The sequence below is a fragment of the Asanoa sp. NPDC049573 genome, assembly GCF_040676615.1.
Classification (GTDB): Bacteria; Actinomycetota; Actinomycetes; order Mycobacteriales; family Micromonosporaceae; genus Asanoa.
The window spans coordinates 1-56,920 of record NZ_JBFAPI010000003.1 but is presented as its reverse complement, the minus strand read 5'-3'; the positions used below and the strand labels follow the sequence as shown (position 1 = coordinate 56,920).

General features: G+C 72.4%; 51 protein-coding genes (1 of these 51 cut by a window edge). 28 read left to right on the top strand and 23 right to left on the bottom strand.

Going from position 1 to position 56,920, the window contains the following annotated elements; genetic code table 11:
* On the top strand, positions 1 to 1,175 hold the 3' portion of the coding sequence (locus AB0J74_RS07095) for an aspartate aminotransferase family protein (RefSeq protein ID WP_363445595.1). Its footprint begins 154 nt before the window's first position; only the last 1,175 of its 1,329 coding nucleotides appear in the window; the start codon falls outside the window, past its left edge; the stop codon is at positions 1,173 to 1,175.
* Between the two features lie 52 nt (positions 1,176 to 1,227).
* Here the strand turns inward: AB0J74_RS07095 and AB0J74_RS07090 are convergent, their stop codons facing one another.
* Together AB0J74_RS07090 and AB0J74_RS07085 are read right to left on the bottom strand one after the other, a co-directional pair.
* Complete coding sequence (locus AB0J74_RS07090; protein ID WP_363445594.1) at positions 1,228 to 2,691, bottom strand: PQQ-dependent sugar dehydrogenase; 1,464 nt, start codon at positions 2,689 to 2,691, stop codon at positions 1,228 to 1,230.
* Between the two features lie 133 nt (positions 2,692 to 2,824).
* Positions 2,825 to 3,664: an alpha/beta hydrolase gene (locus AB0J74_RS07085; protein ID WP_363445592.1), complete on the bottom strand. Its 840-nt coding sequence runs from the start codon at positions 3,662 to 3,664 to the stop codon at positions 2,825 to 2,827.
* A gap of 48 nt (positions 3,665 to 3,712) precedes the next feature.
* Between AB0J74_RS07085 and AB0J74_RS07080 the strand changes: the two genes are divergently transcribed.
* From AB0J74_RS07080 to AB0J74_RS07065, 4 genes are all read left to right on the top strand, one after another.
* On the top strand, positions 3,713 to 6,415 hold the full coding sequence (locus tag AB0J74_RS07080) for an AAA family ATPase (RefSeq protein WP_363445590.1): 2,703 nt from the start codon (positions 3,713 to 3,715) through the stop codon (positions 6,413 to 6,415).
* Positions 6,416 to 6,482: 67 nt separating this feature from the next.
* Positions 6,483 to 6,896 (top strand): RbsD/FucU family protein, encoded by a 414-nt coding sequence (locus AB0J74_RS07075; RefSeq protein WP_363445589.1) that lies wholly within the window; start codon positions 6,483 to 6,485, stop codon positions 6,894 to 6,896.
* Between the two features lie 537 nt (positions 6,897 to 7,433).
* The gene (locus AB0J74_RS07070) at positions 7,434 to 8,891 is read left to right on the top strand and encodes an MFS transporter (protein WP_363445587.1); all 1,458 of its coding nucleotides are present in this window, start codon (positions 7,434 to 7,436) and stop codon (positions 8,889 to 8,891) included.
* 3 nt (positions 8,892 to 8,894) lie between these two features.
* Complete coding sequence (locus AB0J74_RS07065; RefSeq protein ID WP_363445585.1) at positions 8,895 to 10,853, top strand: amino acid transporter; 1,959 nt, start codon at positions 8,895 to 8,897, stop codon at positions 10,851 to 10,853.
* On the opposite strand, the gene AB0J74_RS07060 is transcribed toward AB0J74_RS07065, so the two are convergent.
* Positions 10,850 to 12,649, bottom strand: coding sequence for a hypothetical protein (locus AB0J74_RS07060; protein WP_363445583.1), 1,800 nt, complete (start codon positions 12,647 to 12,649; stop codon positions 10,850 to 10,852). The genes AB0J74_RS07065 and AB0J74_RS07060 overlap by 4 nt on opposite strands.
* A gap of 55 nt (positions 12,650 to 12,704) precedes the next feature.
* Complete coding sequence (locus AB0J74_RS07055; RefSeq protein WP_363445581.1) at positions 12,705 to 14,255, bottom strand: hypothetical protein; 1,551 nt, start codon at positions 14,253 to 14,255, stop codon at positions 12,705 to 12,707.
* A 158-nt stretch (positions 14,256 to 14,413) separates the two neighbouring features.
* On the opposite strand from AB0J74_RS07055, the gene AB0J74_RS07050 reads away from it, so the two are divergent.
* From AB0J74_RS07050 to AB0J74_RS07020, 7 genes are all read left to right on the top strand, one after another.
* Entirely contained in the window at positions 14,414 to 14,971 is a 558-nt protein-coding gene (locus tag AB0J74_RS07050; RefSeq protein ID WP_363446581.1) for an RNA 2'-phosphotransferase, read from the top strand.
* A 27-nt stretch (positions 14,972 to 14,998) separates the two neighbouring features.
* The gene (locus AB0J74_RS07045) at positions 14,999 to 16,729 is read left to right on the top strand and encodes an NAD-binding protein (RefSeq protein WP_363445579.1); all 1,731 of its coding nucleotides are present in this window, start codon (positions 14,999 to 15,001) and stop codon (positions 16,727 to 16,729) included.
* A gap of 9 nt (positions 16,730 to 16,738) precedes the next feature.
* On the top strand, positions 16,739 to 17,236 hold the full coding sequence (locus AB0J74_RS07040) for a MarR family transcriptional regulator (RefSeq protein WP_363445577.1): 498 nt from the start codon (positions 16,739 to 16,741) through the stop codon (positions 17,234 to 17,236).
* 36 nt (positions 17,237 to 17,272) lie between these two features.
* Entirely contained in the window at positions 17,273 to 17,548 is a 276-nt protein-coding gene (locus tag AB0J74_RS07035) for a hypothetical protein (protein WP_363445575.1), read from the top strand.
* 16 nt (positions 17,549 to 17,564) lie between these two features.
* Positions 17,565 to 19,094, top strand: coding sequence for a phospholipid carrier-dependent glycosyltransferase (locus tag AB0J74_RS07030; protein WP_363445573.1), 1,530 nt, complete (start codon positions 17,565 to 17,567; stop codon positions 19,092 to 19,094).
* A 109-nt stretch (positions 19,095 to 19,203) separates the two neighbouring features.
* Complete coding sequence (locus AB0J74_RS07025) at positions 19,204 to 19,734, top strand: sigma-70 family RNA polymerase sigma factor (RefSeq protein ID WP_363445571.1); 531 nt, start codon at positions 19,204 to 19,206, stop codon at positions 19,732 to 19,734.
* Positions 19,727 to 20,827, top strand: a complete 1,101-nt coding sequence (locus tag AB0J74_RS07020) for a hypothetical protein (RefSeq protein WP_363445569.1) — start codon at positions 19,727 to 19,729, stop codon at positions 20,825 to 20,827. Before AB0J74_RS07025 ends, AB0J74_RS07020 begins: the two co-directional genes overlap by 8 nt.
* Here the strand turns inward: AB0J74_RS07020 and AB0J74_RS07015 are convergent.
* Positions 20,824 to 21,633: an IclR family transcriptional regulator C-terminal domain-containing protein gene (locus AB0J74_RS07015; protein ID WP_363445567.1), complete on the bottom strand. Its 810-nt coding sequence runs from the start codon at positions 21,631 to 21,633 to the stop codon at positions 20,824 to 20,826. The genes AB0J74_RS07020 and AB0J74_RS07015 overlap by 4 nt on opposite strands.
* Before the next feature lie 3 nt (positions 21,634 to 21,636).
* Positions 21,637 to 23,061 carry an amidohydrolase family protein gene (locus tag AB0J74_RS07010; protein WP_363445565.1) on the bottom strand — a complete coding sequence of 475 codons (1,425 nt, stop codon included), beginning with the start codon at positions 23,059 to 23,061 and terminating at the stop codon, positions 21,637 to 21,639.
* A 194-nt stretch (positions 23,062 to 23,255) separates the two neighbouring features.
* On the opposite strand from AB0J74_RS07010, the gene AB0J74_RS07005 reads away from it, so the two are divergent.
* From AB0J74_RS07005 to AB0J74_RS06980, 6 genes are all read left to right on the top strand, one after another.
* Positions 23,256 to 24,401: a CaiB/BaiF CoA-transferase family protein gene (locus tag AB0J74_RS07005; protein WP_363445563.1), complete on the top strand. Its 1,146-nt coding sequence runs from the start codon at positions 23,256 to 23,258 to the stop codon at positions 24,399 to 24,401.
* Positions 24,386 to 25,168, top strand: a complete 783-nt coding sequence (locus AB0J74_RS07000; protein WP_363445561.1) for a citryl-CoA lyase — start codon at positions 24,386 to 24,388, stop codon at positions 25,166 to 25,168. Before AB0J74_RS07005 ends, AB0J74_RS07000 begins: the two co-directional genes overlap by 16 nt.
* A gap of 12 nt (positions 25,169 to 25,180) precedes the next feature.
* Complete coding sequence (locus AB0J74_RS06995) at positions 25,181 to 26,047, top strand: extradiol ring-cleavage dioxygenase (RefSeq protein ID WP_363445559.1); 867 nt, start codon at positions 25,181 to 25,183, stop codon at positions 26,045 to 26,047.
* On the top strand, positions 26,044 to 26,406 hold the full coding sequence (locus AB0J74_RS06990; RefSeq protein ID WP_363445557.1) for a hypothetical protein: 363 nt from the start codon (positions 26,044 to 26,046) through the stop codon (positions 26,404 to 26,406). The genes AB0J74_RS06995 and AB0J74_RS06990 overlap by 4 nt, the downstream gene beginning before the upstream one ends.
* Positions 26,403 to 27,371 (top strand): zinc-binding dehydrogenase, encoded by a 969-nt coding sequence (locus AB0J74_RS06985; protein WP_363445555.1) that lies wholly within the window; start codon positions 26,403 to 26,405, stop codon positions 27,369 to 27,371. Before AB0J74_RS06990 ends, AB0J74_RS06985 begins: the two co-directional genes overlap by 4 nt.
* Positions 27,372 to 27,465: 94 nt before the next feature.
* Positions 27,466 to 27,654 (top strand): hypothetical protein, encoded by a 189-nt coding sequence (locus tag AB0J74_RS06980; protein WP_363445554.1) that lies wholly within the window; start codon positions 27,466 to 27,468, stop codon positions 27,652 to 27,654.
* Here AB0J74_RS06980 and AB0J74_RS06975 read toward each other — a convergent pair.
* From AB0J74_RS06975 to AB0J74_RS06965, 3 genes are all read right to left on the bottom strand, one after another.
* Complete coding sequence (locus AB0J74_RS06975) at positions 27,651 to 28,244, bottom strand: TetR family transcriptional regulator (RefSeq protein WP_363445552.1); 594 nt, start codon at positions 28,242 to 28,244, stop codon at positions 27,651 to 27,653. The genes AB0J74_RS06980 and AB0J74_RS06975 overlap by 4 nt on opposite strands.
* Positions 28,234 to 29,793, bottom strand: coding sequence for an MFS transporter (locus AB0J74_RS06970; protein ID WP_363445550.1), 1,560 nt, complete (start codon positions 29,791 to 29,793; stop codon positions 28,234 to 28,236). The genes AB0J74_RS06975 and AB0J74_RS06970 overlap by 11 nt, the downstream gene beginning before the upstream one ends.
* Before the next feature lie 63 nt (positions 29,794 to 29,856).
* Positions 29,857 to 30,279 (bottom strand): YccF domain-containing protein, encoded by a 423-nt coding sequence (locus tag AB0J74_RS06965; protein ID WP_363445548.1) that lies wholly within the window; start codon positions 30,277 to 30,279, stop codon positions 29,857 to 29,859.
* A gap of 83 nt (positions 30,280 to 30,362) precedes the next feature.
* On the opposite strand from AB0J74_RS06965, the gene AB0J74_RS06960 reads away from it, so the two are divergent.
* Both AB0J74_RS06960 and AB0J74_RS06955 read left to right on the top strand, forming a co-directional pair.
* Positions 30,363 to 32,453 (top strand): TRAP transporter fused permease subunit, encoded by a 2,091-nt coding sequence (locus tag AB0J74_RS06960; RefSeq protein ID WP_363445546.1) that lies wholly within the window; start codon positions 30,363 to 30,365, stop codon positions 32,451 to 32,453.
* The gene (locus AB0J74_RS06955) at positions 32,450 to 33,460 is read left to right on the top strand and encodes a TAXI family TRAP transporter solute-binding subunit (RefSeq protein WP_363445544.1); all 1,011 of its coding nucleotides are present in this window, start codon (positions 32,450 to 32,452) and stop codon (positions 33,458 to 33,460) included. The genes AB0J74_RS06960 and AB0J74_RS06955 overlap by 4 nt, the downstream gene beginning before the upstream one ends.
* Here AB0J74_RS06955 and AB0J74_RS06950 read toward each other — a convergent pair.
* The 10 genes from AB0J74_RS06950 to AB0J74_RS06905 form a co-directional block, all read right to left on the bottom strand.
* Entirely contained in the window at positions 33,437 to 34,858 is a 1,422-nt protein-coding gene (locus tag AB0J74_RS06950; protein ID WP_363445542.1) for an FAD-binding protein, read from the bottom strand. The two genes, AB0J74_RS06955 and AB0J74_RS06950, sit on opposite strands and share 24 nt — an antisense overlap.
* Positions 34,859 to 34,877: 19 nt before the next feature.
* Positions 34,878 to 35,993 carry a geranylgeranyl reductase family protein gene (locus AB0J74_RS06945; protein WP_363445540.1) on the bottom strand — a complete coding sequence of 372 codons (1,116 nt, stop codon included), beginning with the start codon at positions 35,991 to 35,993 and terminating at the stop codon, positions 34,878 to 34,880.
* Positions 35,994 to 36,004: 11 nt separating this feature from the next.
* Positions 36,005 to 36,955, bottom strand: a complete 951-nt coding sequence (locus AB0J74_RS06940) for a YafY family protein (protein ID WP_363445538.1) — start codon at positions 36,953 to 36,955, stop codon at positions 36,005 to 36,007.
* A 66-nt stretch (positions 36,956 to 37,021) separates the two neighbouring features.
* A complete protein-coding gene (gene erm, locus AB0J74_RS06935; protein WP_363445536.1) occupies positions 37,022 to 37,804 on the bottom strand; it encodes a 23S ribosomal RNA methyltransferase Erm in 783 nt (260 codons plus the stop codon).
* A gap of 176 nt (positions 37,805 to 37,980) precedes the next feature.
* Positions 37,981 to 38,652 carry a FadR/GntR family transcriptional regulator gene (locus AB0J74_RS06930; protein ID WP_363445535.1) on the bottom strand — a complete coding sequence of 224 codons (672 nt, stop codon included), beginning with the start codon at positions 38,650 to 38,652 and terminating at the stop codon, positions 37,981 to 37,983.
* A 23-nt stretch (positions 38,653 to 38,675) separates the two neighbouring features.
* Positions 38,676 to 39,518, bottom strand: coding sequence for an amidohydrolase family protein (locus AB0J74_RS06925; RefSeq protein ID WP_363445533.1), 843 nt, complete (start codon positions 39,516 to 39,518; stop codon positions 38,676 to 38,678).
* The gene (locus tag AB0J74_RS06920) at positions 39,515 to 40,468 is read right to left on the bottom strand and encodes an aldo/keto reductase (protein ID WP_363445531.1); all 954 of its coding nucleotides are present in this window, start codon (positions 40,466 to 40,468) and stop codon (positions 39,515 to 39,517) included. The genes AB0J74_RS06925 and AB0J74_RS06920 overlap by 4 nt, the downstream gene beginning before the upstream one ends.
* Positions 40,465 to 41,217: an SDR family oxidoreductase gene (locus tag AB0J74_RS06915; RefSeq protein ID WP_363445529.1), complete on the bottom strand. Its 753-nt coding sequence runs from the start codon at positions 41,215 to 41,217 to the stop codon at positions 40,465 to 40,467. Before AB0J74_RS06915 ends, AB0J74_RS06920 begins: the two co-directional genes overlap by 4 nt.
* Positions 41,217 to 42,521: an L-fuconate dehydratase gene (locus AB0J74_RS06910; protein WP_363445527.1), complete on the bottom strand. Its 1,305-nt coding sequence runs from the start codon at positions 42,519 to 42,521 to the stop codon at positions 41,217 to 41,219. Before AB0J74_RS06910 ends, AB0J74_RS06915 begins: the two co-directional genes overlap by 1 nt.
* Positions 42,522 to 42,603: 82 nt before the next feature.
* Positions 42,604 to 43,518: a hypothetical protein gene (locus AB0J74_RS06905; RefSeq protein WP_363445525.1), complete on the bottom strand. Its 915-nt coding sequence runs from the start codon at positions 43,516 to 43,518 to the stop codon at positions 42,604 to 42,606.
* 154 nt (positions 43,519 to 43,672) lie between these two features.
* Between AB0J74_RS06905 and AB0J74_RS06900 the strand changes: the two genes are divergently transcribed.
* Positions 43,673 to 45,082 (top strand): cytochrome ubiquinol oxidase subunit I, encoded by a 1,410-nt coding sequence (locus AB0J74_RS06900; protein WP_363445523.1) that lies wholly within the window; start codon positions 43,673 to 43,675, stop codon positions 45,080 to 45,082.
* 13 nt (positions 45,083 to 45,095) lie between these two features.
* Positions 45,096 to 46,085 (top strand): cytochrome d ubiquinol oxidase subunit II, encoded by a 990-nt coding sequence (gene cydB / locus AB0J74_RS06895; RefSeq protein WP_363445521.1) that lies wholly within the window; start codon positions 45,096 to 45,098, stop codon positions 46,083 to 46,085.
* Here cydB and AB0J74_RS06890 read toward each other — a convergent pair.
* Together AB0J74_RS06890 and AB0J74_RS06885 are read right to left on the bottom strand one after the other, a co-directional pair.
* Entirely contained in the window at positions 46,075 to 46,836 is a 762-nt protein-coding gene (locus tag AB0J74_RS06890) for an SDR family oxidoreductase (protein ID WP_363445519.1), read from the bottom strand. The genes cydB and AB0J74_RS06890 overlap by 11 nt on opposite strands.
* A 13-nt stretch (positions 46,837 to 46,849) precedes the next feature.
* Entirely contained in the window at positions 46,850 to 47,128 is a 279-nt protein-coding gene (locus tag AB0J74_RS06885) for an acylphosphatase (RefSeq protein ID WP_363445517.1), read from the bottom strand.
* 38 nt (positions 47,129 to 47,166) lie between these two features.
* Here AB0J74_RS06885 and AB0J74_RS06880 point away from each other — a divergent pair, with 38 nt between their 5' ends.
* The 3 genes from AB0J74_RS06880 (at position 47,167) to AB0J74_RS06870 (ending at position 51,204) form a co-directional block, all read left to right on the top strand.
* On the top strand, positions 47,167 to 47,754 hold the full coding sequence (locus tag AB0J74_RS06880) for a class I SAM-dependent methyltransferase (protein WP_363445515.1): 588 nt from the start codon (positions 47,167 to 47,169) through the stop codon (positions 47,752 to 47,754).
* The gene (locus AB0J74_RS06875) at positions 47,751 to 49,058 is read left to right on the top strand and encodes an MFS transporter (protein ID WP_363445514.1); all 1,308 of its coding nucleotides are present in this window, start codon (positions 47,751 to 47,753) and stop codon (positions 49,056 to 49,058) included. The genes AB0J74_RS06880 and AB0J74_RS06875 overlap by 4 nt, the downstream gene beginning before the upstream one ends.
* Positions 49,059 to 49,137: 79 nt before the next feature.
* Positions 49,138 to 51,204 (top strand): alpha-galactosidase, encoded by a 2,067-nt coding sequence (locus tag AB0J74_RS06870; RefSeq protein ID WP_363445512.1) that lies wholly within the window; start codon positions 49,138 to 49,140, stop codon positions 51,202 to 51,204.
* On the opposite strand, the gene AB0J74_RS06865 is transcribed toward AB0J74_RS06870, so the two are convergent.
* Together AB0J74_RS06865 and AB0J74_RS06860 are read right to left on the bottom strand one after the other, a co-directional pair.
* Complete coding sequence (locus tag AB0J74_RS06865; RefSeq protein ID WP_363445510.1) at positions 51,194 to 51,838, bottom strand: response regulator transcription factor; 645 nt, start codon at positions 51,836 to 51,838, stop codon at positions 51,194 to 51,196. The genes AB0J74_RS06870 and AB0J74_RS06865 overlap by 11 nt on opposite strands.
* A complete protein-coding gene (locus tag AB0J74_RS06860) occupies positions 51,826 to 53,064 on the bottom strand; it encodes a sensor domain-containing protein (RefSeq protein ID WP_363445508.1) in 1,239 nt (412 codons plus the stop codon). Before AB0J74_RS06860 ends, AB0J74_RS06865 begins: the two co-directional genes overlap by 13 nt.
* Before the next feature lie 109 nt (positions 53,065 to 53,173).
* Here AB0J74_RS06860 and AB0J74_RS06855 point away from each other — a divergent pair, with 109 nt between their 5' ends.
* Genes AB0J74_RS06855 through AB0J74_RS06845 form a run of 3 tightly spaced genes read left to right on the top strand, consistent with a single transcriptional unit; the run spans position 53,174 to position 56,673 of the window.
* Positions 53,174 to 53,944, top strand: a complete 771-nt coding sequence (locus tag AB0J74_RS06855) for an ABC transporter ATP-binding protein (protein ID WP_363445506.1) — start codon at positions 53,174 to 53,176, stop codon at positions 53,942 to 53,944.
* Positions 53,944 to 56,319, top strand: coding sequence for an FtsX-like permease family protein (locus AB0J74_RS06850; RefSeq protein WP_363445504.1), 2,376 nt, complete (start codon positions 53,944 to 53,946; stop codon positions 56,317 to 56,319). The genes AB0J74_RS06855 and AB0J74_RS06850 overlap by 1 nt, the downstream gene beginning before the upstream one ends.
* Positions 56,320 to 56,376: 57 nt before the next feature.
* A complete protein-coding gene (locus AB0J74_RS06845; RefSeq protein WP_363445502.1) occupies positions 56,377 to 56,673 on the top strand; it encodes a hypothetical protein in 297 nt (98 codons plus the stop codon).
* Positions 56,674 to 56,920: the final 247 nt, after the last annotated feature.

Sequence of the window (56,920 nt, the reverse complement as noted above, 5' to 3'; positions counted from 1 at the left end):
GCGCCTACCTGACCGACGCCGACGGCCGCCGGTATCTCGACTACCACGCCGCGTTCGGTGCGATCCTGCTCGGGCACAACGCGCCCGTCGTCAACGACGCGATCCGCGCGGCGCTCGACGGCGTCGACCTGACCGGCATCGGCGTCACCGAGGGCGAGGTCCGTCTCGCACAGCGGATCGTCGAGGTGATCCCGTCGGCCGAGTCGATGATCGCCACGATGAGCGGCTCGGAAGCCACCGCGCAGGCGATCCGGCTGGCCCGCGCGGTCACCGACCGGGACCTGATCGTCAAGTTCCAGGGCGGGTTCCACGGCTGGCACGACGCCGTGGCCCGCAACGTGATCTCCGCGCCGGATCGCGCGTACGGCCGGGATCCGCTCTCGAAGGGCATCCTGGACCAGGCCGTCGACGCGACCCTGATCGCGGAGTTCAACGACCTGGACTCGGTCGAGGCGCTCTTCGACGCCCACCGCGACCGGATCGCGGCCGTCATCCTGGAACCGATCCCGCACAACGTCGGCGCCCTCGTGCCGACCACCGAGTTCGTCGAGGGCCTGCGCAAGCTCACCGAGCAACGGGGCGCGCTGCTCATCTTCGACGAGGTCATCACCGGCTTCCGGCATGCGCTCGGGGGCTATCAGCAGGTGATCGGGGTGAGCCCGGACCTGACCACGTTCGGCAAGGGTATGGCCAACGGCTTCCCGGTCGGCGGGGTCGCCGGCCGCCGCGACCTGATGGAGCACTTCAACGGCCGCACCGGCGACGTGCTGCTGGCCGGCACGTTCAACGGCAACGCCCTCGGCTGCGCCGCGGCCCTGGCGACCATCGACCACCTGGCCGCGCACCCGGAGTTCTACACCCGGACGCACGCGCTGGGCGAGCGGATGCGCGCCGGCCTGCGCGGCATCCTGGCCGAACTCGACATCGAGGCGACCGTGGTCGGCTTCGGCGGCGTCTTCGCCGTCTACTTCCTGGCCGGGCCGGCCCTGGGCTACCGCGACCTGATGCGCAACGACGACGCGACCTACGTCGCCTTCCACCGTGGCATGACCGACCGCGGCTTCCTGATGCTGCCGATGTCGCTCAAGCGCAACCACATCAGCGGCTCGCACACCGAGGAAGAGGTCGACCGCACCCTGGAAGCCGCCCGGGACGTGCTGGCCACCCTGCGCTAGAAACGCCGACCGCCCGGGTCCGGGTGGACCCGGGCGGTGGCGACAGCAACCGTCAGCTTGCCGTGCAGGCGGTGCCGTTCAGGGTGAAGTCGGTCGGGCGGGCGGTGCCGCTGCCGCTGGCCAGGAAGCCGAAGTTGGCGCTGGCGCCGGTCGACAGGGCGCCGTTCCAGGACTCGTTGCGGGCGCTGACCGCCCGGCCGGACTGGCCGACCCTCGCGCCCCAGGCGCTGGTGATCCGCTGGTTGCCGCTGAACGTCCAGGTCAGCGTCCAGGAACCGACCGCGGGGCCCTGGTTGGTCAGCCGCACGTTGCCGAGCAACAAGCCGGGCAGGCCGTTGGCGCTGTAGCTGACGGTGCAGGCTGCCGCGGGCGATGTCACGGTGGGCGGCACCGTCGGCGGCGCGGAAGTCGTCGCGGTCGGCGTCGGCGAGGTCACGGCGAACCGGAACACGCGGTCGTCGCTCGCCGCCGGTGTGCCGCGGCCGTCACGGTTGCTGGTCGTCACCCAGAGCGACCCGTCCGGTGCCTTCTCCACCGTGCGCAGCCGGCCGAAGCGGCCGTTGAGCGCCGCCGTCGGCGTGCCCGCACCGCCGTTACCGTCGAGCGGGACGACCCACAGCCGGGTGCCGCGCAGCGCGCCGACGAACAGCGTGTTGTCGATGATGGCGGCGCCGCTCGGTGACGCCTCGGCGGTGGTCCAGGTGACGATCGGGTTGCGATACAACGGGTTCGTGGAGTTGCCCTCGACGACCGGCCAGCCGTAGTTGCCGCCCGGCACGATCCGGTTGACCTCGTCGGTCCTGTCCTGGCCGAACTCCGTCGCGTAGAGCCGCCCGGCCGAGTCCCAGGCCAGGCCCTGCACGTTGCGGTGGCCGAGGCTGTAGACCAGCGATCCGGCGGTCGGGTTGTCGGCCGGGACGCCGCCGTCGGGGCGTACCCGCAGAATCTTGCCGTTGAGGCTCGCCGGGTTCTGGGCCCGGCTGGGCACGCCCGCGTCGCCCACCCCGGCGTAGAGCATCCCGTCGGGGCCGAACGCGATCCGGCCGCCGTTGTGGTTGCCGGCCTTGGCGATCCCGCTGACGATGGTGGTCTGCGCCGCCATGTCGGCCAGTGTGAAGCGCACGATCCGGTTGTCCACGCTGGACGTGTAGTAGGCGTAGACCTGGTTGTCGGTCGCGTAGCTCGGCGACACCGCGAGGCCGAGCAGCCCGCCCTCGCCGGAGGCGACGACGCCCGGCACCGTGCCGACGATCTGGGTCGGCAGGCCGGGGCGGACCCGCAGGATCTGCGCCCGGTCCCGCTCCGCGACCAGCGCGGTGCCGTCCGGCAGGTAGGTCAGCCCCCAGGGCACCCGCAAATTGCTCGCGACCGTGGTCGGGTTGAGAAAGTCGACGGTGGGTGCCGCCGCGGCCGTAGCGTTCCGGGTCTGCGGCAGGTCCACCGCCACCGCGATGCCGGCGACGCTCAGCGCGACACCGGCCACGGCGGCGGCCGCGACGATGGCGGGTTTGTGCATTGACATCTCCCGAGGCGAAGGGGGTTGGTGATCGCCACGGTGCCAGTCGGCACCCGCCGGTTACGGACAGACAGGACATTTAACGCAAAATGGTGAATTGATCAGAACGGCCGATGTGGGTATGGCCGATGCGCTAGCGGACGCCCAGGTAGGAGCCGTCGACCCAGTCGGAGACGATCGCGGCGAAGTTGCCAGGCTGCTCCTCCCACGGCGCATGCCCGCAGTCGAGCACGTCGAGGCGGCTCGCCGGCAGCTTCTCGTTGAGCACCTCGGCGTCGCGGGCCAGCCCGTACGGGTCGTCACGGCCGGCGATGATCTGCACCGGCGTCCGGATCGAGCCCAGCAGCGGATCGAGGGTCGCCAGATCCGCGGGGTAGGAACGCAGGTAGGCCAGCGAGCCGGCGAACCGGTCGCCGGAGTAGGACGCGGCATAGTCGTCACGGACCGCGCCCGGCAGGTCGTCGCCGACGAAACTGGCCACCACCGCCCGCCCGTCGGGCTGCCCGATGTCGTCTTCGACCAGCGTCCGCAACTCCCCCTCGATGGCCATCGGGTGGGTCGCCGCGCCGGCACCGACCACGACGCTGCGGAACAGGTCGGGTTGCGCGGCCGCGGCGAACAACAGCGCCGCCGTGCCGACGTCGGGGCCGACGGCGTGCGGCTGTTCGAGACCGAAGTGGTCGACGAGATGCGTGATGAACTCGCCCATCACGTGCGGCGACATGAGTTCCGCGCGGGCCTCGGAACGGCCGAAGCCGGGCAGGTCGACCGCGATCACCGGGTGGTCGGCGACCAGCGCGGGCCAGGTCGGTGCGTAGGCGTAGAGGCTCTCCGGCCACGGGCTCAACAACAGCAACGTCTCGGCCTCGCGGTCGCCCCGGCTGACCGGACTGGCGACGAACCGGATGCCCAGGTCGTCGATCACGTCGAACCGCTCCTCGTCCATGGGACCCAGCAGAACGCGTACGCGCATCCCGCGAATCACCTGAATGGGTGACCCTCGCTCGCTAGCTTGAGTGAGGTGGCACGGGTCGTTCTTCGCGGGCGCTCGGCGGCGATGTCGGCGGCGATGCCGGCACTGCGCCGGGCGGCCCGACATGGTCAGAGCGGCGTCGTGGTGGTCAGCGGCGACGCCGGAATGGGAAAGACCGCGGTACTCGACGCGATCTGCGCGCAAGCGGTCGGAATGGGCTTTCGCACCGGTGCGGCGAAGGCCGACGAGATCGGCCGGATCTCGCCCGGCGCGCCGGTGCTGCTGGCCCTGCGCAGCGGCGCGCACCCGCTGCTCGACGCGGCCGCGCTGGCCGAACTCGACGAGCTCACCGACCATCCGCTGCCGCTGATCGACCGGATCGCCGCGCGGCTGGAGCAGGTGGCGGCCGCGGCACCGGTGCTGATCGTGATCGACGACGTGCAGTGGGCCGACCAGTTGAGCCGGCTCGCGCTGCGGGTGCTGCCGGACCGGCTGGCCGGCGATCCGGTGGTGTGGCTCCTCGCCACCCGCGACCCGGCCGAGGAACTGACCGCCGCGTGGGGGCCCCGGGTCGAGACCATCCACCTCGGCCCGCTGGCACCGGGCGACGTCGCGGCGATCGCGCGCGACCGGTTGGGCCGGCCGCCCGGCCCGACCACCCAGCGGATGCTCGACGGCGTCGGCGGCAACCCGTTCCTGGTCACCCAGATCCTCGACGGTCTGGCCCGCGGCGACCGCGACGACGTGCCGCCGCCCGGGTTCGTCCGGGCCGTCGACGCGCAACTCGACGCGCTGCCCGACCGCACCGTGGTGTTGCTGGCCTCGGTGCTCGGCCGGCCGTTCCCGATCGACGAGGCACAGCGGATCGTCCCGTCGGTCGGCAGTGCCGACGTCGACCGAGCGGTCGCGGCCGGGCTGCTCACCCGCGACGGCCACCTCGTCCGGTTCCAGCACGACCTGGTCCGCGAGACCGTCTATGCCGGACTGTCCACGTCGGTCCGACGAGACCTGCACCGGCGCTGCGCCCGCCATCTGCTGGCCTCCGGGCACGAGGCGCTGGCCGCCGCGCCGCACGCCCGCGCCGCCGCGACGCCCGGTGACGAGGAGAGCGCGGCCGTCCTCTGCGAGGCCGCGCATCAGGCGGTGGCGGCGCTGCCGGCGACCGCGGGCGAGTTGGTCACCGAGGCGTTCGGGCTGGTGCGGCCGGCCCAGCCGTCATGGCAGGCGACCGGCGAGCGGTGCGTCGAGATCCTGGGCCGGGTGCGGCGCTGCGCCGACGCGGTGCGGACGGCCGACGCCGTGCTGGCCCGGGCCGGCGACAGCGAGACCTTCGCCCGCGTCCAGGTGCTCGCGACCAACGCGCTCTGGCAGATCGGCCGCCCGGCCGAGTCGGTGGCCCGGGTCGACGACGCGCTGGCCGCGCCGGGCCTCCCGGAAGCCCTGCGGGTCCGGCTGGCCGCCGCACGCGCGTTGGCCCTGACCCGGATGGTGCCCGCCTGGCAGGCCCGTCCGGCCGCCGAGGACGCGCTGCGCGACGCCCGCCTGGTCGGCGACCACGACGCGACCGCTCTGGCCCTGCAGGCTATGGGCGAGCTGGGGCGGAACACCGGGCATCACGCCGAATCGCTGGCCTACTTCCGGGAGCTGCGCTCGGTCAGCGACGCGTCCTACCAGGGCGAGGAGATCATCGAACTGCAACTGCTCGACCGGTACGCGGACGCGGGCGCGCTGCTGGAGGCCGCGCACCGGGACGACCGGGGTGGGGTCGAGGCGACCCTGCCGCCGGTGATCGCCGCGCAGATGTGGCAGGACTACACGCTCGGCCGGCTCGACGACGCCGAGTCCGGTGCGCGGACGCTGCTCACCATCGGCCAGGAACTCGGTGACCACGTGCACGAGTTGGACGCGCGGATGGTGTTGGCCGGCCTCGCGCTGCTGCGCGGGGAGGTCACGGAGGCGAGCGCCCACCTGGCGCCGGCCCTGGAAGGCGGGCTGGCCGAAGACTCGGTGCGGCTCCCCGGCCTGCGCCTGATGGAGGGCTGGCTGGCCGCCAGCGACGGGCGACCGGAAGACGCGCGGAAGATCCTGCGGCCGCTGCTGTTCGCCGCGCGCGAGTCACGGTCCGACTGGCCATGGCGGCCGGGCTGGATGCGGATCTTCGCGCGGATCGGCCGCGCCACCGGAGACCAGCGGTTCACCCACGAGGCGGTGGCGATCGCCGCCGAGGGCGCCGCGCGCAACCCCGGGGTGCCGAGCTTCGCGGGTGCCGCGCTGGCCCTGCGCGGCCTGGTCGACAAGGATCTCGACAAGCTGGCCGCGGCGAACGTGGTGCTCGACCGCAGCCCGCGGCCGATGTTGCGGGCCAACGCCGCCGAGGACCACGGGCGGCTGCTGCTCACCTTCGGTGCACGCGATCAGGGTATCGCGGAGCTCGACCGGGCCTGGGCCATCTACCACGGACTGGGTGCGCGGGCCGCGCAGGTCGAGGTGCAGCGGGTGATGCGCCGGGCCGGCGCCCGCCGGGCCAAGTGGGACACCGACGGTGCCCGGCCACGGCAGGGCTGGGCCGCGCTCACCGACGCGGAGGTCAAGGTGGCCGAGCTGATCAGCGCCGGGCACACCAACAAGGAGGCGGCCCGGCTGCTCAACCTCTCGCCCAACACGGTCAGCACGCACCTGCGGTCGATCTTCGCGAAGCTCGACGTGCAGTCGCGGGTGCAGCTCACCAACGCGGTGCACGCGATGCGTTAGGAGGGGAGAACCCCCGGTAAGGCTGTCCTTACTAGACGGAGCGACGGCCGGACATCATGATCCGGCCATGCTCAAGACAACGCTTCTGCATCCCGGCATCGTCTCCGCACTCGGTCGCGCCGGGCACGGATCGACGGTGTTGATCTCCGACGGGAACTACCCCCATTCCACGGGTACGAGGGCCGGCGCGGATCTGGTCTTCCTCAACCTGCGGCCGGGCCTGGTGGCGGTCGACGACATCCTGGGTGCCGTGCTCACCGCCGTACCGGTGGAATCGGCCTATGTGATGAGTCCGGGCGACGGGCCGGAACCGGATATCTTCCCTGTTTTCCGGCAGCACCTCGCGCCCGTCGAACTGACCCCGCTCGACCGGTTCGCCTTCTACGACAAGGCCCGGGAACCCGACCTGGCACTCGCGATCGCCAGCGGCGACACCCGCCTCTACGCCAACATCCTGCTGACCATCGGCGTGGTCAGCTGAGGACCGCCTGCTCGCGCGAGCGGGTCCCGGCCGGTCGCGACCAGCAGGGTCGGCGGCGGCCCGGCCACCGAGGCGGCGCGGCGTAGTCCGGCGCGCCCGGTGCGGGCGCTTAGCACCGGGGGCACCGCCGGCCACCGTGGGCCGAACAGGCGTCCCAGCTCTCGACGAGGAACTCCAGGAACTCCGCCACCCCCGGTCGCGGGGGCTCGAGGGCGCCGGGGCCCCGGACCCCGGGCATCGCGGAGCGTGCCGCCGATCGGCCGGATCGGCTGGGCCGCCAGCCGGCGCGGCGGCAGCGCCCGGAGGCGGGCGAGTTGGGCGGACCGCCGCCTGCTTCCGGCGGTGCCGTCGCACAGCGCGCGCCGAATTCCTCGTCCGGCCCCAGACCGTGACGAACGGCCAGCGTCGGGACACCGCGGCCGAGACGCTGGTCGGGCCCACGACGCGACCGGCATGGCGAGGAAAGATCGTCGGCCGAACCGCTGGGACGGGTACGTTGGGTTGCGGGTCCGTTACCGGGGGGACGGCACTGATCGGATGAGCACGAGCAGCGTCGGCGAGAACAAGAAATCGGGCACTGTCCAGGGTTCGGGCCTGGCGGAGATCGTCGATGCCCTGCGGGTGGGGCCGTTTCGGCGGCTGTTCCTGGTGCTCGGGCTCTCCGCCCTCGGCGACTGGCTCGGCCTGCTCGCCGGCGCCGCGTTCGCGTCGTCGCAGGTCTCCGGCGCCACCGCGAAGGGCGCCGCGTTCGGCTCGGTGATCGCCGTGCAACTCCTGCCGGCCTTCGTCCTCGGCCCGCTCTCCGGTGTGATCGCCGACCGGTTCGACCGTCGCTACACCATGGTCGTCTCCGACGTCGTCCGGTTCGCGCTGTTCGCGTCGATCCCGATCGTCGGCTTCGTCGTCGACAGCTCGGTCAAGGTGGTCACCTGGGCCGCGATCGCGCTGTTCCTGGCACAGTGCGCGGCGCAGATCTGGACACCGGCGAAGGAAGCGGCGGTGCCCAACCTGCTGCCCCGCTCCCGGCTGGAGGCGGCCAACCAACTCACGCTGGCGACCACGTACGGCATCACGCCGATCTTCGCGGCATTGATCTTCAGTGGCATGGCCCGGCTGCCCCGGCCGGGCAGCGTCGGCCCGGCCGACTACGCGTTGCTGTTCGACGCGCTCACGTTCCTCGCCTCGGCCATCGTGGTGCAGTTCTTCGCGAAGGAGATGTCGGGCCGCACGGCCCGGCCGCCCAAGGCGGAGACCCACGGGGAAGGGCACCACGTCCCCGGCCGGGGCGTCGTGCGTGACCTGGTCGACGGCGGCAAGTTCATCGCCAGGACCCGGCTGGTCCGGGGCATCGTGGTGGGGGTGCTGGGCGCGTTCGCCGGCGCCGGGGTGGTGATCGGCACCGCCAACTTCTACGCCCGGTCGCTCGGCGGCGGCGAGGCCACATTCGGCATCCTGTTCGCCGCGATCTTCGCCGGGTTCGGCATCGGCATCGCGGGCGGGCCGGCGCTGGTCGGCACGCTCTCCCGGCGCCGCTGGTTCGCCCTGTCGATCATGCTGGCCGGGGTCGCGGTGATCGGGCTCTCCGCCGCGCCCCGGCTGTCGCTGGCGATCCTCGGCGCGGCGGTGACCGGCGCCGCCTCCGGCATGGCCTTCCTCTCCGGCCTCACCCTGGTCGGCGGCGACATCTCCGACGACGTACGCGGCCGCGTGGTCGCCTTCATCCAGTCGGCCGTACGCATCACCCTGCTCCTCGCGATCGCGCTCTCCAGCGTGCTCGTCGGCCTCGGCGCTTCCCGGCAGTTCCACGTCGGCGGGCTCGAGGTGCACCTGTCCACCACCCGACTGCTGCTGTTCGTGGTCGGCGTCGCCGGCATCGGGGTCGGCATCCTGTCGTTCCGGCAGATCGACGACCGGCCGGGCGTGCCGGTGTGGCGAGACATCGTGCGCGGTGTCCGCCGCCGGCCGCTCTCCGACACCGCCAAGAAGCGCCCCTGACCCGTGACCATCTCACCCGAGGCCCCCGCACCGCAGAACCGCTTCACCGAGTGGTTCCTTCGCGGCGCGTCGCACCCGACGCTGCGGCCGCAGGGCCCGTTCACCCGGCCGGCCGCGACCACCGAGCGCCGGCACAGCTGGTGGCGGGTGATGTGCCTGACCGGCCTGGACTACTTCTCCACGCTGGGCTATCAACCGGGCATCGCCGCGCTGGCCGCCGGCGTGCTGGCGCCGCTCGCGACCATCGTGCTGGTGCTGGTCACCCTGCTCGGCGCGCTGCCGGTCTACCGGCGGGTGGCCCGGGAGAGCCCGCACGGCTCGGGCTCGATCGCGATGCTGAGCAAGCTGCTCTCGTTCTGGGAGGGCAAGCTGGTCGTGCTGATCCTGCTCGGGTTCGCGGCCACCGACTTCATCATCACGATGACCCTCTCGGCCGCCGACGCGACCGCGCACATCCAGGAGAACCCGTTCTGGCCGGAGTCGCTGGGCAACCACCAGGTGCTGATAACCCTGGTGCTGCTGGCCCTGCTCTGTGCGGTGTTCCTGAAGGGCTTCGCCGAGGCCATCGGCATCGCGGTCGTGCTGGTCGCGGTCTACCTCGCGCTCAACGCGGTGGTGATGGTCGACGGCCTCATCCGGGTGGTCACCCACCCGACGCTGACCAGCGACTGGTGGTCGGCGTTGACCACCATGCACGGCAGCCCGGTCGCCCTGATCGGGATGGCGGTGATCATCTTCCCGAAGCTCGCTCTTGGCCTGTCCGGTTTCGAGACCGGCGTCGCGGTGATGCCGCACATCAAGGGCGCGCCCGGCGACACCGAGGAGCGCCCCACCGGCCGGATCCGCGGCGCGCACAAGCTGCTCACCACCGCCGCGATCACCATGAGCTGCTTCCTGATCACCAGCAGCATCGTGACCACCGTGCTGATCCCGGCCGACGCGTTCGACCCGGGCGGTGCGGCCAACGGGCGTGCGCTGGCCTTCCTCGCGCACGAGAACCTCGGCTCGACCTTCGGCACGGTCTACGACCTCTCCACGATCACGATCCTCTGGTTCGCCGGCGCCTCGGCCATGGCCGGCCTGCTGAACCTGGTCCCCCGCTACCTGCCCCGGTTCGGCATGGCGCCCTATTGGGCCAGCGCGGTGCGGCCGCTGGTCGTGGTATTCACCGCGATCGCCTTCTTCATCACCTGGCTGTTCGACGCCGACGTGACCGCGCAAGGAGGCGCGTACGCCACTGGTGTGCTGGTTCTGATCACCTCGGCGGCCATCGCCGTGACACTCTCGAGCCGGCGGCACCGGCAGCACAAACAGACCATCGCGTTCGGCGTGATCGCGTTGGTCTTCATCTACACCACCATCGACAACGTCATCGAGCGCCCGGACGGCGTCAAGATCGCAGGGAGCTTCATCGGCGCCATGATCATCTTTTCGATCCTGTCCCGGCTCCGCCGCGCGTTCGAACTGCGGTTCACCAGCGTCCAGTTCGACGAGATAGGCCAGCAGCTGCTGGAAGACTGCAAGGGCACGGTGGTCCGGATCGTCGCCAACCACCCGGACGCCCTCGATGCCCAGGAATACCGCGAGAAGCTGCAGCGGATCGTCGACGAAGACGTGCTACCCGACGTCCACGACGTGATGTTCGCCGAGGTGACCATCACCGACCCGTCGGACTTCGAGTCAGACCTACAGGTCCGCGGCGAGATCCGGCACGGCCGCTACCGGGTGTTCACGATGGCCAGCCCCAACGTGGCCACGGCACTGGCCGCCCTGCTGCTGGAGATCCAGGCGACGACCGGCCAGCGCCCGCACATCTACTTCGAGTGGACCGAGGGCAATCCGGCGTCGAACTTCCTGCGTTATCTGGCCTTCGGCCAGGGCGAGGTGGCGCCGGTGACCCGGGAGATCCTGCGCGAGCAGGAGCCGGACCGGATGAAGCGGCCGCACGTGCACGTGGGTTAGACCCCGAGCTTCTGCTTCGTGTACGTGAAGCAGCGCTTGGTGACGGTCGGCCAGGGTACGCCGAGATACTGGTCCGAGACGACCGAGGCCGGGCGACCCTCGCGCAGCAGTTGGTCGACGAACGTCATCAGCTTCTTGTGGCCGTACTGCGCGGCGATGCAACTGGTCGCGTAGTAGCCCAGGCCGTAGGCGGCGTCGATCTGCCAGTCCGGCGCGTCGTCGTCGGGTACCAACTTCTCCAGGTTGCCGGTGAACTTGCGCTCCCGGATGAGCCGCCGCGACGACTGCTTGCGGTCATAGGCGGCGACGCCGCGCTTGTCCCACTCGATGAACTCGGCGATGCCCTCGGTCAGCCACCAGTCGTCGCCGGTGTGGGCGCGGTAGTCGCGGCCGCTCAGGGTCGCCACGTGACCCATCTCGTGCTTCAGCACCGATTCGGCGTACGAGCTGGACAGGTCTTCCATCCGCAGCACGATGTCGGAGCGCGTGCGGGTCGCGGGGATGGCGAAGCCGACCGCCCAGTCCTCGGAGCCGCCGAACCACTTCTTCCACTCGGCCGGGCCGGCCAGGTAGACGACGTAGCGGTCCGGCTTGTCGCCGAGCACGTATTTGTCGGCGGTCTTCGCGGCCCGCTCGGCGAGCGGGAGGAACGCCCGGGCCTTGGCGGCGTAGTTCTTCGGCGCGGCCACGACAGCCCGCTTGCCGACGGCCGCGGTCAGCGCGCTGACCTCCCACGGGTGCGGACCGTTGGCGTCGGCCTCGATCGCGGAGATCTTCGTCATCCGGTAGCCGGTGGGCGAGTCGCGCCAGACCGTGTCGAAGACGGCGGTCGACGGCTTGCAGGTGGCGACGGCGAAGCAGTGCGCCATCCCGACCCGTACGTTCCATTGGCTGAAGCCGCCGACCTTCTTCTCGTTGACCGGGCCGCTGTCGACGGAGAGGTCGAAGCCGGCGACCTTCATGGCGCGCAGCGACCGGAAGCGGCGGTCGAGTTCGGCCCGGACCTTCTTGTCGGCGGCCGGCTTGACGAAGGCGCCGAGGTTGCCGTCGCGCATGCCCTTGGTCATCGTGGCCAGGCTGGTCCTGATCTGGTCCAGGGCCCAGGCGAAACGGACGTTCTCCGAATCGCCGGGCTTCGGCGACGGCGGCGGGCCGGTGGGTGCGGCGGCGGGGGTCGCGGTGGCCATGGGGGCGGCGACGGCCGAGGGTGCCGGGTCGCCGGTCGCGATCACGACGACCGTGGACACCTCGAGGAGAAGCACGAGGAACGCCACGACCAGCCCGACGATGAGCCCCCGCCGCCGCTTCGGCGGCGGCGTCAGGCCGGCCACGGGCAAGGGCTGGCCTGGCTGGACCGGGGCGCCGACCGTCGGCGGCAATGCGGGGGTCACAGGCTCGGCCGGCGACGGCGCCGCCGGGGTCACCAACTCGGCCGGCGACGACGATGCTGGGGTCACCAACTCGGCCGGCGACGACGCTGCCGGGGTCACCAGCTCAGCCGGCGACGACGCTGCCGGGGTCACCAGCTCAGCCGGCGACGACGCTGCCGGGGTCACCAGCTCAGCCGGCGACGACGCCGCGGGAGTCACCGGCTCGACCGGCGACGGCGCCGCGGGAGTCAACGGCTCGGCCAGGGTGCTGGCTGTGGGCTGCGCGGCACTGGCAAGCGGCTCGGCCAGGGGCGGTTCCGCGGCCGGTACCAGCTCGACGGCCGGTGCCTCCGGGGCTGGCTCAGCCGCGGGCGGCTCCGGTGCCGCGTTGTTGGTCTTGCTCAGATCGACATCCCCGTATGACACGATCGGAGACGCTACGGTCTGCGCGCCGGTAAATGATCATCCGTTCGGACCAGTGCTAGCCGCCTACTTTTTGCTTCGTGTAGGTGAGGCAGCGCTTGGTGACCGTCGACCACTCGGCGCCCAGGATCTGCGGTGCCGCCACCTCCGACGGCCGGCCGGCCCGCAGCACCTCGTCGGCGAAGTCCATCAGCTTCGCGTGCCCGAACTGGTCGGAAATGCAACTGGTCGCGTAGAAGCCGAGCCCGTAGGCGGCGTCGATCTGCCAGTCGTCCGCGTCGTCGGCCGGCACCAACTTCTCCAGATCGCCGGTGAACGTCTTCTGCCGCAGCGCCCGCCGCGCGGAGTCCTGCCGGTCGTAGCCGGAGATGCCGCGCCCGTCCCACTCGATGTATTCGGCGATCCCCTCGGTCAGCCACCAGTTCTCGCCGTAGTAGTCGTGGTACTCCCGCCCGGCCAGGGTCGCCACGTGGCCCATCTCGTGCTTCATCACCGACTCGGCGTACCCGGTGGGAATCTCCTCCATCCGCAGCACGATGTCGGAGCGGTTCGGGGTCGCCGGGATCGCGAAACCGATAGCCCAGGGCTGCGTGCCGCCGAACCACTTCTTCCACTCCGACGGCCCGGCCAGGTAGATGAGGTAGCGGTTCGGCTTCTCGCCGAGCACGTACTTGTCGGCGATCTTCGCGGCCCGCTCCGCCGCCGGCAGGAAGGCCCGGGCCTGCGCCGCGTACTGCTTCGGCGCCGCGACGACCGCGCGGGAGCCGACCGCCGCGGTCAACAGGCTGACCTCCCACGGGTGCGGGCCGTTGTTCTCGTCCTTGACGGTCGACAGCTTGACCATGCGATAGCCGGCCGGCGAGTCGCGCCAGGTCGTGTCGATCACGAGGGTGTCCGGCTTGCACCCGGCGACCACGAAGCAGTGCCGGATCTGCAGGCCGACACCCCACTCGCTGAACCCGCCGACCTTCTTCTCGTTGAACGGTCCACTGTCGATGGTCAACTCGAATTCGGCGACCCGCATCGCCCGCAGGGACCGGAACCGACGATCAAGCTCCGTGCGTACGTTCTTGTCGGCGCCGGCCGCGACGAACGTGGCGAGGTCGCCGGTGCGCATCGCCGTGGTCATGCCGGCCAGGGTGTCCTTGATCTGCGCCGCCGCCCAGGCATACCGGACGCTCTCCGGATCGCCGGGCTTCGGCGACGGCGGCGGCCCGGTGGGCGAGGCGCCGGCGCTCGCGCTCGCCGCGGGGGTGGCCGCCGTCGCGGTCGGCGCCGGCGAACCGGAGGTGAGCACGATGACGGCCGGCACGGCGAGCAGCAGCACGACCAGCGCGACCAGCAGCCCGACGAACAGCCCCCGCCGGCGCCGCGGCGCGGGCGGCCCCCCGAGCGGTGGAGCCGACTCCCCGGGATCCGCACCGCCTGCGGCTGGAGCGGCGGGCACCGGAGCGGCCGGCACCGGAGCGGCCGGCATCGGAGCGGCGGCCACCGGAGCGGCGGGCACCGGAGCGGCGGCGGGCGTCGTCGGCTCGGACGGCGGTCGCTGCGCGGGCGGCGTCGCGGCCGCGTCGGTGGTGTTGATCGGATCGACGTCCCCGTATGCCACGTCCCGACACGCTACGTCCCGCGCGCTCGTAATTGATCACCTGTTCGGCCAGCTCTGGGCGGCGGCATTGCGGCGACCCTCACAAGCTGTCACGCCGCGACCCGGCGCCCGGAAAACGGGCGCGCATTCGGATCGGTGGAAGCGACAATGGCCGGGTGATCGACGACCTGATCCGGGTCAGCAAGCGCTTGTCCCTGGTGCTGCGGCACCGACCGGAAACCATCGGGGTGACCCTCGACCCGCAGGGCTGGGTCGACGTCGACGTTCTGCTGGCCGCCCTGGCCGCGCACGGCGTCCCGCTCGACCGGGCCACCCTGGACCGGGTCGTGGCTGGCAACGACAAGCAGCGGTTCGCGGTCCGCACCGGCCCGGACGGCCGCGACCAGATCCGGGCCAGCCAGGGCCACTCGGTCGCGGTCGACCTCGGGCTCGACGACCGGCCGCCACCACCGCGGCTCTTCCACGGCACGGCCGCCACCGCGGTGCCGGCGATCCTGCGGGAGGGGCTGGTCAAGCGCCGGCGGCACGCCGTACACCTGTCGCTGGACGTGCACACCGCGCGGCGGGTCGGCGCGCGGCGGAGCGGGTCGGTCGCGGTGCTCGCGGTCGACGCGGCGGCCATGGCCGCCGCCGGCCACCGGTTCCAGTGCAGCGCCAACGGCGTCTGGCTGACCGACCACGTTCCACCGACGTTCATCCGCCGGCTGAACGCCTAGAGCACCTGCGGTGGCTACCATCCGGGCGTGTTCCTGGTGTGGGGCGACAACACCCTGGCCCGCCGGCTCGCCAACGAACTGGTCAACACCTACGGCGTCCCGGTCACCGTGATCGTGCGGTCGGCCGACGCCGACCAGGCGCCGGAGATCGCCGACCTCGAGCCGGAGACCGGCGACCCCGACCTGCGGCCGGTGCTGGTCGCCGCCGCCCGCCTCACGCCCGACGTGCTGGTGCGCGCCGGTGTCGCCGACGCCACCGCGGTCGCCCTGGTCGAGCGCGACGACGTGGCCACCGTGGATGCCGCGATGATGGTGCGCGAGCTCAACCCGACCGCCCGGATCGTGGTGCGGGTGTTCAACCCGATCCTGGCCAAGGGCGTCACCGCGATGCTCGGCGACTGCGACGTGCTGTCCGGGTCGGAGATCGCGGCGCCCGCGTTCGTGGCCGCCGCGCTCGGCGACGACACGCCGACGTATGTGCGGCTGACCGACGAGTTCCTGGTCACCGCTCATCGCGACGAACACCCGGACCCCGACGACGTGGTCTGCGGCCTGGCCGTGGTCGACGGCCGCAGCGAACCGGAGACGCTACCGGTCGACGACGCCGCGGCCGACCTGCTGCTGGTCCGCCGCTACGGCGAGCCGCCGCGGCCGAAGCCACGGCGCGGGCGCCAGCCGCTGCGGGTGACCGCGCTGGTGCTCGGGCGGCGCCGGCTGCGCTACGCCCTGCTCGGTGTCGCCGCTCTGCTCGGCCTCAGCACCGTGCTGCTGGCCTACCTGCGCGGGCTCAACCTCTGGGAGGCCGCCTACCTGGCCTCGGTCACCGCGCTCGGCGGCATCGGCGACGACGTCTCCGGCGGTGCGGTCGAGCAGGTCGTGCTGGCGCTGCTCGCCCGGGCCGGCGTCGTGCTGGTCCCGTTCGTCACCGTCGTGATCGTCGAGGCGGTGGTCACCGCCCGGCTGGCCGTCAACTCCGGCGCGCTGACCCGGCCGCTCGCCGGGCACGTCGTGCTCGTCGGCCTCGGCAACGTCGGCACCCGGGTGCTGCGCGAGTTGCACCGGTTCGGCGTCGACGTGGTCTGTGTCGACCGGTCGGCCGACGCCCGCGGTGTCGCGGTCGCCCGCGAACTCGGGGTGCCGGTCATCATCGCCAGCGGCAACAGCGAGCAGACGCTCCGGGCCGCGTCGGTCGGCACCGCCCGCGCGCTGCTGGTGCTCTCCACCGACGACGTCTCCAACCTCGAGACCGCGCTGCTCGGCCGGGCCCTGCACGGCGGGCGGCTGCGGGTGGTGCTGCGCCTCTACGACGAGGGATTCGCCCGGCGGGTCAAGCGCAGCTTCGACATCGACCTGTCCCGCAGCGTCTCCTACCTGGCCGCGCCGGCCTTCGCGGCGGCGCTGTCCGGCCGCGAGGTGATCGACGCGATCCCGGTCGGCCGGCGGGTGCTGCTGGTCGCCGAGTTGCCGGTCGGCGCCGGTTCCGAGCTGGAGGGGCAGCTCTGCCCGGAGGTCAACCGGCCCCACGAGGTGCGGCTGATCGCCGTACGCACCGGCCGGATCGGTCAGACGCTGTGGACCGTGCCGGAGCGGCGCGAGCTGGTGCGCACCGACCGATTGATCGTCGTCGCGACCCGGGCCGGGCTGGCCGGGCTGCTCGCCCGCACCCGGCCCAACCCCGACGCGCCGCCGCTGCACGAGCCGCAGCCGCTGCGCCTGCTCACCGGGCCGCGCCCCGCACCGGACGGTGACGCTCCGTAGGCTGACCCGATGAGCACCGCCGACGACCTCGGCGCGCGCACCGCCCGGCGGCAGCACGCGCACGCGATCATGACAGCGCTGCGCGAGCTGCGGGTGCAGCTCTCGCTGCTCAACCATCAGGTCGGCGGTCACGTCGAACTCAAGGACATCGACCTCGACTGCTTCGAGCTGGTCAGCCGCGAGGGCCCGGTGAGCCCGACCGCGCTGGCCCGCCGGGCGGGCTTGCACCCTGCGACCATGACCGGGGTCCTCGATCGGCTCCAGCGTGGTGGCTGGGTGACCCGGGAGCGCGACGCGACCGACCGGCGCGCGGTGGCCGTGCACGCGGTCCGCGGGCGCACCGCCGAGCTGATGCGGCTCTACGCCGGCCTCGGCCGGGCGGTCGAAGACATCTGCGCCGGTCACGACGAACGCGACCTGGCGCTGGTCGCCGACTTCCTGCGGCGCACCACCCGGGCTGGTCGGTTGGCGACCGACGGGCTGGCCGACGACCGGGCCGGAGCATGATTGCGAGTCGAACAGGTGTTCGATAGCCTGTCGATCGTGGAGCTGGTCGGACGATGGTGGAACGGTGACCGCAATTCGGCGACGCGGCGCGACATCTGGCTGCATCGCGATCCCGACGCGGGGTGGCTGGTGCGGGCCCGCGCCGGCGACAAGGACCGCGACGTGACCTGGCCGGCGTTCGACGAGGAGTGGGCGGCCCGGGCCTGGGTCGACCGGTTGATGGCCTCGTCGACCGGCGGCCGCTCGATCTGGAAAGACCTGACCAAGGTGGTCCGCAAGCCCCCGACGGGCGGGTGGTCAGCACGCGTTTAGGCCGTATGATCGCGCGGTGCTAGCGGCCCCGGAAGTCACCCAGCGCCGCCTGGCGCCGTTCGACCCCCGCGGCAACCTGGCCTCCTGGTATGCGACCGGGTTCGTCGTCCTGGTCGCCGCGGTCCTGCGCTTCTCCGGCCTGTCGCGGCCCGAGGGCAAGCTGTTCGACGAGACCTACTACGCCAAAGACGGGTGGGGGCTGCTCACCAAGGGCGTCGAATGGAACTACCGCGACAACGTGCCGGCCTACGTGGTGCACCCACCGCTCGGCAAGTGGCTGATCGCGCTGGGCGAGTGGGCGTTCGGCTACTACGACGTCGACGGCGACCAGCGACTCACCGGTCACCTGTTCAACGCGGCGCCGGAGTTCGGCTGGCGGTTCTCGGTCGCGGTGGCCGGCACGCTCTCGGTGCTGCTGATGGTGCGGATCGCCCGGCGGCTGTTCGGCTCGACGGTGCTCGGTTGCGCGGCCGGGCTGCTGCTCGCCCTCGACGGCTTCCACCTGGTGCTGTCGCGGATCGCGCTGCTCGACATGTTCCTGCTGCTGTTCGTGCTCGCCACGTTCGGCGCCCTGGTGGTCGACCGCGACGCCCGCCGCCGGGCCATGCTGCATGCGATCACCGCCGGCACCGGAGCACGGGCCGGCGTCCCCTGGTGGCGCCTGTTCGCGGCAGCGCTGTTCGGCTGTGCGGTGGCCACCAAGTGGAGCGCGCTGTTCTTCCTGCCCGTGTTGCTGCTGCTGGTGTTGTGGTGGGACGCCGGCGGCCGGCGCTCGGCCGGCGTCGACCGGCCGTGGCGGGCCGCGCTGCGCCAGGAGAGCGGCTGGCTGGTCGTCTGCGGCGTGCTGATCGTCGCGGTCTACCTGGCTTCCTGGTCCGGCTGGCTGCTCACCGACGACGGCTACTTCCGGCACTACCGGGCCGCCAACGGCCAGTCGGAACTGCCGGTCATCGGCGCGTTGCAGAACCTCTGGCACTATCACCACGAGGCGTTCACCTTCCATTCGACCCTGCAGACCAAGCACCCCAGCCAGTCGTGGCCGTGGCAGTGGCTGCTGCTGGGCAAGCCGGTGACGATCCATCTGGCCTACCCGGGCGCGCCCTGGGGCCAGGCGCCGGTCTCCGAGATCATCCTGCTCGGCACCCCGGTGCTCTGGTGGTCGTTCCTGCCGGCCCTGGTCGCGACCACCTGGCTGGGCATCGCCCGCCGCGACTGGCGGGCCGGCGCGATTCTGCTGATCTCGGCGGCCGGGCTGCTGCCCTGGTTCTACTACGCCGTCGACGCGCACCGGGTGATGTTCTCGTTCTACACCGCGCCGGCCATGCCTTTCTTCGTGCTGGCGGTGGTCTACGTGCTCGGAGCGATCATCGGGCCATTCGGCCCGGAGCACGCCGACCGCCGCCTGATCGGTTCGGTGGCCGCGGCCGCGTACCTCGTGCTGGTGGTCCTCTGTTTCGCCTACTTCTACAACCTCTTCGTGGGCGACTTCCTGCCCTACGCCGACTGGGCCAAACGCATGTGGCTCAGCAACCGCTGGAATCCGTAACTGTCGGGTCCCCGTCCGCAACCGCCCGACACGATGATGCGTGTTGATCCCGATCGGCCAACCACAAGGGACGGCCGCCATGGGGGAGGATGCGAGGACGGTGGTTTCCTTGCGTGACGGGGGCGATCTCGATCTGGTGCCCGGCTTCGGCCCGCCAGGCCAGACCAGCTTCGAAGAGTTCTATTCGGCGCACTTTCAGGCCCTGACCATCCAGCTGTACGCGTACACCCGCGATCTGGCCGGCGCGCAAGACATCGCGCAGGAGGCGTTCTGTCGGGCGCTGGCCCGGTGGAAGCGGCTGGCCGACTACGACGACCCGTCGGCCTGGGTGCGCCGGGTCGCCTGGAACCTGGTCACCAGCCGATGGCGGCGGACCCGGACGGCGGCGCTGTTCCTGCGCCAACAGCGACCGGCCCACGTCGCGGAGCCGAGCCCGGACCGGGTGGCTCTGGCGCACGCGCTGGCCACCCTGAAGCCGGACCACCGCCGCGCGGTGATCCTGCACTACCTGGCCGACCTGCCGATCGGTGAGATCGCCCGGCAGGAAGGCGTTTCGGAGAACACGGTGAAGTCGTGGCTGCATCGCGCTCGCGCCGCACTCGCCGCCCAGCTCAGCGACGAGGAGGCGGACCGTGCCTGACTTCGACGATGACCCGCGCCTGGCACACGCTTTCGCCGCGTTGCGCCGCGAGGTCGCGCCCTACGTGACCCCACCCGGCAGCGCCGCGGCACGCCTCTCGGTCCGGCACCGGCGCCGGGTCGCTGCGGCGGCCATCGCCACCTCCGCCGCGCTGCTGGTCGGGGGCCCCGCGGTCGGCTTCGCGGCGGCCGACAACGACACCCCGACGCCGCCGCCGGTCGTGGTGACGCAAACCCCGACCCCGGCCCACACGGCGCCGGCCACACCGACCCCGACCACGCCGACTTCGACCAAGGCGCCTGGTGTGCCGCGGGTGGCCGGCAAGGTGTTCTACATGACCCTGGACGGCAAGCTCTATCTCGACGGCCGCGGCTACCCGGGCGACTATCTGAGCCTCAACGTGTCGCCCAACGGCAAGAAGGTGACCTGGGTCGAGGACGGCAACCTGATGATGTCGGACGTGGACGGCAGCCACCGCCGCACCGTGCACCGGGGTGTCGAGAACATGTGCGACGAGCCGGTCTGGTCCGGCGATTCGACCCGGCTCCTGATCACCCAGGTCTTGCCCCGCGGCGCCAACCTTGCCGTGCTCTACCTGGCCGGCGGCGCGGGCGACGATCTCGGCGAGCCCGAGGGCTGCCACTACCGCTGGTCGGCCGACGGCAGCAGGCTCGCCTACCAGCACGGCGACACGCGGGGGGTCACGATCCAGGACCTCGACGGCGGCGACAAGGTGACGTTGACGCCCGCCAACATCGGCGGACGGCGCCCCGCCGGCCTGCTCGGGATCTCGGCCGACGGAGGCCGGGTGTGCATCCAAACGGCTCCCGCGAACGGCACGACCGGCGACGCCGCACGGGGTCTGACGTGCGACACCCTCGTCGACGTCCGCTCGAAGAAGGTCGTCGATCTCCCGGCCGAAGGCACGTTGCGCAGTGTCGTGTTCCTCGCCGACGGCGGCATGCTGGCCCGGTTGCGGACCGACCGAGGCTCGGAGTTGGTGCGGCTGGACAAGCACGACCGGGTGATCGCCCGCAGCCTCGAGTCGGCCGCCAACGCCGACCGGATGCTGCTCGCCTACACCCCGAACTAGGCCCTGCCGGGCGCGGTCACGGTCAACGGGATCGCGCCCATCAGGGACCAGTCGTGGCCGATGTCGGCGGCGCAGCGCAGCAGCAGCGGTAGGTATTCCTCGGTCAGTCGTTCGACCGAGGTCTCGGCGGCGTGCACGGTCACGTTGATCGCCGCGACCACGGTGCCGTCGCCGTCGCGGACGCTGGTGGCCACCGAGCGGATGCCGGGCGCCAGGTCCTGGTCGGCCAGCGCCCAGCCCTTCGCCCGCACCTCGCGGAGCTGCCGGTCGAGCTCGTCGCGGGTCGGCTGCCAGCGTGCGGTGATGCCGGACCGGCTCGGCTCGGCGAGGACGTCGGCGAGCGAATCCGGCGGCAGGGCGGCCAGCAGCACCTTGCCCATCGACGTGGGCGGCGCCGGGAACCGGGTGCCGATGGTGACCGCGAGGGTCACGATCTTCGGCACCGCCACCCGGGCCACGTAGACGATGTCGCTGCCGTCGAGCTGGGCCATCGAGGTCGACTCGTTGGTCTGCGCGACCAGCCGCTCCATGTGGGGCCGGGCGACGTCCCACATGCTCAGCGAGTTGACGTAGGCCATGCCCAGCTCGAGCACCCGCGGCGTCAGCGCGTAGCCGCGCTCGGCGGCCCGCACGTAGCCGAGCTCTTCCAAGGTCAGCAGGATCCGCCGCACCGTGGGCCGGGCCAGCCCGGTCGCGCCGGCGAGATCGCTCAGCGTGCGCACGGGCTGCCCGGCCGGGAACGAACGGAGAACGTCGAGCCCCCGGGCCAGCGCTTCGATGAAGTCAGGTCCGGACTCGCGTGGCATTTCTCAATGCTTCCATTGCGCCGAGCCGGCGTCGTAGTCGGTGTAGGTGTAGGGGTTGTCCGTCACCTTGGTCTCCGGCACGTCCGGGTTCATACCCTTCGCCCAGGCCTCCTCGCCCATGTCGCCGACCAGATAGTCGACGGTGCGGCCGATCGCGGCCCGGGCGGCGGCGAGGTCGACGTCGACCAGCCGGCCGCCGCGCTTGACGATCCGGCCGTTGACCACGACCGTGTCGACGTCGCCGCGCTGCGCCTGGAACGCCACGTGCCCATAGGGGTGCAGCACCGGGAACATCACCGGCGAGTGGTCGTTTTTGATCAGCACGATGTCGGCCTTCTTGCCGGGCTCCAGGCTGCCGACCACCGAGTCGAGGCCCAGCGCGCGAGCGCCACCCATGGTCGCCCAGTCGACGACCTGCTCGGCCCGCAGGTGGCAGTGGGTGACCGTCTCGGCGTTGCGGTGCGCCTCCATGTGCTCGCGCGACCGGTCGGCGCCGAGCGTCGAGCGCATCGCGGAGAACAGGTCGCCGCTCCACCAGACGCTGGTGTCCATCGACAGCGAGACCGGGATGTCGTGGTGCCGCAACTGCCAGGTGGGCGGGTAGCCCTGGCCGGCGCTCTGCTCGCTCTCCGTGGAAACCGAGACGGAGCCGCCGGTCGCGGCGATCCGGTTGTAGGAGTCGCGGGTCAGCGTCGCGGCGTGCACGTAGATCGACTGCGGCGTCATGAAGCCGTTCTCGTGCATCAGCCGGATGCCGTCGTCGTTGGTGGCGCCCCAGACGCCGGCGTGCGTGGTCACCGGCGCGCCCAACTCGCGGGCCACCTCGAACGCCGCCTTCTCCGGGAACGCCGGGTCGCCGGTCACGTCGAAGGCCATCTGGAAGCCCAGCATGTCGCCCTTGCCGTGCAGCCGGCGGTTGACGAAGTCGCGGAACTCCGGCGCCGCCGACCACTGCCAGGGTCCCTGCTGGATGTTGCCGTAGGCCAGCACGAACCGGCCGGGCACCGCCTCCAGCGCGTCGACCGCGGCGTCGGCGTGGTCGATCGTCTGCAGGCCGTGTGACCAGTCGACCGTGGTGGTGACGCCGGCGTCGAGCGCCTCGATCGCGCCGAGCAGGTTGCCCGCGTAGACGTCTTCGGGCCGGAACCGCTTGCCGGACTCCAGGTAGTACCAGACGAAGTACTGGGTCAGGGTCCAGTCGGCGCCGTAGCCCCGCATCGCGGTCTGCCACATGTGCCGGTGGGTGTCGATCATGCCGGGCATGACGATGCCGCCGGTGGCGTCGATCTCGACGGCGCCCTCGGGCGCGGTCAGCGCGGTGCCGATCTCGGCAATCTTGTCGTCCACCACGAGCACGTCCGCATCCCGGAGCACGGTGTGGTGGTTATCCATCGTCAGCACAAGGCCGTTGCGAAACAGCACGCTCATCGCCGTCACTCCTATCGGACAGTAGTCCGCCTAGCGGCCAGCCAGTCTCGAACGTCGCGATTGTGAGCCCGCTCACCAGCCGCCGTCAAGACGTTAGCATTGCGTGATGGTTGCGCGATGAGCCAAGCAATGACCAAGATAAAGGTGTACGGACGTCCGTCCGCGCAGCGGACATTCAGCGAAGGAGCTAGCGAGTGACGGAGAATACCGGGCCGCTGAAGGGCATCCTGGTGGCCGACTTCTCCCGGATCCTCGCCGGCCCCTACGCGACCATGTTGCTCGCCGACCTGGGCGCCGACGTGATCAAAGTCGAGGGCCCGGCCGGCGACGACACCCGCACCTGGATGCCGCCGGTCCGCGACGGCGTGGCCACCTACTACCTGGGCATCAACCGCAACAAGCGGTCCATCGCCCTCGACCTGCGCGACGACGCCGACCTGGCCGCCGCCCGGGAGCTGGCCCGGCGCGCCGACGTCATGATCGAAAACTTCAAGCCCGGCGGCCTGGCCCGGTTCGGGCTCGACTACGACACGGTCGCCGCCGGCAACGAGGGCATCGTCTACGCCTCGATCAGCGGCTTCGGCTCGGGCGCGGGCGCGGCCATCCCGGGCTACGACCTGATGGTCCAGGCGATCTCCGGGCTGATGAGCCTCACCGGCGATCCCGACGGGCCGCCCTACCGGGCCGGCATCTCGGTCTTCGACGTGATGGCCGGCCTGCACGCCAACATCGGCATCCTGGCCGCCCTGCACCACCGTGCCGCCTCCGGGCGCGGCCAGCACGTCGAGGTCAACCTGCTGTCGTCGGCGTTGTCGGGGCTGGTCAACCACAGCAGCGCGGTGGTCGCCGGCGACACCGTGCCGTTCCGGATGGGCAACGCCCACCCCAGCCTGTTCCCCTACGAGCCGCTGCCGACGGCCGACGGCGAGCTGATCGTGATCGCCGGCAACGACGGGCAGTTCCGCAAGCTGTGCCAGGTGCTCGGCGTGCCGGAGTTGGTCGACGACCCACGGTTCGGGCGCAACCAGGACCGCACGGCCAACCGCGAGGCGCTGCGCCCGCTGCTGGTCGAGGTGCTGCGCACCCGCACCAAGGACGAGTGGTTCCGCGACCTGCTGGCCGCCGGCATCCCGTGCGCGCCGATCAACACCCTCGACGGCGGCGTCGCGTACGCCGATGAACTCGGTCTTGATCCGGTGGTCGAGGTGGGCGGGGGCGAGGACGCGGTGCCCAGCGTGCGCAACCCGATCACCTTTTCGGCGACGCCTCCGCGCTACGAGTTGCCGCCGCCGGGGCTCGACCAACACGGGGAGGAGATCCGCGCATGGCTGAAGAGCTGACCTTTCCGACCGGGCTCGGCACGTCCGACGCCGACACCATCTCGCTGCTAGGGCAGGACCTAGCCGGCGACCTGATGGGCAAGGTCGGCTTCGGCGAGTTGGCATTCTGGCTGGTCACCAAGCGCCGCCCGACGCCGGGCGAGACGCGGGTGTTCGAGACCGTGCTGGTCTCCCTGGCCGACCACGGCTTCACCCCGACCGCGATCGCCGCCCGGCTGACCTACCTGAGCGCGCCCGAGTCGATCCAGGGCGCGCTGGCGGCCGGTTTGCTCGGCGGGGGTTCCCGCTTTCTCGGCGTGACCGAAGACTGCGGCCGGTTCCTGGCCGAGACGTTGCGCGACGCCCCTGCGGATGTGGACTTCGACGCCCTGGCCCGCACCGCCGTCACCGAGGCCCGCGCGGCGAAGCGGTTCGTGCCCGGTCTCGGGCATCCGGTGCACAAGGTGCGGGATCCGCGTACCCCCGTGTTGATCGGCATCGCCCGGGAAGAGGGCCTGGAAGGCCCGCACCTCAAGCTGTTCCAGGCGATCGGACGCGTGCACCCGGAGATCCTGGGTCGTACGCTGCCGCTGAACGGTGCCGGCGTCGCCGGAGCCGCACTCGCCGACCTCGGGCTGCCGGTCGACCTGCTCCGCGGCTTCGCGCTGCTGGCCCGGGCGGCCGGCCTGCTCGGCCACCTCGCCGAGGAGAAGCGGGCGCCACTCGGCATGGACATCTACACGACGGTTGACCGCCACGCCCGGTATGTCCCGCCGGGCCAGGACTGAAGAGGAGCGAGCATGGCCAAAGTCGTCGCGGTCGTCGCCTCCACGCATCACCCGTTCTACTACCGCGCGAGCACCGCGACCGGTGCCGACCGGCCGCCGTTCGCCGACGAGTGGACGAGCAAGATCCTGGCCTTCCGGGAGACGCTGACCCGGGCCAACCCCGACGTGCTGGTGATGGTCGGCTCCGACCACTTCCACCAGCTCTGGCTCGACAACATGCCGCAGTTCCTGGTCGGCAAGGCACCCTTCTACGACGCCAACTGGTACAACGAGGAACGCGAGTTCGGCCTGCCCAGGATGCTGCTGCGCGGCCAGGAAGACCTCTCGTCCTACATCCTGCGCGAGGGCCTCGACGCCGGCTTCGACCTGGCGTTCAGCAACGAGTTGCGGATCGACCACAGCATCACCTGCCCGATCATCACCCTGCGTCCCGAGGCCGACCTGCCGATCGTGCCGATCTACACCAACATCTTCGCGCCGCCGCTGCCGCGGCCGAAGCGCTTCGTCCAACTCGGACAGACGATCCGCGAGCTCGTCGAGTCGTGGCCGAGCGACCTGCGGGTGGCCGTGATCGGCACCGGTCATCTCTCGCTGGAGCTCGGCGGCCCGCGGCAGTTCGGCCCGCACGGCCCCGACCCGGAGTTCGACCGCCGCGCGGTCGACTGGATCGCCAGCGGCGACCTCGACGGCTGCCTGTCCGAAGTCACGCTGGACAGCCTGCACGCACCCGGCAACGCGACACACGGCTTCATGGACTTCATGCTGATGATGGGCGTCGCCGGCGCCGGTGCGAAGGCCGACTACGTCGACTCCCTCGACCTGTTCCACACCATGGAGGCCTACTTCACCTGGTATCCGAACGGAGCGCCGGCGGCATGAGTCGTTACCTGATCGACAAGTTCCTCTACACCGTCGACCGCGACCCGGATCTGGTCGAGCGCTACCGCGACGACCCCGTCGGCACCGTCACCTGGTGGGAGGCCGAGCGCGCCAACGCCGTGCTCAACTGCCACACCGGTGAGGCCAGCACCTGGCTGCGCTTCGACGACGCGGAGCGCGCGGCACTGTCCACACACGACTATGTCAAGCTCTTCGAGCTGGGCGCGCACCCGTTCCTCACGCTGACCCTGTTCATCGCGATGTTCGAGCGCGACCACGCGGAGCCGCTGGCCTTCCAGAAGCAGTACGCGGCCCGGCTCGCGCACTTCGACCTGCCCTACCCCGACATCGCGACATGAGCACGATGCGCGCCGCCGTCGTCGACCCCGCGGGCCAGCCGCCGCGGGTGGTCGACCGCGCCCTGCCGCCGGCCGGCGAGGGTCAGGTCCGGGTCGCCGTCACCGCGGCGCCGATCACCCCGCTCGACCTGCTCTGCGCGTCGGGCACCTCCTACTTCGGCATGCCAGCCTGCCCCTACGTGCCGGGCGTGCAGGGCGTCGGCCGGCTCGACGACGGCACGGCGGTCTGGTTCCCCACCGACGCCGGCATGAAGCCGGGCGACGGCAGCATGGCCGAGCACGCGGTGGTCCCGGCGGCCGACCTGGCCCGGCTGCCCGAGACGGTCGACCACCGCCTGGTCGCGGCGCTCGGCCTGTCAGCCGTCGCGGCCTGGCACGCCCTGCTGGAGCGCGGCGAACTGGCCGCCGGCGAGCAGGTCCTGGTGCTCGGCGCGGGTGGTGTGGTCGGCCAGGCCGCGATCCAGATCGCCAAGCTGCACGGCGCCCGCCGGGTGGTGGCCGCCGCCCGGTCGACCGCCGCGCAGGAGCGGGCACACCAGGCCGGTGCCGACTCGGTGGTCGCGGTCTACGAGCAGGACGACGTCACCTCGCTCGCCCGGCGGCTCGGCGACGCCGCCGACGGCCCGGTCGACCTCGTGCTCGACCCGCTGTTCGGCGTGGCGGCGGCCGCGGCGCTGCGTACCCTGCGGATCGGCGGCCGACTGGTCAACCTGGGCAGCGCGGCCGCGGAGACCGCGCCGTTCGACTCGGCGACCCTGCGCAGCCGGTCGCTGCGGGTGCTCGGCTACACCAACAACGAACTGACAGCGGCGCAGAAGGCGGTGACGGTCAGCGAGATCGCCGACCACGTCGCCGCCGGGCGGCTGCGCACCGCCTACGAGGCGGTGCCGCTCGAAGCGGCCGCCGACGCCTGGCAGCGCCAGGCCGCGGGCACAGTCCCGGGCCGGATCGTGTTGACGATCTAGCCCAGGGATGCGGCCGGGCCGTCTCCCCCGTTCGGCCCGGCCGCATCCCACCCGCAACCGTTTCGCCGCGCCGCCACCGGGTAGGGCAGCAGGCATGATTGATTCTGATCTGCTCGACCGCGTATTCGTCGGCGAGGAGCGCCTGTCCAGCGACGAGATCCACCGCCGGGTCGTCGCGCTCGACCCGCCCGCCGACGTGTTGATCGCCTTCGACCAACTGCCCGAGGGCGAATACAGCGTCGACGAGATCGCCGAGTTCGTCGGCACCGACGAGCCGGCCTAGCGCGCGAACGGGAAGCCGGCCTCGAAGAAGTCGAGGGCTTTCGCCATGCGCTCCACCGAGAACACGAAGTCGTCGTGCATCGCGCCCATCACCGTGCCGACCACCGCTCCGGCGAACGCCCGGCACTCCAGGTCGTCCTTCGGCCGGTTGGCCCGGGTGGCGACCCCCTCGGCGAGCAACGCGATCGTCCGCTGCAACTCGTCGAGTTGGGCCGCACGCAACTCGGGCACCGTCCGGATCAGGTGCTGCCGGGCCATCTCCCGCTCGAACTGTTCCGGCGCCATGCTCTCGAACACCTGCTCCATCGAGCGGCGCAGCGCGGTCAGCACCGGCACGTCCGGGGGCTGTTCCAGGAACGACCGGATCATGATCGGGTCGTAGTCGTCGACCAGGACGAGTTGTTCCTTCGACGGGAAATACCGGAAGAACGTGCTCGGCGAGATGTCGGCGGCCTCCGCGATCTGTTCGACGGTGGTCTCCCCATAGCCCTTCTCGGCGAACAGGCGCATCGCCTGGTCGCGGATGGTGGCCCGGGTCCGCAGCTTCTTGCGCTCGCGGAGCCCGAGCCCCATCTCTGGTTCAGCCGGCATGTAGTGATTCTGACACCGCCACCGCCGGTGCGGCCGGCACGACCGGCGTCACCACGCGGCGGGGCAGGAGCCAGAACGCGGTCGCGGCGGCCACGGCACAGAACGCCACACAGACCCACAACGTCTGGTTCATCCCCGTGACGAAGGCGGTGCGCACGGTGTCCAGCAACGCCAGGTCGCCGCGCTGGCTCGCCACGGCGACGCCGGCCGAGACGCTGTCGGAGACCGGGTGCACCGCCGCGTCACCAAGGCCCGACTGATAGCCGGAACTGACCACCGTGCCCAGCACCGCGACGCCGATGGTGCCGCCGGCCTGGCGCAGCGCCTGGACGACCGCCGAGCCGGAGCCGGCCCGTTCGACCGACAGCGCGTCCATCGCGGCACCCATCGTGGCCGGCAGTGCGAGACCCATGCCCACGCCGAGCAGCGCGATCCAGGTGGCCGTCCAGCCGTACCCCGTATCGATGGTGGTCATCGCACCCAGCCCGAGGGCCACGGCCAGCACCACGAAGCCGGCACCGATCAGCACGCCACTGCCGACCGAGCGGGCGACCCGCCCACCGATGCGGGTGCCGACCAGCAGCCCGCCGATCATCGGCAGCAGCCGAAGCCCGGTGCCCAGCGCGTTGGCGCCACCGACCGCCTGCAGAAACTGCGGCACGAGGAAGAGCAGCCCGAACATCGCGAAATTGACCACCGTGGCGAGCGTCGACCCGAGGGTGAAGCCGCGGCTGTGGAACAGACCGAGATCGATCAGGGGGTACGCGGCTCGGCGTTGCCGGGCGACGAACAGGGCCAGCACCGCCAACCCGGCTGCGATCAGCCCCCAGTCGGCGAGGTCTGACCAGCCGTCGTCGCCGATCCGGATGAAGCCGTAGGTCAGGCCGAGCAACCCGGCCGACGACAGCAGGATGCCGAGGAAGTCGATCGGGCGGGGGTGGGTGCTGCGCGACTCGGGAACGAACAGCGCGACCGCGAGCACGCCGACCACGACCAGCGGCACGTTGATCAGGAAGATCGAGCCCCACCAGAAGTGCTCCAGCAGATAGCCGCCGACGATCGGACCGAGCGGCAGGCCGATCGCGGTCGAGGTGATCCAGATGGTCAGCGCCCGGCCGCGCTCGCGGCTGTCCGGGAAGAGCACCGGCACGACGGCCATGGAGAGCGGCATCATGATCGCGGCACCGAGCCCAAGGGCCGCCCGGGCGGCGATCAACGTTTCCGCGCTGCCGGCGTAGGCGCACAGCGCCGAGGCGGCGCCGAAGAGCACGAGCGCGCCGAGCAGGAAGCGCTTGCGACCGAACCGGTCGCCGAGCGAGCCGGCCGGCAGCAGCACGGCCGCGAGAACCAGCGTGTAGGCCGACGCGAACCACTGGAGTTGCGCGTTCGAGGCGCCCAGGTCGACCGACAGCGTCGGCAGGGCGACCGTGAGCACCGTCGTGTCGAGCCCGATGGTGAGCATCGCGACCGCCAGCGCGGCCAGCGCCAGCCATCTGCTCGTGGAACGAGACGTCGGCATCGCCGACCACCCCCGAATGTAGAAGTTCATCTCAAGTGAGAGTAACTCCTACATTCGAGGTGCTGTCAACTTGTAGTGGCTCTCAGCTTCTTCTCAGGCTGCGGACACCCGCGGGGTGGTCCACGCGGCCGCCGGGTCGTCGATCTCGACGATCTCCTTGCCGAGCGGCCAGAACGCGGCCGGCACCAGCTTGAAGTTGGCGATCCCGAACGGGATGCCGATGATCGTCAGGCACTGGGCGATGCCCTGGACGATGTGCGTCAGCGCCAGCCACCAGCCGGCGACGATCGCCCAGATGACGTTGCCGACATCGGAGGCGACACCAGAGGTGGGCCTGGTGATCAGCGTGCGACCGAAGGGCCAGAGTGAATAGTTGGCCAGGCGGAGCGCGGCAATGCCGAACGGAATCGTGACAATCAGCGCAAAACAGATTAGCGCCGCCAGCCCGTAGACCAATGCCAGGACGATGCCGCTACCGAAGATCAGCCAAAGGACGTTCAGAATAAAGCGGATCATCCTCTCATCATGAACCCCGAACGCCAGTGTCCGGACGGGCATAGACACCTGCGCATCGGTCGATGCGGTAGTAAGGTCCGGACATGTCGGATGCACACCCGCCGATCAACCGGGCGCCGATTGCGTCCACTGTGGATGAGATCGTCGATGTGCCGGCCTTCGACGACGAGGAGCGGCCCGCACGGGCGCTCTCCGGGCGGATCGGCTGGGGCGTCGCGATCGTGGCGTTCGCCGTCGCCGTACTCGTGCTGGTGCAGGTCTTCCGGCCGTTGCCGCAGGGCAGCCAGTACTACCTGATCATCTTCCTGGCCGGCACGCTGCCGCTGGTCTTCCTGGCCTACCGCAGCGGCATCCCGATGCCGGCCAGGTGGCGGCGCGGCGCCGACCGGCCCACGGCGGTCGACTGGGTGTTGGCCGCGCTCACCGTCGTGGTCTGCCTCTACCCGGTGCTCTCCGGCTACAACGCCTTTCTCGACCGGCAGGGTCTGCTCGAACCCGCCGACATCGCGATGGGCGCCGTGCTGCTGGTGCTGGTGGTCGAGGCCTGCCGGCGTACGACCGGTTGGGTGTTGCCCGTGGTGTGCCTGCTGTTTCTGGCATACGGCTACTACGGGGGCCTGCTGCCACAGAACTGGTCCATCGCGCACGCCGGGCTCGACTTCGACCAGATCGTCGACGCGCTCTACAACTCCGGCAGCGGCTTCTACGGCACACCCCTCGACGTCGCGGCGTCCTATGTGGTGCTTTTCACCATCTACGGCGCGGTGCTCGACCTTTCCGGCGCGGGCCGGTTCTTCGTCGACCTGTCGGTGGCCGCGTTCCGGCGTTCCCGCAGCGCCGCCGGCCGCACGACCGTGGCGTCCGGCTTCCTGCTCGGCACCGTATCCGGTTCGGGCACCGCCACCGCGGTCAGCGTCGGCGCGGTGACCTGGCCGATCCTGCGCCGCGCGGGCTATCCCCCGGAACAGGCGGGCGGCATGCTCGCGGCGGCCGGCGTGGGCGCGATCCTGTCGCCGCCCACCCTGGGCGCGGCCGCGTTCATCGTCGCCGAATACCTCGACGTCTCCTATCTGGTCGTCCTCGGCTGGGCGATGATCCCCACGGTCCTCTACTACCTGGGCATCCTGCTCGCCGTCGAGATCGACGCCCGCCGCTTCCGCGTCCGCGCGGTCGACCTGGACGTCCCCTCGGTCCGGCGGCTGCTGGCTCGGTTCGGCTACCACTTCTCGTCGCTGGTGGCGATCGTCGTGCTGCTCGCGGTCGGTGTCACCGCGACCCGCGCGGTCGTCTACGCGACCGGCCTGGCCTTCCTGCTCTCGTTCCTGGACCGCCAGGCCAGGCTGACTCCCCGCCGCCTGTTCGAGGCACTGGCGGCCGGCGTCCGCGGGGTGCTGCCGGTGGCCGCGGTCTGCGCGGCGGCCGGCATCATCACCGCGACCACCACCAAGACCGGCCTGGGGGCCCAACTGGCGTCGTTGCTGGTCCGCACCGCCGACGCGCTGGCCGACAACCGCACCGCGGTGCTGGCGCTGACGGTGGTCTTCGCGGCGGTGGCCCTGTCCCTGCTCGGCCTCGCGGTCCCGGTCACCGCGTCGTTCATCATCGGCTGGGTCATCATCGGCCCGGCGTTGCTGGCCCTGGACGTCTCGGCCCCGGCCGCCGCGATGTTCGTCTTCTACTACTCGGTCCTCTCGGAGGTCACCCCACCCACGGCACTGGCCGCGGTGGGCGCGGCCGCCATCACCGGCGGCCGCACGGTGGCCACGATGTGGCAGGCCCTCAAATACGCCCTGCCCGCCTTCCTGGTGCCGATCGCGTTCGTCCTGACCGACCCCGGCGAATACCTCCTGGCCCGCGGCCCCTGGCTGGGCATCGTCTGGGCCACCGTGGCGGCCTGCGCGGCCGTCGCCGCCCTGGCCGTCGCCACCGGCGGCTGGCTGCTGGGCGTCGGCCGAGCCACCGCCGTTCCCCGCGTCCTGGCCGCCCTGGCCGGTCTGTTGCTCCTCTACCTGGACCCGGTCACCATCGCGATCGCCGCGGCTCTTCTCGTGGTCACCGCGACCCTGATCCGCTGGCAACGCCGCGGTTCGTCGGGCGGGCCTACCGCAAGCCCCACCGACCGGGCGACGGCCGAAACGTCCGCGCCCTCATCCACGGAGAAGGAGTCCACATGAGACGATCTAAAAGGGTTTGGACCGCCGCTCTCGTCGTCGGGCTTGCGGTTGGCCTTGGCGGGTGTGGTGGGCGGCAGGACGTCGCCGGCACCGATACCGGGGGCGATGTCAGCTGCGAGGTCACCAGCGACACCCGGATCGGGATCGCGACCGGCAACTCGACCGGGGTCTACTTCGCGCTCGGCAACGCCTACGCCGCACAGCTCTCCGATGCCACCAACGGGAAGATCAAGGGGACGGCCGCCGAGACCGGTGCCTCCGTGCAGAACATCCAGCAACTGGTCAGCGGCACCTACCAGCTCGCCTTCTCGCTGGCCGACACCGCCGCCGACGCGGTGCAGGGCAAAGGTAGCTTCACCCAGCCGCAGCCGGTGCGGGCGCTCGCCCGGATCTACACCAACTACACCCAGGTGATCGCCCGCAAGGACGCGGGCATCACCAGCGTCGCCGACATGCGGGGCAAAGCGGTCTCCACCGGCTCACCGCGCTCGGGCACCGAGGTGATCGCCAACCGGCTGCTGCAGTCGGCCGGCCTCGACCCCGCCAAAGACGTCAAGGCGCAGCGGCTCGACCTGCAGAAGACCGTCGACGGCATGAAGGACGGCTCGATCGACGCGCTCTTCTGGTCGGGCGGTCTGCCCACCCCGGGCATCACCGACCTGTTCACCACGGCCAAAGACCAGGTGAGCTTCGTCGACATCAGCCCGTTGCTGCCCGAGATGAACAAGATCAGTCCGGCGTACGAAGCCGGCGCCATCCCGGCTGCCACCTACGCGCTGCCGGCCGACGCGAAGACCATCGTGGTGCCCAACCTGCTGCTGGTGAAGGAAGACCTGGACGCCAACGTGGCCTGCGCGCTGACCAAGGCCCTCTTCGACCGCAAGCCCCAACTCGAACAGGCCAACGCGGCCGCCAAGGAGATCAGCCTCGACACCGCGCGCCAGACCGACCCGGTCCAGTTGCACCGCGGCGCCGACCAGGCGCTAACCGACCTCGGCGCCAAATAGGCCGGCCGCGAAGACGCCGTCCGGGTCGTAGGCCCGGACGGCCTCGCGCAGCCGGTCGGCGTTGGCGCCGAAATAGGCGCGCGCCGGGTTGTCGAGCGACGGGTCCGGAAAGTTCGGGTAGACCCCGCCGGTGCCGAACGGGTGGGTCAGCTGCCACGAGCGGTCGAGCCAGTCGCGCGCCGCGATCCGTTCGTCGGCCCCGGCGTCGGCGTCGACCGCCACCGCCTGCTTGAGCAGGAAGCGCTCGCGGCGGTGCGGGAACGCGGTCGCGGTCGGCGCCACCCGGTTGTAGGCACCGGCCCACGGCGTGAAGTCGAGTTCGCGCTCCTCGCCGGCCCGGCGGTCGGTGGTCAGCAGCGCGATCAGCCCCGTCAACGTGTCGCCGTCGAGCGGTTGGGCGAAGAACTCCGAACGGCTGTGCGCGTGGGCGTCCGCCCGGGGCGGCACGCCGTGCACGTCCAACTCGGCCAGCAGCCGCTTGGTGTCGCGGTGCGGGCCGCGCTGGTGGGTCTGGGTCGCGGCCGGCTCCCCGACCCGGTCGACGAACTCTTCGAGCAGCGCGACGTCGGCCGCCTCGGTGCCGTGTGCCGCGCCGAAGAAACTGGTCACCGGCATCAGCGCCGGGTCGGCCGCGGTCGAGACGACCAGGCTGGCCGCCATCGTGTCGGGTGCCGACGGCGCCCAGGTCTGCCAGGCCGCGAGCACGGCCGGCAGGTGCTCGGGCTCCCAGGTGAAGTGGAACGAGGTCATCGCCGGCGCCGGCACCGACGCGAAGACCAGCGAGGTGACCACGCCGATCGTGCCGTTGCCGCCGCCGCGCAGTGCCCAGAACAGCTCCGGCTCGAGCTCGTCGTCGCAGTCGACGATGCGGCCGTCGGCGAGCACCACCCGGGCCGCGCGCAGCGCGTCGCAGGCCAGGCCGTGGGCCCGGCCGAGCACGCCGAGCCCGCCGCCGAGGGTCAGCCCGGCGATGCCGACCGCTGGGCCGCAACCGGCCGGGATCGTCACGCCCGCCGGGGCCAGCGCGTCGTAGACCGTGCCCAGCCGGGCGCCGGCGCCCACCCGCACGAGGCGGACACCGGAGTCGGACCCGTTGCCGTCCAGGAAGGACACTCCGTCGATCCGGCTCAGGTCGACCACGACGCCCTCGGTCGACGAGGTGCCCTCGAACGAATGCCCGCCGCCGCGGATCGCGACCGGCAGGCCGACCGAGCGGGCGAACGCGATCGTGACCGCCACGTCGGCGTCGGCCGCGCACCGGACGACGGCCTGCGGCCGCACGTGGTGGAAGCGGGCGATCGCCGGCTTGCGGGCCGCCTCGTAGCCGGCATCAGCGGGCAGCAGCACCTCGCCCCTGATGTGGTTGCGCAACGCCGACCAGTCGGGCTCCACGGTCACCTCCGGATGCGGCGGCACGTCAACTGAGCAGGGCCAGCGCGACCTTCACCGGTAGCTTCTCGATGAGAGCGTCGAAGGTGGTCTCGCCACGGCACCACCGCCGGAACATACGCCAACCGGGCGGGCTCGCCAAGACCGCGTGGAACGCCCAGGGGCGCTTGGTAAAAGTCGCCATCAACCGCCGCCCGGCCCGCATTTCGGCACCAAGCGCCGCATCGATCGCGGCCGGGTAGCCGCCGAGGTCGTCCTTGGCGGCGTGCCGCCCGGCGATCGCGCCGGACCGGGTGGCGAAGCTGATCCCCTCGCGGGTCCACGGCTCCAGCAGGCCGGCGGCGTCGCCGGCGACGATCACCCGGTCGCGGCGCAGCGGGGACTCCGGCGCGCGTACCCGGGTGAGGTGGCCGGAGTCTTCGATCGGGGTGATGCCGTCGAGCCCGAGCCGGCGGACGAACGACCGCAGGTATTCGCGGGTCCGCTCGCCGCTGCCGCGCGCCGCGATGACGCCGACGGTCAGCACGTCGTCCTTGGGGAAGACCCAGCCGTAGGAGCCGGGAATCGGGCCCCAGTCGAGCAGCACCCTGCCGCGCCACTGTGGACGGAGCGCGACCGGCACCGGCAGCTCCACCTCGAGGCCGAGGTCGACCTGGCTGTAGAGCACGCCGACGTGCCGCGCGGTGACGCCGGACGAGCCGTCGGTGCCGACCACGGTCGCCGCGCGCACCTCGGTGCCGTCGGCCAGCCGCAGGCGGCAGCCGTCGGGGGCCTGCTCGATCCCCCGCACCCCGACACCCTGGCGCACCTCGGCGCCGGCGTCGACCGCCGCGGCGCGGAGCCGGTCGTCGAACTCGCTGCGCCGCACCATGGCCAGCACGGGCCCGTCTTCGTCGGTGCGCACGAACTCGCGCCGCCCGTCGAGGGTGACGACCATCGTGGCGGTGTGGTCGGCGGCCGGGATCTCGATGCGACCCTCGACCTGCCGGATGGTGGTGCCGATCAGGCCGCCGCCACAGGTCTTGTAGCGCGGATGCACCGCCCTCTCCACGACGAGCGTGCGGGCACCCGCCCGGGCAGCCTCATAGGCGGCGGAAAGGCCGGCCGGGCCACCACCGACGATCGCCACGTCCCACGCCGTCATGATCGAAAATTCTAGCCGGCCGTCGCGCGGGCGATCCGGGCACCGACCCGCCGCAGGTGGTCGATCAGCTCGGCCGGCTCGTGCACGGTGAAGTCGCAGCCGAGCGTGGCCAGCCGGAACGCCAGCCAGTCGACCGTGTCGGCCGGGCTGGTCCAGCGGCAGGCCCCGCCGGCGAGCGGTTCCAGGACGCCGGCGTGGTCACCGAGCCGGCTGGCCGCCTGGGCGGCGGGGAGGTGCAGCGTCGCCACCGCCGCGTAGACCGGCGCCAGGTCGTGCAGTTGGCTGGTGACGAACGCGGCGGCGTCGTCGCTGGGCAGGTCGCGCGCCGGCACGCGTACCCCCGTTGACTTGGTGTTGTCGATCCGGTCGACGCGGAACGTGCGCCAGTCGTGCCGCTCGTTGTCGTAGGCGACCAGATACCAGCGGCGGTTGGTGACCACCAGGCGGTGCGGCTCGACCAGCCGCTGCGTGGCGCTGCCGTCCTGGTCGCGATAGTCGAAGTTGACCCGCTCGTTGCCCGCCGCGGCGCCCGCCAGCGCGGTGAGCTGCTCGGGGTCGACCAGTGCGGCCTCGGTCGGCGCGGTCGCGGTGGTCAGCACGCCGACCCGTTGCCGCAACCGGGCCGGCAACACCTGCTGGAGCTTGGCCAGCGCGCGCACCGAGGCGTCGGCGATGCCGGCGACCGGCTGCCGCGCGGTGGTGCGCAGCCCGACGGCGATGGCCACGGCCTCTTCGTCGTCGAGGAGCAGCGGCGGCATGGCCGCGCCGGCGGAGAGGCGGTAGCCGCCGCCCGCGCCCATCGTCGCCTCGACGGGGTAGCCCAGCTCGCGCAGCCGCTCGATGTCGCGCCGCACGGTGCGCTGGCTGACCCCGAGACGCTCGGCGAGCTCGCTGCCCGGCCACTCGCGCGGGGTCTGGAGCAGCGATAACAGCCGGAGAAGTCGCCCTGGCGTGTCGGTCACGACACATATCATGCCCTATCAAGTAGGACTAATGCTGACCTACTTTGACCCGTTCGGCAACGTTCGTCAAGGCGATGGCATACGTCGCGGGTGCCGAACTGATCGCCACAGCGCCGCCCACTGCTCCGCAGTGAGGTCACGCGGCAGGGCGTTGGCGGGCACCCCGTGCGTGCGCAGCCACTCGCGCGCGACCGGTGCCGGCACGCCCGCCGATCGGGTCAGGATCTCCCGCAGGCCGTAGCCGCGGCCGGTGAACACCGCCCGCACGAACCGCTGGTAGGCGTCGCGCTCGGCGACCAGCGGCGTGGGCCGGCGGCGCACCACCAGCAGCCCGCCGTCGACGGTCGGCACCGGGCGGAACGCGCGCTTGGACACTCGGGAGTGGACCTCGAACTCGAACCAGGGCCAGACCCGGGCGGTGAGCAGGCTGGCGCCGCCGATGCCCGCCCGCCGCCGGGCCACCTCCCACTGCACGAGCAGGACGGCCGCCTGCCAGTGCGGCGCGGCCAGCAGCCAGCGCAGCGTGCTGGTGGTGATGTGGAACGGCACGTTGCCGACCACCACGCCGGGCCGGCCGCCGACGCGGTGGAACAGCACGTCTTCGTTGACCACCGTGACGTGCCCGGGCGTCTGCTCGGCCAGGCGTTTGGCCCGGCGCGGGTCGATTTCGACGGCGGTGATCGGCCGGCCGAGCCGGCTGAGCGGCCGGGTCAGCGCGCCGTCGCCGGGCCCGATCTCCAGGATCGGCCCCTCGGTGGCGGCGACGATCCGCCCGATGTCGGCGATGACCGACTGGTCGACAAGAAAGTTCTGGCCCAGCTCGTGGCGACCGCCGAATTGGCGAGACATGTGCGTGCTCCGCGGGATCGGATTCGGAGCCGGGCAGCGCGAAACGCCACACCGGCGGGAGACCGGACGCGGCGGAGCTGAGGAAGGGAGTTTCGGATCAGCTCGCCGCTAGGCGATGCGGATCCGGATGCACAGACTGCCCATACGCCGAAACTATCAGCGCGGGCAACCGGATTTCAGAGCACGCGCCGCAGCCACTCCTCGACGCCGGCGATGTGCACGGTCGCCCAGGAGCGGGCCAGGTCGGGCTGCCGCGTGGAGATCGCGTCGACGATCGCCTGGTGCTGCTCGCGGGTGCGGGCCGCGGCGCCCTCCTGGGTGAGACCGCGCCAGATGCGGGCCCGCATGGTCGGCCCGGAGAGCCCTTCGACCAGGGAGGCGAGCACCGCGTTGTCGGCGCCGACCGCGATCTGCCGGTGGAACTCGATGTCGTTGGCGACCAGCGCCTCGATCGTCGGGTCGTCGCCCAGGTCGTCGAGCACGAGTTGGAGCTTGTCGATGTCGTCGTCGAGCATCCGCTCGGCGGCCAGCGCCGCGGCGGCCGGCTCGAGGATCCGGCGCACCTCGAAGAACTGGAGGACGGTGTCGTCGCGGTGGAAGTCGACGATGAAGCTGAGCGCGTCGAGCAGCAGGTTGGGCTCGAGGCTGGTGACGTAGGTGCCGTCGCCCTGGCGCACGTCGAGCACTCTGATCATCGAGAGCGCGCGCACCGCCTCGCGCAGCGAGTTGCGCGACAGGCCCAGCCGCTCGGCGAGGTCGGCCTCCTTGGGCAGCCGGGCGCCCGGGCCCAGCTCGCCGGACATGATCATGCCCTTGATCTTGTCGATCGCCTCGTCGGTCAGTGCCATCCGCTCACCCTCCGCGATGAAATCTACGCGGAAAGCCGGTAGACGCGGGTCGCCGTGTCGCCCAGGATGGCTGCCCGTTCGGTCGCCGGCAGGACGGGCAAGCCGTCGAGCATGGCCGCGCGCACCCCGCCGTAACTGCCGGCGAGCAGGCAGACCGGCCAGTCGGAGCCGAGCATCAGCCGGTCGGGCCCGAACAGCGCGACCGCCTCGGCCAGATAGGGCCGCAGGTCATCGACGCTCCAGGCCGCCCAATCGGCCTCGGTGACCAGGCCGGACAGCTTCGCGGTCGCGTTCGGGCAGGCGGCCAGCGGTGCGATCGCCGCCTGCCAGTCGGCGAAACCCCCGGCGCTGATCCGGGGCTTGCCCAGGTGGTCGAGGACAAAGCTGACGGAAGGCAGCGCGGCGGCGACCCGGGCCGCCGACGGAAGCTGGTCGACCCGGACGACCAGGTCGAAAGCCAGACCGGCGGCGCCGATCGTGGCCAGCCCTCGGCGTACGTCGGCGCGGTCCAGATAGTTCTGCTCCTCGCCCTGGACCTGGGCCCGGATCCCGACCAGCCGGTCGCCGCCGGGCAATGCGCGGTAGCCGGCGAGGGTCGCCGGGAGGTCTGCCGCGGCCGGATCGGCCCAGGCCACCACCCCGGCGATCGCGGGCGTCGCGGCGGCGTGCCCGAGCAGCACCGCCGCCTCCGCCGTGTCGCAGCGGCCGCCCTCGACCAGCACCGAGCGCTCCACCCCGGCGGCGGCGAGTTCGGCGGTGAGCATCTCGGGCGTGAAGGTACGCCGGATCGGCGCCAGAGCAGGCTCGTCGAGCCAGGTGTAGCCGGGGCCGACCGCCCAGAGGTGGTGGTGCGCGTCGACGATCATGCGACCGCCGCCCGTGGGTCGAGCAGGCCGGCCTCGACCAGCGCTGGCCACAGCGCGGCCGGTGGCGGCGTGCCGAACAGCGCGGCGTTCTGCCGCACCTGCTCGGGCGAGTCGGCGCCGACGATGACGGAGCGGACGAGCGGGTGGCTAGCGGCGAACGCCAGCGCGGCGGCCGGCAGCGTGGTGCCGTGCGCGGCGCACACGTCGGCGATGGCGGCGGCCCGCGCCACCACCGGGGCGGGCGCCCGGCCGTACTCGTAGGGCAGGCCGGCGTGCGGGCGTTCGGCGGCCAGCAGCCCGCTGTTGAAGACGCCCGCGTTGAGCACGGCGGTGCCGGCCGCCGCGCAGGCCGGCAGGATCGCGTCGAGCGCGGCTTGCTCCAGCAGCGTGTAACGGCCGGCGATGATGATCGCGTCCGGCGCGCACTCGGCGGTGAACCGGGCCAGGTACGCGGTGTCCTTGGAGCCGGTGCCGATCGCGCCGATGACGCCCTGGTCGCGCAACTCGCCCAGCGCCGGGTAGCCCTCGTCGATCGCCTGGTCGGCGTGGTCTTCGGCGTCGTGCAGTAGCACGAGGTCGACCCGGTCCAGTCCGAGCCGGTCGAGGCTCTCGTCGAGGCTGCGGCGCACCCCGTCGCGGCTGAAGTCCCAGACCCGCCGGTGGGTAGCCGGCACCACGAAGCCGCCGTCGTCGAGCCGGTCGCCGCCGCCCGGGACCGGCTCGAGCAGCCGGCCGACCTTGGTGCTGACGGTGTAGTCGGCCCGCGGCCGTCCGGCGAGCGCCGCACCCAGCCGGCGCTCGGAGAGCCCCAGGCCGTAGTGCGGCGCGGTGTCGAAGTAGCGGATCCCGGCGTCCCACGCGGCGTCGACGGTCGCCGCCGCGCGATCGTCGTCGATCGGGTGGTAGAGGTTGCCGATCGAGGCGCAGCCCAGCGCCAGCGAGGCGGTCACGACAGCGGCCGCAGTCGCAGGCCGTGCACGCCACCGTCGACGTCGAGCGCCGTGCCGGTGGTGGCGCTGGCCAGCGGGCTGGCCAGGAAGCCGATCGCGGCGGCCACCTCGTCGGCGGAGACCAGCCGCCCGCTGGGCTGGCGGGCCTTGAGCGCCGCCAGTTCGGCGTCGGGGTCGTCGGCCGCCGAGAGCAGCCGGCGCACCCAGGGGGTGTCGGCGGTGCCCGGCGTCACGCAGTTGACCCGGATCCCCTCGCGCAGGTGGTCGGCGGCCATCGCCAGGGTCAGCGAGAGCACCGCGCCCTTGCTCGCGCTGTAGAGCGCGCGGTTGGGCAGGCCGGCGGTCGCGGCGATCGAGCAGGTGTTGACGATCGCGGCGTGCGCGGACGCGCGCAGGTAGGGCAGCGCCGCCCGGCTGACCCGGACCATGCCGACCACGTTGACGTCGAGCACCCGGTGCCAGTCGGCGTCGGAGTTGTCGGCCACCGTGCCGGCCGCGCCGACGCCGGCGTTGTTGACCACGATGTCGATGCCGCCGAGTCGCTCGGCCACGCTCTCGATGCCGGCCCGCACCGCGGCGTCGTCGGTCACGTCGCCGACCACGCCGTGCAGGCCGGGGTCGAGCCCGTCGACCGTGAGGTCGAAGCACGCCACCTTGGCACCGCGGGCGGCCAGGAAGCGTGCGGTGGCCAGGCCGATGCCCGATCCGCCGCCGGTGACCACGGCCGCCAAACCGTCGAACTCACCCATCACTGTCTCCCGCTCCAGATCGGGCCATCAGGGTACGCGTAGTCGGAGAGCGTCTCCGGCCGCATGGTGGCGCTGAACCCCGGCGCCAGTGGCGCCACGTAACGGCCGTCGCGTACGACAGCCGGGTCGACGAAGTGCTCGTGGAGGTGATCGGCGAACTCGATGACCCGGTCGTCCATCGTCCCGGACACCGCGACGAAGTCGAACATCGACAGGTGCCGCACCAGCTCGCACAGCCCCACCCCGCCCGCGTGCGGGCAGACCGGCTTGCCGAACTTGGCCGCCAGCAGCAGGATCGCGATGTTCTCGTTGACGCCGGCCACCCGGGTCGCGTCGAGCTGCACATAGGACACCGCGTCCAACTGCAGCAACTGCTTGAACATCACCCGGTTCTGCACGTGCTCGCCGGTGGCCACGGGCACCGGCGCGATGCCCCGGGCGATGGCCGCGTGCCCGACCAGGTCGTCGGGGCTGGTCGGCTCCTCGACCCACCACGGGTCGAACTCCGCGAGCGCCGACACCCATTCGATCGCTTCGCTGACGTCCCAGCGCTGGTTGGCGTCGACCGCGATCCGGAAGGCCGGGCCGCACACCTCGCGGGCGATCCGCAGCCGGCGCCGGTCGTCGCCCAGGTCCGCGCCCACCTTCAGCTTGATCTGGGTGAAGCCCGCGTCGACCGCCTCCCGGCAGAGCCGGCGCAGCTTGGCGTCGTCGTAGCCGAGCCAGCCCGGCGTGGTCGTATAGGCCGGGTAGCCGCCGGCCAGCAGCGTCTCGATCCGCTCCGCGCGGCCCTTCTCGGCCGTCCGAAGGATCTCCAGCGCCTCGTCGGGGGTCAGCGCGTCGGTCAGGTAGCGAAAGTCCACCAGGTCGACCAACTGCTCCGGGGTCAGGCCGGCCAGCAACCGCCAGAGCGGCAGCCCGGCCCGCTTGGCCCGCAGGTCCCAGAGCGCGTTGACCACGGCCGAGATGGCCATGTGCATGACGCCCTTCTCGGGGCCCAGCCAGCGCAGTTGCGAGTCGTGCACCAACTCGCGCCAGAACCCGCCGAGGTCGCCCAGCACCTCGTCGACGTCGCGCCCGACCAGGTAGGGGCGCAGCGCGGCGATGCCGGCGGTCTGCACCTCGTTGCCGCGCCCGATCGTGAACGCGAACCCGTGCCCTTCCGGCGCGCCCGGCGCATCGGTGCGCAGCACCACGTAGGCCGTGGAGTAGTCGGGGTCGGGATTCATCGCGTCCGACCCGTCGAGTTGCAGCGAGGTCGGGAAACGCACGTCGTAGGTGTCCAGCGAGACAAAGTGGGGCATCGAGCCATCCCATACATCGGAGGTGTGAGGAGAATAACCACCGATGTTGCCCGGACGGGAGGGTGCTGAGCTGTGATTCATCCTATGTCAGAGTCGCGGGCAGGTTCTCCAACCGGCCGAGACCGCGCTGCCTGACCCGGCGGGTGCCGGCCTCCCAGCCTGCGAAATCGGCGCGGATCCCGAACAGCCCGGCCAGGATCGCCTCCAGGTCGGCCGGGCCGGGGCGCTCCGCACCGGCGAGCAGGTCCGCCGCCAGATCGGTGCGACCCAAGCGGCACAGGGGGTACGCGACGGCGCCGCGCGACTCCTCGCCGAGGTGCCGGACGGCGAACTCGACCAGTTCGGTGCGCTGGCGCAGGTCGAGGAACTCGGGCATCTCGCCGGCGACCGCGACGAACGCGCCGGCCCAGTCATCGGGTGTATCGCCCGCCCGGCGCGACGGCGCGTGCCAACGGCCGCCGCCCGCATATCGGCCGAGCACGTCGCGGGCCCGGTCGGCGGCGGCGAGTTCGACCGCCGCGGCGCCGTCGGCCTCGCCCAGCCGGCGCAGCAGCGCGGCCAGGGCCCGGGCCCGGCCGACCCGCGCGGCGTCGACCGCGACCGGTGCGCTGCCGGCCGGGATCGCGGCCAGCGCCCGCAGGTGGTCGAGCACGGTGGCGCCGCCGGCCTTCTCGGCCAGCAGGTCGAGATCGCCGGTTACCACCAGGTAGGACTCGACCGCACGGAACGAACCGGCGGCGCTGGCCAGCGCGGCGAGCAGGCGGGCCCGGGTGCGCACCGGGTCGAGCAGCGCGGCGGCGCGCGGGCCGGCATCGCCGCGGACCGCCTGCCAGGCGGCCAGGTAATAGCTCCGGGCGAGCGGGTCCGGCGCCTCGACGAGCGCCGGCAGGTGCCCGGAGAAGGTGTCGTTGCCCGGCGTGAAAGCGGCCAGCCAGCGGTCGCGCGGACCGTCCCACTGGCCGGCGACGAGATCGATCGACGGAACGCCATCCGGCACGAGGCGACGATAGTAATCGATACATCCGATGTCAACGGCCATCGGGCCGGTGGCCCGTGGGGTTTATCCGCTGGCGCGGAGTGATACATCCGACAACTGCGCCGTCTACGACGCCCCGTAGTATTACTACTGGCCGTAGTAAATGGGGGTTCGCATGGACGCGCTCGACGTCGCCCGGTGGCAGTTCGGTGTCACCACCGTCTACCACTTCCTCTTCGTGCCGCTGACCATCGGGCTCGGCCCGCTGGTGGCGACGTTCCAGACGCTCTGGCATCGCACCGGCAACCCGCGTTACCTGCGGCTGACCCACTTCTACGGGAAGCTGTTCCTGATCAACTTCGCGATGGGCGTGGTCACCGGCATCGTGCAGGAGTTCCAGTTCGGCATGAACTGGAGCGACTACTCGCGCTACGTCGGCGACGTCTTCGGCGCGCCGCTGGCGATGGAGGCGCTGCTCGCGTTCTTCCTGGAGTCGACGTTCCTCGGCCTGTGGATCTTCGGCTGGAAGAAGTTGCCGAGGCGGATCCACCTGGCCACCATCTGGACCGCCGCGCTCGGCAGCGTGCTGTCGATGTTCTTCATCCTGGCCGCGAACTCGTGGATGCAGAACCCGGTCGGCTACCGGATGAACCCCGACACCGGGCGGCCCGAACTCACCGACATCTGGGCCGTGCTGACCAACAAGGTCGCGCTGATCACCTTCCCGCACACGCTCGCCGCCGCATTCATGGTGGCCGGCGCGCTGCTGGTCGCGGTCTCCATCTGGCATGTCGCCCGCCGGCCCGGCCAGGACACCGCCGAGCACCGGTTCGCGCTGCGGTTCGGCGCCTGGGTCACCCTCGTCGCGACCGCGGCGATCGTGTTCACCGGCGACATCCAGGGCAAGATCATGACCGAGGTGCAGCCGATGAAGATGGCGGCGGCGGAGGCGCTCTACCGCACCGAGGCGCCGGCGTCGTTCTCCGCGTTCACCATCGGCACCCTCGACGGCAGCCGCGAGGTCTTCGCCATCAAGCTGCCCTACCTGCTCTCGTTCCTGGCCACCGGCAACCCGACCGCCTCGGTGCAGGGCATCGACGACCTGCAGACGCAATACGCGGCGCAGTACGGCCCGGGCAACTACGCGCCGATCGTGCCGGTCACCTACTGGAGCTTCCGGGTGATGGTCGGCCTCGGCATCGCGGCCGGCGCCATCGCGCTGCTGGTGCTCTGGTCACAGCGGCGCGGACGGACGCCCAGCAACCGCTGGCTGGTCCGCGCCGGCCTGGTGCTGCCGCTGCTGCCGCTCGGGGCGAGCACCGCCGGCTGGCTGTTCACCGAGATGGGCCGGCAGCCCTGGATCGTCTTCGGCGAGTTGCTCACCCGCAACGGGGTTTCCCGCAGCGTCTCGCTGACCGAGGTGCTCACCTCGTTCCTGGCCTTCACGCTGATCTACGCGCTGCTCGCGGTGATCGAAGGCCGGCTGCTGTTCCGCTACGCGCGGGCCGGACTGCCGCCGGACGAGCCCGAACCCGACGAGTCCGCCGGCGACGAAGACGTGCCCGCCCTCGCCGGCGCCTACTAGACGGGAGACCACAGTGGACCTGACCACCTTCTGGTTCGGCGCGATCGCCTTCCTGTTCGTCGGCTACTTCGTGCTGGAGGGTTTCGACTTCGGGGTCGGCGTGCTGATGCGCACGTTCGGCCGCGACGACGCGGAGCGGCGCCTGCTGCTGGGCACCATCGGCCCGGTCTGGGACGGCAACGAGGTCTGGCTGATCACCGGGGCCGGCGCCATGTTCGCGGCTTTCCCGCACTGGTACGCCACCGTCTTCTCCGGTTTCTACCTGCCGATGCTGCTGATCCTGCTGGCGCTGATCGTGCGCGGCGTGGCCATCGAGTTCCGCGGCAAGCGCGCCGACCGGGCCTGGCGGGGCCGATGGGACCTGGCCATCCTGGTCGGCTCGGTGCTGCCGGCGTTGCTCTGGGGCCTGGTCTTCGCCAACATCGTGCGCGGGGTGCCGCTGGCCGCCGACCACGACTACGCCGGCGGCCTGGTCGACCTGCTCAACCCGTTCGCCCTGCTCGGCGCGGCCGCCTTCGGCGCGGTCTTCGTGCTGCACGGCGCCGTGTTCGTGGCGCTCAAGACGACCGGCGAGGTGCGCGACCGGGCCAACGCGCTCGCGGCGCGGTTCGGTCCGGTGGCCGTCGCGCTGCTGCTCGGCTTCCTGGCCTGGATGCTCGGCGACGTGCGGCGGGACCCGGTGGCCGTGGCGCTCGGCATCGGCGCGGCCGTCGCCGCCGTCGCCGCGCTGGTCGCCAACCGGCGGCGCCGGGAAGGGTGGGCCTTCGCCGGCACCGCAGCCGCGATCGGGCTCACCGTGATCGCGCTGTTCACCGCGCTCTACCCCGCTGTGCTGCCGTCGACCACCGACCCGGCCGGCACGCTGACGGTCGCCAACGCCGCTGCCAGCCCGTACCCGTTGAAGGTCATGACCGTGGTGGCCGGGGTGTTCCTCCCGCTGGTGCTGCTCTACCAGGGCTGGACCTACTGGGTGTTCCGGCGGCGGTTGAGCGTCACACGATAGTGCCGCCGCCATCGACCACGATCGTGGCGCCGGTGATGTAGCCGGCGCCACGAGAGGCGAGGAAGACGACCGTGGCGGCGAACTCCATCGGGTCGCCGGCGCGGCCGGCGGGCACCTGGGCGATCCGCTGCTCGTAGTAGCCGTCGGGGTACTGGTCGGTCATCTCCGACGGGAAGAAGCCGGGCGCGATCGCGTTGACCCGGATCCCCTTGCGCCCGGTCCACTGGGCGGCCAGGTCGCGGGTCAGGCCGAGCAGGCCGGCCTTGGCGCTGGAGTAGGCGGCCTGCGGCATGCCGGCCGAGACCAGACCGAGCACGCTGGAGATGTTGATGATCGAGCCACCGTCGGTCATGTGTTTCGCGGCCGCCTGGGCCATCCAGTAGGCGCCCATCAGGTTGATGTCGAGCACCGCGCGGTATTCCTCGGGCGTCTCCCGGGAGGCCGGCACGGCCGTGCCGATGCCGGCGTTGTTGACCAGGATGTCGAGCCGGCCGAAGCGGTCGACCGCGGCGGCGGCCAGCGCGCGGCAGGCACCGGGATCGGACACGTCGGTGGGCACCGCGTGCGCCTTGCCGCCGGCCTGCTCCACCAGGGCGACCGTCTGGGCCAGCCGGTCGGCGCGGCGGCCGGCCGCGACCACCTCCGCGCCCGCCTCGGCGAGCCCGACCGCGGTGGCCAGGCCCAGGCCACTCGAGGCGCCGGTGACGATGGCGACCTTCCCGTCGAGCCGGAACTGGTCGAGCACACCCATGTCGATCCCTTCGTCAGCGGGGCGTCGGCAGCACGGTGAACGTGTCGTCGCCTTCCGGCGGCTCGTCGGTCACCGAGGTGTCGTAGACCACCGCGTCGGGCGGCCCTTCGCGAGTCCATTTCACCATGCGCTCGACGGCGCCCGGCGGCCCCTCGAAGGCCGCTTCGACGGTGCCGTCGGCGAGGTTGCGGACCCAGCCGGTGACGCCGGTCGCCATCGCCTCGCGCCGGCAGGTGTCGCGGAAGAAGACGCCCTGCACCCGACCGGACACGACCACCCGACGTCTGATCATTGTCTTATTGTCGGACCCGCGGGATAGCTTTAGCGGCGATGGACGCCGATTCGTGGGACCGCAGATATGCCGAGGCCGGCCTGGTCTGGAGCGCCGACCCCAACCAGTTCGTCGCCGCCGAGTTGGCCGACCTGCCACCGGGCACGGCCGTCGACCTGGCGGCGGGTGAGGGCCGCAACGCGCTCTGGCTGGCCAGCCTGGGCTGGCGGGTGACCGCGGTCGACTTCTCCGCCGTCGCGCTCGACAAGGGCCGGGCGATCGCCGAGGCGCGCGGGCTCGGCGTCGAGTGGGTGCACGCCGACCTCGCCGACTACCGGCCGCCCGCGGCCGACCTGGTGCTGATCGCCTACCTCCACGTGCCGCCGGCGCTGTGGGAGCCGGTGCTGGCCCGGGCGGCGGCCGCGGTCGCGCCGGGCGGCACGCTGCTGCTGGTCGGCCACGACCAGACCAACCTCACCGAGGGCACCGGCGGCCCGCAAGACCTCGATCGGCTCTGGTCGGTCGACGGCATCGTCGCGGCGCTCGGCGGCCTGCGAGTGGGCCGGGCCGAGCGGGTCCGCCGCCCGGTGGCCGGCCAGCGCGACGCGATCGACACGCTGGTCCGCGCGGAGCGGCCGCCGGCATGACCGCGACACCGGCCTCGATCAAGCGGATCTACTACGTCCTCACCGTCGGCAACACGCTCGCCGCGTCACTGATCTGGGGCATCAACACGATCTTCCTGCTCGACGCGGGGCTCAACAACCTGGAGGCGTTCGCCGCCAACGCGTTCTTCACCGCCGGCATGGTGCTCTTCGAGGTGCCCACCGGCATCGTCGCCGACCTGCGCGGGCGGCGGGCCTCGTTCCTGCTCGGCACGCTCACGCTGGCCGTCACCACCGCGCTCTACGTGCTGCTCTGGCACCTGGAGGCGCCGTTCTGGCAGTGGGCGGTCGTCTCCGCGCTGCTCGGGCTCGGCTTCACCTTCTTCTCCGGCGCCACCGAGGCCTGGCTGGTCGACGCGCTGACCGCGACCGGCTTCGACGGCCAACTCGACGCGGTCTTCGGCCGGGCCCAGGTGTTCTCCGGCGCGGCGATGCTGGCCGGCTCGGCCGGCGGCGGCTACCTGGCCCAGCTGACCAACCTCGGCGTGCCGTTCGTGGTGCGGGCCGGGGTGCTGGCGGTGATGTTCGCGGTCGCCGCACTCGTGATGCGCGACATCGGCTTCACCCCCGACCGGGCCGGCCGTCCGCTCACCGAGATCCGCCGCATCGTCACCGACTCGGTCGACTACGGCCTGCGCGTCCCGACCGTCCGCTACCTGATGCTCGCGGCCCCGTTCGTCGGCGGCGTAGGGGTCTACATCTTCTACGCGCTGCAGCCCTACCTGCTCGACCTCTACGGCGACCCGCACGCCTACGGCGTCGCCGGCCTGGTCGCCGCGATCCTGGCCGGCTCGCAGATCGCCGGCGGATTCCTGACCACCCGGGTCCGGTCGCTGTTCCGGCGCCGCACCTCGGCCCTGATCGCGGCCGGGGTGATCAGCGTCGCCGTGATCCTGCTGATGGGCCTGGTCGCCAACTTCTGGCTGGTGCTGGCGCTGATCGTGGTCTGGGGCCTGCTCAGCGCGGCGACGATGCCGATCCGACAGGCGTTCCTCAACGGCCTGATCCCGTCGCGCCAGCGGGCCACGATCCTCTCGTTCGACTCGCTGATGAGCTCGACCGGCGGCGTGGTCGCCCAGCCCGTCCTGGGCCGGGTCGCCGACGTCTGGAGCTACCCCGCGTCCTACGCCGTCAGCGGCGTCATCTCCGCCTTCGCCCTGCCGTTCCTGGCCCTGGCCCGCGCCCAAGGCACCCCGACCGACACCGCGGTCACCACCACCGACGCGCCTTCGCCGATCCCGCCCGAGGCCGACCAGGCCGCCGCCAAGGCCACCGCCACGCCATAGGCCGTGCCGAGCCGGTCGTCCCGAGCCGAGCCGGGAACACGACCTACAAAGACCCGCGACCGCACCGTACGCTGTTCCGATGACCGAGCCCGTCGTGCTGGCCGCCGCGGGCGCGGCCGTGATCCTCGATGTCTCCGGCCCCGGGCTGCCCCGCGTCGTGCACTGGGGCGCCGATCCCGGGCCGCTCGACGCCGCCGACCTCATCGCGCTCGTGACGGCCGCGGGCGGCGATCTCGCCTCCGCCGTCGACGGGCCGATCCAGCCGGTGGGCAGCGTGCCGTTGCTGCCGACCCAATGGGACGGCTGGGCCGGCCGACCGGGAGTCACCGGCGACCGGGCCGGGCGCTGGCCCCACCTGCGGCTCGCGCGGACCGGCGCGGTGCGGGTGACCGACCGCGAGGTCGTCGCCGAGGCGGTCGACGAGACGGCCGGCGTGCGGCTGCGCGCCGAGATCCGGCTCGACCCGCACGGCGTGCTCCAGGTGCGGCACACACTGACCAACACCGGCGCCGGCGAGTACGCCGTCGCCGCGCTGCGGACGCTGTTGCCGCTGCCAGACCGGGCCACCGAGGTGCTCGACTTCGCCGGGCGCTGGGGCCTGGAGCGGCAACCGCAGCGCCGGCCACTCGGCCACGGCACCCACGCCCGGGAGAGCCGCCGCGGCCGCACCGGGCACGACGCGACACCGCTGCTCATCGCCGGCACCGACGGGTTCGGCTTCGACGCCGGCGAGGTCTGGGCCGTCCACATCGGATGGAGCGGCGGGCACGAGGAATACGCGGAGCGGGTCGCCGGCGCCACTGCTGTGTTGGGCGGTGGCGAGTTGCTCGACCCCGGTGAGGTGCGGCTCGCGCCCAGCGAGAGCTACACGACGCCCGTCGGCTACTTCGCCTGGTCCGACCGCGGGCTCGACGACCTGAGCGCCCGGTTGCACCGGATGGTCCGCGACCGCCCGAGCCACCCGCGCAGCCCGCGCCCGCTGACCCTCAACGTCTGGGAAGCCGTCTACTTCGACCACGACCTCGACCGGCTCACCGCGCTCGCCGACCTGGCCGCCCGCGTCGGCGTGGAGCGGTTCGTGCTCGACGACGGCTGGTTCCCGGGCCGCCGCGACGACACCGCCGGGCTCGGCGACTGGGTCGTCGACCCGGCGGTCTGGCCGCGGGGACTGCACCCGCTGGTCGACCATGTGCACGCCCGCGGCATGCGGTTCGGCCTCTGGTTCGAGCCGGAGATGGTCAACCCCGACTCCGACCTGGCCCGCGCCCACCCGGAGTGGATGCTGGCCAGCCCGGGCCGGTTGCCCCGGCCCTGGCGGCACCAGCAGGTGCTCGACGTGGGCCGGCCGGAGGTCGCCGACCACCTGTTCGCGCGGATCGACGCGCTCGTCACCGAATACCGCCTCGACTATCTGAAGTGGGACCACAACCGCGACCTGCTGGAGGCGGCCCACGACGGTGCGGCCGGCGTGCACCGGCAGACCGCGGCGGTCTACCGGCTGCTCGACCGGCTCCGCGAGGCTCACCCCGGCCTGGAGATCGAGTCGTGCGCGTCCGGCGGCGGCCGGATCGACCTCGGCATCCTGGCCCGCACCGACCGGGTGTGGACATCCGACTCCAACGACGCCCTCGACCGGCAGCAGATCCAGCGCTGGACCGGGCTGTTGCTGCCGCCCGAGCTGATGGGCAGCCACGTCGGCCCGAGCCCGGCGCACACCACCGGCCGCAGCGCCGGTCTGGCCTTCCGGTGCGCGACCGCGCTGGTCGGTCACGCCGGCATCGAGTGGGATATCAGCACCTGCACCGACGGCGAACTCGACCTGCTCACCGAGTGGGCCGCGCTCTACAAGCGACTCCGCGGCACGCTGCACAACGGGCGGCCCGTGCACGGCGACGTCTACGGCGTGGTCGGCGAGGAAGCCGCGGTCTTCGTCTACGCGCAGCTCGACAACCCGGCCGACCTCCAGCCCCGCCGGATCAGGCTGCCCGGCCTCGTCGCCGACCGCCGCTACGAGGTGAGCCGCTGCTGGGGAGCCGAGGCCGCGGGCGTCACCACCACCGGCCGCGCCCTCCGGACGGTCGGCCTCCAGGTGCCGGCGTTGCGCCCGGAAAACGCCGTCGTCTTCGAAGTGCGGGCTATCCCCTGAGGTAGGCCAGCACGGCCAGCACCCGGCGGTGGTCGTCGGCGGCCGGCGGCAGGTCGAGCTTGAGCAGGATGCTGGCGATGTGCTTGGCCACCGCCGCCTCGGAGACGACCAGGGCCCGCGCGATAGCCGCGTTCGAGCGGCCCTCGGCGATCAGCCCGAGCACCTCCCGCTCCCGCGGCGTCAGCCGGGTCAGCGGGTCACGCCGCCGGCCCAGCAGCTGGGCGACCACCTCCGGGTCGACCGCCGCGCCGCCGGCCGCGACCCGCACCAGCGCGTCCATGAACTCCTCGACCCGGCCCACCCGGTGCTTGAGCAGATAGCCGACGCCACGGCCGCCGCCGCTGTCGAGCAGTTCGGCGGCGTACGTCGGCTGGACGTATTGGCTGAGGACCAGCACCGGCAGCCCCGGGTGGCCGGCCCGCAGCGCGACCGCCGCCCGCAACCCCTCGTCGGTGAAGCCGGGCGGCATCCGCACGTCGGTCAGCACCACGTCGGGCCGGTCGTGGGCGACGGCCGCGGTCAGCGCCGCGGCATCGCCGACCGCGGCGGTGACCTGATGGCCGAACCGCTCGACGATGCCGACCAGTCCCTCGCGGAGCAGCACCGCGTCTTCGGCGACGACTATCCGGAGCATGGCAGCTCCGCCCGGACCAGGGTCGGCCCGCCCGGCGGGCTGGAGAGCAGCAGCCGCCCGCCGGCTGCGGCGACCCGGTCGGCCAGCCCGGCCAGGCCCGTACCGCCGGCCAGGTCGGCACCGCCCACCCCGTCGTCGCGCACCTCAATCAGCAGGGTGTCGACGTGCAACCGGGCGTGCACCGTCGCGGCGGTCGCGCCGCTGTGCCGGGCCACGTTGGTCAGCGCCTCGCTGACCACGAAGTGCGCGGTCACCTCGACCGGTGCCGGCAGCCGGCGGGGCAGCTCGACGTCGACGGCGACCGGCACCGGCGACCGGTCGGCCAGGTCGGTCACCGACGCCGGCAGGCCACGATCGGTCAACACCTGCGGGTGTACGCCCCGGATCAGCTCCCGCAACTCGGCATGCGCCCGCTCGGCCTCGTCCTGGGCGGCCATGAGGTGCTTGGCCGCCATCGAGTCGTCGGGCACTTCCAGCCGGGCGAGCCCGATCGCCATGCTCAGCGCGACCAGCCGCTGCTGCGCACCGTCGTGCAGGTCACGCTCGATCCGGCGGCGCTCGACGTCGAACGCGTCGACCAGCCGGGCCCGGGAGCGGGCGACCTCGACCAGTTGCGCGCCGAGTTCGGCGTCGCGGGGCGCGAGGATGGCCCGGGCCAATGCCGCCCGGGCCGCCGCCCAGACGGTCACCGGGTAGGCGGCGAACGGCAGCAGCGCGAGCCCGGCGAAGACGAAGAGGAACCCCGGGACGATCTCGCTCTGCTCCTGGAAGAGCGGGGTGGCCATCAGCGAGACCGGAATGCCGAGCACGAGGCCGAGCATCAGCGCGTCGATCCACCACAGCGCGCCCAGCGAGACCACGGTGTAGCCCAGCTCGCGCCAGGTGGCGGGCTCCCGCAGCCGGGTGCGCACCCAGGCCACCCGGCCCTTGCGCTCCGGGCGGCGGTGCGGGTCGGGCAGCGGGTCCGGGTCGATCAGCCGCAGCCGCCACCGCTCGAACCGGCCGACCGCGACGCCGGAGAGCGCCACGGCCAGGAACGCGGCCAGGCCGACCACCGCGAGGGCGAGCAGCGCACCGGCCAGCAGCAGGCCGATCAGCACGCCGGCGGTCACCGCGCCGAGCAGCACGCCGGAGATCAGGTAGGCGATCGACCGCCACGGCCAGGACGACGCGAGGAAGCCCAGTGGGCGTTCGCTCACGGCCTGGAAGGCGGTCCGCGCGGTCACCAGCCGACCGTACCCGGCGGTGCGGCGGCCGACGGTAGTCCCAGGTATACCCCCGGTTGTCGCCTTCGCGCCCATGTGCCGGGGGCCGGCCACCGGTTGGCTGACAGGCATGACGATCACGACTGGTGTGCATCAGGCCGAGGCGGTCACGCTGCGGTCTGTCCGGCGCACGTACGGCACCGGCGACGCGGCGGTGACCGCCCTCGACGGGGTGTCCGTCGGCTTCCGCGGCGGCAGTTTCACGGCGGTGATGGGCCCCTCCGGCTCGGGCAAGTCGACTCTGCTGCACTGCGCCGCCGGCCTGGACCGCCCCACCCACGGCACGGTCTCGGTGGGCGGCACCGACCTCGCCGGGCTCTCCGAACACCGGCTGACCACCCTGCGGCGGGAGCTGATCGGCTTCGTCTTCCAGGAGTTCAACCTGGTCTCGGCGCTCACCGCGGCGCAGAACGTGGCGTTGCCGCTGCGGCTGGCCGGCCGCCGCCCGGCACCGGCCGACGTCGCCGCGGCGCTGGCGTCGGTCGGGCTGGCCGACCGGGGCGGGCACCGGCCGAGCGAGCTGTCCGGTGGGCAGCAGCAGCGCGTCGCGATCGCCCGCGCGCTGGTCACCCGGCCGGCGGTGGTGTTCGCCGACGAGCCGACCGGCGCGCTCGACCTGCGCTCGTCGCACCAGGTGCTCGGTTTGCTCCGGGGCGCCGTGCATGAGCACGGCCAGACGGTCGTCATGGTCACCCACGACCCGCTCGCCGCCGCGTACGCCGACCGCGTCCTGTTCCTCGCCGACGGCCACCTGGTCGACGAGCTGACCGGTCCCGGGCGGGCCGGCGACACCGGATTCGCCGCCGACGTGGCGGCCCGCATGGCCCGGCTGGAGGCGTGATGCTCGCGTGGTCGACCGTCCGCGACCGGTGGACGGGTTTCGTCGGCTCGTTCGTGGCTCTGACGCTCGGCGTCGGGGTGCTGACCGCCTCCCTGGTGGTGTTCGTCTCCGCCCGGCCCCAGGTGCCCGACCGGCTGGCCGGCGCGGCGGTGGTCGTGCAGGCGCCGGCCGGCGCCGAAGACGCCGACTCCTACGTCGAGTACGTGCCCTGGCCGTCGGCGCGCGCCGAGGAGTTGGCCGGCGCGCTGCGGGGCGTGCCGGGGGTGGCCGACGCGGTGCCGGACCGCTCGTTCTACGCCCAACTCGTGCAGGCCGGCCGGCCGGTCGGCGACCCGCCGGCCGGTGACCCGATCGGGCACGGCTGGTCGACGGCTGCGCTGGCGCCCTACCGGCTGGTGGCCGGCACGGCACCGGCCGCGACCGGCGAGGTGGTGCTGGACGCGGGCTACGGCATCGCGCCCGGCTCGACCGCGACAGTGCTGACCGCGACCGGGCCGCGGGAGCGGCGGGTGACCGGCACGGTGAACGGCCCCGGCATCTACGTGGCCGACGCGGACGCGGCGACGCTGGCGCCCGGCGTACAGGCGATCGGCCTGGTCCTCGCGCCCGGTGCTTCTCCGGACGCGGTCGCAGCGGCGGCGCGGGCGCGGATCGGTGGCGCCGGCACCGTGCTGGCCGGGCACGCGCGCACCGCGCTGGAGCCCGAGGCGGTCAGCCGCACACGCTGGCTGGGCACCCAGCTGATCACCGTGATGGTGCTGCTCGCGGCGTTCGCCACCGTCTTCGTGATGGCGTCGACGGCGGCCCTCAACGCCTACCAGCGGCGGCGCGAGTTGGCGCTGCTGCGGGCGATCGGCGCGACGCCCGGGCAGACCCGGCGGCTGCTGCTCGGCGAGGCGCTCGTGGTCGGGGTGGTCTCGGCCGCGACCGGTGCGCTGCTCGGCGTGCTCGCCGCACCCTGGTTAGGTGACCTGCTGGTGCGGGCCGACCTCGAACCGGCCGGTTTCGCGCCGAGCCCGTCGCTGCTCTCGGTCGGGCCGGCGGTGCTGACCGGCGTCGCGGTCGCGGTCGTGGGTGCCTGGGCGGCGGCTCGTCGGGCGGCCAGGATCCGGCCCATGCAGGCACTGCGCGAAGCCGCCGTCGACCGGCGCGCGATGACGCTGTCGAGGTGGGTCTTCGGCGGCCTGTTCGGGGTGGCCGGGCTGGCGCTGGCGGTGCTCACCCCGGCGGTCGACGACGGCTCGGCGCTGACCACGGCCATCTTTTCGGCGTTGACGCTGATCGTGGGCATCACGCTGTGGGCTCCGGTGCTGATCCCGCCGGCCCTGCGGGCGTTGACGCGGCCGCTGCGCCGCTCGGCGACGGGCGAGGTGGTGCGGGAGAGCGCCGGCGCGGCGGTGCGCCGGACCGCCGCGACCGCCGGGCCCATCGTGCTGACCGTGGGCTTCGCGATGCTGATCCTCGGCATGGTCAAGACGATGTCGCCGGCGTTCGGCGGGGAGGACGCCCGCGCGCTCGGCGTCGACACGGTGGTCACCGCCGAGGGCACACCCGGCCTCTCCGACGCCACCGTGGCGGCGATCCCCGGCGAGGTCCTGTCCGGACTGTCCACATCGGTCTTCGTGGACGGGAAGCTGCCGGTGGACGCGCTCGGGGTGGTGCCCGGCGCGGTGCCGGTGCGCGGCGACGCCTCGGCCCTGACCGCCGGCACGGTGGTGGTGGCCGATCCGCGCTGGCGGGCGGGCGAGACGCTGCGCCTGACCTTCGCCGACGGCGTCGTGGTGCCGCTGAAGGTCGCGGCGTCGGTCGAGCCGGGCACGCTGACCACGCCGATACTGCTGCCCCGCGACCTGGTGCGGGCGCACGACCCGTCGGCGCTGACGCTGACCGCGTACGTGCGCGGCGCGCCGCCGGCGGCCGTGGCCGCCTTGGGCGCGCTGGCCCAGGACCCGCTGGCCTACTCGTCGGACGACGACGAGGACCAGCTGGTGTGGCTGTTCGTGCTGGTGATGGTCGGGATGTCGGTGGGCTATACGAGCATCGCGGTGGCCAACACGCTGGTGATGGCCACCGGTGACCGCCGCCGCGACTTCCGGGTCCTGCGCCTGTCCGGGGCGACCAACCGGCAGATCCTGCGGATGGTCGGCGCGGAGACCGGGCTGGTGGTGCTCTTCGGCACCGTGGTCGGCGGGCTGGTCGCGCTGCCCGCCCTGCTCGGCATCCGGGCCGCGCTGGCCGGCCAGACCGGCGTCGACGTGCGCCTCGTGGTGCCCTGGCCGGCGGTCGGCGCGGTGGTCGTGGTGTGCGCCGCGCTGGCGCTCGCTGCGGCCCTGCTGGCCACCCGCCGCACACTTCACCAGGCGCAACCGCGATGATGTCTGAAGGTGACGGCGGTCTCGTGGGGCAGGGCGTCGTCCCCGCCGGAGGTGCGCATGCAGCCGTCGATCGGCCGATGCGTGCTGACGCTCGGCCCGACCATCCGGCGCGGCGAGATCATCGGTCTCTGCGAGCGGCTGGCCGCGCTGCCCTGCCGGACCCGGGTCGTGGTCTGCGTGCGGGCCGTCGCCTGCCCCGACATGCTGACCGTCGAGGCACTGGCCCGGCTCTGCCTGACCGCCCGCCGGCACGGCTGCGAGGTCAGCGTCGAGGGTGCCGACGAGCGCCTGGTCGCCCTGCTCACCCTGACCGGGCTGAGCGCCGTCGTCCCGCTCGACGACCCGGGCGGCTGAACCAACTGGGCGGCCGACTCGTGCGCGGGGCGGCTCGCACCGGGGTGCCCAGCGGCGGGTGACAAGGCCGCCATCGCGCGACGGGCCGGACGCGCGACAGGCCGCCACGCCGCCATCGCGCGACGGGCCGCCACGCCGCCATCGCGCGACGGGCCGCCACGCCGCCATCGCGCGACGGGCCGCCACGCCGCCATCGCGCGACGGGCCGCCACGCCGCGATCGCGCGACGGGCCGGGGACGCCGGCTG

Coding starts and splice junctions, on each gene's coding strand:
- AB0J74_RS07090 (WP_363445594.1), bottom strand. CDS start 2,691: ATGCACAAACCCGCCATCGTCGCGGCCGCCGCCGTGGCCGGTGTCGCG.
- AB0J74_RS07085 (WP_363445592.1), bottom strand. CDS start 3,664: ATGCGCGTACGCGTTCTGCTGGGTCCCATGGACGAGGAGCGGTTCGAC.
- AB0J74_RS07075 (WP_363445589.1), top strand. CDS start 6,483: ATGCTCAAGACAACGCTTCTGCATCCCGGCATCGTCTCCGCACTCGGT.
- AB0J74_RS07070 (WP_363445587.1), top strand. CDS start 7,434: ATGAGCACGAGCAGCGTCGGCGAGAACAAGAAATCGGGCACTGTCCAG.
- AB0J74_RS07040 (WP_363445577.1), top strand. CDS start 16,739: ATGAGCACCGCCGACGACCTCGGCGCGCGCACCGCCCGGCGGCAGCAC.
- AB0J74_RS07015 (WP_363445567.1), bottom strand. CDS start 21,633: ATGCCACGCGAGTCCGGACCTGACTTCATCGAAGCGCTGGCCCGGGGG.
- AB0J74_RS07010 (WP_363445565.1), bottom strand. CDS start 23,061: ATGAGCGTGCTGTTTCGCAACGGCCTTGTGCTGACGATGGATAACCAC.
- AB0J74_RS07000 (WP_363445561.1), top strand. CDS start 24,386: ATGGCTGAAGAGCTGACCTTTCCGACCGGGCTCGGCACGTCCGACGCC.
- AB0J74_RS06995 (WP_363445559.1), top strand. CDS start 25,181: ATGGCCAAAGTCGTCGCGGTCGTCGCCTCCACGCATCACCCGTTCTAC.
- AB0J74_RS06990 (WP_363445557.1), top strand. CDS start 26,044: ATGAGTCGTTACCTGATCGACAAGTTCCTCTACACCGTCGACCGCGAC.
- AB0J74_RS06985 (WP_363445555.1), top strand. CDS start 26,403: ATGAGCACGATGCGCGCCGCCGTCGTCGACCCCGCGGGCCAGCCGCCG.
- AB0J74_RS06980 (WP_363445554.1), top strand. CDS start 27,466: ATGATTGATTCTGATCTGCTCGACCGCGTATTCGTCGGCGAGGAGCGC.
- AB0J74_RS06975 (WP_363445552.1), bottom strand. CDS start 28,244: ATGCCGGCTGAACCAGAGATGGGGCTCGGGCTCCGCGAGCGCAAGAAG.
- AB0J74_RS06970 (WP_363445550.1), bottom strand. CDS start 29,793: ATGAACTTCTACATTCGGGGGTGGTCGGCGATGCCGACGTCTCGTTCC.
- AB0J74_RS06965 (WP_363445548.1), bottom strand. CDS start 30,279: ATGATCCGCTTTATTCTGAACGTCCTTTGGCTGATCTTCGGTAGCGGC.
- AB0J74_RS06960 (WP_363445546.1), top strand. CDS start 30,363: ATGTCGGATGCACACCCGCCGATCAACCGGGCGCCGATTGCGTCCACT.
- AB0J74_RS06955 (WP_363445544.1), top strand. CDS start 32,450: ATGAGACGATCTAAAAGGGTTTGGACCGCCGCTCTCGTCGTCGGGCTT.
- AB0J74_RS06945 (WP_363445540.1), bottom strand. CDS start 35,993: ATGACGGCGTGGGACGTGGCGATCGTCGGTGGTGGCCCGGCCGGCCTT.
- erm (WP_363445536.1), bottom strand. CDS start 37,804: ATGTCTCGCCAATTCGGCGGTCGCCACGAGCTGGGCCAGAACTTTCTT.
- AB0J74_RS06930 (WP_363445535.1), bottom strand. CDS start 38,652: ATGGCACTGACCGACGAGGCGATCGACAAGATCAAGGGCATGATCATG.
- AB0J74_RS06925 (WP_363445533.1), bottom strand. CDS start 39,518: ATGATCGTCGACGCGCACCACCACCTCTGGGCGGTCGGCCCCGGCTAC.
- AB0J74_RS06915 (WP_363445529.1), bottom strand. CDS start 41,217: ATGGGTGAGTTCGACGGTTTGGCGGCCGTGGTCACCGGCGGCGGATCG.
- AB0J74_RS06910 (WP_363445527.1), bottom strand. CDS start 42,521: ATGCCCCACTTTGTCTCGCTGGACACCTACGACGTGCGTTTCCCGACC.
- AB0J74_RS06900 (WP_363445523.1), top strand. CDS start 43,673: ATGGACGCGCTCGACGTCGCCCGGTGGCAGTTCGGTGTCACCACCGTC.
- AB0J74_RS06890 (WP_363445519.1), bottom strand. CDS start 46,836: ATGGGTGTGCTCGACCAGTTCCGGCTCGACGGGAAGGTCGCCATCGTC.
- AB0J74_RS06885 (WP_363445517.1), bottom strand. CDS start 47,128: ATGATCAGACGTCGGGTGGTCGTGTCCGGTCGGGTGCAGGGCGTCTTC.
- AB0J74_RS06880 (WP_363445515.1), top strand. CDS start 47,167: ATGGACGCCGATTCGTGGGACCGCAGATATGCCGAGGCCGGCCTGGTC.
- AB0J74_RS06875 (WP_363445514.1), top strand. CDS start 47,751: ATGACCGCGACACCGGCCTCGATCAAGCGGATCTACTACGTCCTCACC.
- AB0J74_RS06870 (WP_363445512.1), top strand. CDS start 49,138: ATGACCGAGCCCGTCGTGCTGGCCGCCGCGGGCGCGGCCGTGATCCTC.
- AB0J74_RS06865 (WP_363445510.1), bottom strand. CDS start 51,838: ATGCTCCGGATAGTCGTCGCCGAAGACGCGGTGCTGCTCCGCGAGGGA.
- AB0J74_RS06855 (WP_363445506.1), top strand. CDS start 53,174: ATGACGATCACGACTGGTGTGCATCAGGCCGAGGCGGTCACGCTGCGG.
- AB0J74_RS06850 (WP_363445504.1), top strand. CDS start 53,944: ATGCTCGCGTGGTCGACCGTCCGCGACCGGTGGACGGGTTTCGTCGGC.
- AB0J74_RS06845 (WP_363445502.1), top strand. CDS start 56,377: ATGCAGCCGTCGATCGGCCGATGCGTGCTGACGCTCGGCCCGACCATC.